We start from the raw sequence: 57,263 nt of genomic DNA, 5'->3' as shown, positions 1-57,263 counted from the left end.
GCATTAGAGAAAAGCCGTCCCGGAAGGGTACGGCTTTTCTGTTGCCTCAAATATGACCATGAAAGTAATCAACGTGTGAATGCTTTGACGCTTACGAACACTGCGTGAAATGTCCGGAACAACTCTTCCACCACCATATTTTTTAAACTTTCAGACAACTTTTACGTGCTCAATCTCTTCTATTATGAGATACTAATATGTATAAAAGGGGAACTTAGTCCTATTTCACACAAAGGGTGTGATTTGATGAGAGAACTGTTGATTTATATGGCATTATATCTGCTTCCTGCTGCGATGATGTTTTATATGGCAGTAGACGTTCTGATGAGAAATCACAGAAGGACTGAGCATTTATTGCTGAGCGCTTATATTGCATGTTACGGCATTCTTTTTACGACAGAATTCGTGCGCCAGCAGGTCGATGTTTCCTATAGCCCGATTTTAATTACGTATGTATTCGGAAATGCAGGATTACTGATTCTTTGTTTATCCATTCATTTTATTATTAAAATTACAGGTGTGAATAAAAAAATACCGTCTTTTCTCTATCCATGGATTTTCTACCTGCCCGCTATCCCCATTCCCCTGACACTGATTTTTCAAGTGAATTTTACAAATAGTACAGTATTTGAACGTGAAGACCTTTTTATTTATCCCGAATTCAATGCTGCTTATATTGGTACGATGGCGGGCGGACTGACGCTCTCATTCGTGATTATCTGGATGCTTCATCAGCTTGGAAAAAAAGCTGTGGCTCCTCAGCAAAAGAAGATTATCAGTTTACTCATTGTTGTGGCCATTCTTGTTCAGATCTGGAATTTTGTTTTTGGATTCTTTGAATTCAGAGGGATCATGCCGCCCTATCCTTACATTTACGGCGGGCTGATCTGGATAGGCGCACTCGCTTACGGCATGAGAAAGTTTGATTTTCTCGCTTCTTATCATAAACGGTTTTCAACGCTTCACGAGATTAATCCGTCACCGATTCTACTCATTGATCATAGCGGTATGATTGAAAGTGCCAATCCGGCAGCTTTATCATTTATTGGTGTTAAAAATCTGAAGGGGAAACAGTTTACTGATTATATTTCAGAAGACCGCAAAGATGGTGCGCTGGAAAGGTTTCAGTATATGTTTGACCGCGGGGAACGGATCAGTCAGTATGAATCGCGGATCACAACAGAAAACGGAGAGAAGAAATATATCCTGATTGATGGTGATTTTGTATTCGTTGAGCATAACCTTTATATTCTCTGCATTTTGAGGGATGTTCAAATGTATAAGGAAGCGGAGGAGACGATTCGTTTTCTTGCTTACCATGATGCGCTGACCAAGCTGCCGAACCGCAGGGCCTTTTATGAAGAAGCGACTTCCGTGTTAAAAGGCGCTCAGACGACTGCGCTGCTGATTCTTGATCTTGATGATTTTAAAGCAGTCAATGACACATTCGGACATCAGACGGGAGATGAATATCTGAAGCATGTTGGAGAATTACTGAAGGATGCCATCGGAGACAGTGGACTTGCTGCAAGGGTGGGCGGGGATGAATTTTTTGCCTATGTGCAGTGTGAAAGTGAGACTGAACTAAAAAAATTGGTTTCAAAACTCATGAGACAGTTTGAGAAAAATCCGTACTGGGCCCAAAATACGCCCCTTGAGATCAAATTCAGTCTTGGCATCAGCTGTTATCCGCACCATGGTACAAAGCTTGAAACCCTGATTCATAAAGCAGATCAGGCTATGTATAAGATTAAAAAGAACGGTAAAAATGATTTTTATATATGGAACAAAGAGCTCGAGACCTCAAACAGCTCACGTTAAAAGCCATTTCCTGGTGCAGAAATGGCTTTTTTTAGTTAAGCAAGATGCCTTCCACTTTTCTTTGTCCAGTTCCAGCAGGCAGGTCCTCGAGTCATAAGCCACAATGAGAAAATGGGGAAGGTCGCCCATTTCTCTCATTGCGTCTTATGCTTGTCGGACCTAAACGCCTGCTTACACTTTTCTATTTGTCCACTGTGGATAGATTTTGTCGGTTCTGGTCTGTTTTTGAAATGAGTTATTCGACCATTATAAACAGTTTATCCACAAAAGTTATACACATATCCACAATTAATATCCACATTTCGTATGAGATCATTTGTTCTCCACAATATATATGGCTGTTTCATCGCAGTATTCACACTTTGTGGACAACTCACTTGTGTTATCCACTGTCTTTAGATCAGGAAGTTTTTCAGTTTCGTCTACGATCACATCAAGACCTAATTCGACATGTTCTTTACAACATAGAATGCGCATATGAGTCACCACCTTTTTGATTGATTGTACCACGAATATATTTTACACAAAAAAATAGCAGGAGCGTGGAGGGCTCCTGCGAAAAAATAGGCTTAAGAAATAGAGTTTTGTATAGTTTGTGTGGACTTGAATCTATGTGAACTCCTTTTGGGAGGAGATTATTTTCGATTCAGAATTGAGGAGCCGTAAAGCTCCTCAATGTTTTATAGTTGAGAGTCATCTGTTAATGTCAATGTCAATTCAACCATTTCACCATTACGGTATACTTTCACCTGCATGTCATCGCCTACGCTCTTTTCAGTGTAAAGGTGCTGACGAAGTTCCATGCTGTTGTTAATTTTCTCACCGTCCATTTCGACGATTACGTCCATGTCTTCAAGACCTGCGTTTGCTGCTGCCGAATTTGGTACAACGCGTTCGACTACAACGCCTGTTGTCACTTCTTCAGGCAGTTTAAGCTGCTCTTTCTGATAGACAGCAGGTACATTTGCAAGATCAAAGAGTGTGATACCCATTGTCGGACGGTCTACTTCACCTGTTGTTTCAAGGTCTTCAATGATCGGCTGTGCCATATCGATTGGAATCGCAAGACCGATACCTTCTACTGAAGACTGTGCAATTTTCATCGAGTTAATTCCAACGAGCTGTCCTTCGATATTGACTAGCGCACCACCTGAGTTACCAGGGTTAATCGCTGCGTCTGTCTGAATGACCTCTGCCTGCCAGTCAACCTGTCCATCTTTGTTAATATCTACTGGAATTGTTCGTTCAACGCCTGATACAACACCAGTTGTAACAGAACCTGAGAACTGAAGGCCAAGCGGGTTACCGATTGCAATGACCGGCTCACCCGGCTTTAGTGCCTGTGAATCACCGAATTCAGCAACTGTCTCTACATTTTCACTGCTGATCTGAAGTACTGCAAGGTCTGTCCACTGGTCGCCGCCAAGGACCGCTGCTTCTTCTTTTGTACCATCAGCAAGTGTCACTTCAACCTGATCACTGCCTTCAATCACATGATTGTTCGTCACGATAAATGCACTGTCGCCCTCTTTTTTATAAATGACGCCAGAGCCTGTTCCAGCTTCCTGTGCTTCACTTTGCTGACCAAACATTGAACCGCCGGCCTGAAGATTTGTTACCCCAACAACGGCATCTCCTGCTTTTTCAACTGCCGCTGTAACATCAGAGGATACATCATATGACACTGCCTCAGTTTGTGCTGTTGATTCGCCGGCTGTATCTGAATTCGTGACCGTTGTACTGCCGTCGCGGTCAAACATTGGAAAAGCCAGTGCGACAATCAGCGCTCCTATAATGACGCCGACAAAGCTTGAAAAGAAGTAACCTGCTTTACTGCCGCCTTTTTTTGCAGGTCTTTCTGTATTTGTATGATCATCGTAATAACCCATTGATTTATCATCCTTTCGTTAACTTGTTCTTGCTATGATTCACAGTATAGGGAGCGAAGATGAAAATCAGATGAAAAAATGCTTAATGTTTAAAAAAAATTTTCATCAATGTGCTGAACTTCATTTTCAGCTTACGGTTAAAATTTTTCACTAAGGGGAAAAGACTAGTATTGACTGTACGATAGGAGGCTTTGAGATGAGAAGTGAAGAAGTGTATGAAAAATTGAAGCAATGGGTTGAAGATAACCGCTCACATACAATGCTTGGAGCGCCCGCTCAATACATACCGGCGCTTGCCAACCAGGACCGCGACCAGCTCGGCATCTGTATCATGGATATTGACGGAGATACGTATAAAGCCGGGGAAAGTGATGTAACATTCACGCTGCAGAGTATTTCCAAAATCATCAGTTTTGTGGCGCTATGTCATTTTAAAGGCCTGGATTTTGTACTTGATAAAGTGGATGTGGAACCAACTGGAGAATCATTTAACTCTATCATTCCATTTGAAATACACCGTCCCGGAAAACCGTTTAATCCGCTGATTAATGCCGGCGCGATTACGGTTGCGTCCATGCTGCCTGGAGATACAGTGTCAGAGAAATATGAGCGTTTTATACTGTTTGTAGAAGGAATGATCGGTCATTCGCTGGAGCTTGATCAGGAAGTATACGAATCAGAATGGAAAACCGCCCACCGGAACCGGGCACTTGCGTATTACCTGAAAGAATCCAACCTGCTTGATCTGGATGTAGAAGAAGCGCTCGACATTTATATCCGGCTTTGTGCGATCTGTATCAGTCTGGAAGATCTCGCTAAAATCGGACTCGTCATCGCCCATGACGGCTATGACCCGATAGAGGAACGCCAGATTTTCAGCCATGACGTAGCCCGTATCGCAAAAGTACTGATGGTCACATGCGGCATGTATAATTCTTCAGGAAAATTCGCTGCACATGTCGGAATCCCGGCGAAAAGCGGCGTGTCAGGCGGCATCCTGGCATCCGTCCCGCCAAAGTGGCACTCACCTGAAAAAGCATTCCGAAAAGGCTGCGGCATCGCCGTCTTCAGCCCAGCTATCGACGCCAACGGCAACAGCGCAGCAGGTACCATGCTGCTGAGACAGATTTCAGAGGAATGGGATTTTAGTATATTTTAAGAAGAAAATTGGAAGCAGGCGTTTAGGTCCGACAAGCATAAGACGCGGAACTAAACAGAAACTTAACTGCCAGCTGGGGCTGGCAGTTTTTTTACGGTTTTCTTATAGGTCAAATTACACAATGCATCGAAGTTTGCTCAAATAGTGACGAACCAGCCGGGTTTTGTGTTGAACATTCACACTCTTGTAGCGAACACCAGATGTTTTACGCCGAACATCATCCAACATCCCACGAACCGCAGCCATACAAAACAAAAAACCGCCCACAGGCGGTTTTTCACACTTACAAATCCTCCATCATATCAACCATCATATCCCGATCCATCGGTCCCATCAGCTTACGCTGGATAATTCCTTCTTCATCAATCAGATACGTGGTCGGAATGGTATATGCCTGAAACTCTTCTCCTAAAAGGCCTGTTTCATCAAGCAGAATCGGGAAAGTCAGTCCATAATCATCAGTAAAAGACTGAATTTTATCCATCCCGTTATCTTTACTTGTCAGGTTCACAGCAAGAATCTCAACGTTTTGCTCTTGTGCTTCATTTTCATAGTACTCCTGCATGTGTGGCATTTCAGCCATACATGGCGGACACCAGGTTGCCCAGAAGTTCAGAATGATTTTTTTGCCGTGATAGTCCTGCAGATTAACAGGTTCTCCATCAAGCGTTGTTGTTTCATAAGCGGGCAGCGGGTTTCCCTCTTTGACATCACCTGATGATTCCACAGGTGCTGCACTATCATTATCAGCAGGCTGAACTGCGTATTCCTGCTGAAGGGCTTCGAGCTCACGTCTTTCCTTTTGATCATTGATCACATTTATAATTAAGATTGCGACGAGTATACCTACTAATCCCAGGGCTAAAAACCTTTTCATCATCGGGAAGTCCTCCTTATTGTTAAGAGCCGGACTGCTGCACTGATCAGCCAGCTGTAGATGAGTCCTGTTGTGAGTAAGTCTCCATTCAGCGATACGGCGAGCCATTGAAGCGCGAGGATAACGAGTAATGTCAGCCATGGTGCTTCCTGTAAAAGACGGCTGCGTGCCGGCCAGATCAATATTAGTAAGACCAGAAACAGTACGGCCAGCATTGCGTCTGTAATTGAAGTTGCCGTCAGGATGAGCTTTGACGTTTCAGTGACAGTACATACAACGAGCCACGCCGGCAGCCAGTACTGAATAATCTCAGGCATTTTCCGGCTGTAGTAGATCATCTGCATCAAAACAGCTGTCACTGCAAGCAGCAGACCCATTTCGCCTCCATTGTAATACAGAATCGACATCGGTGCTTTTAAAATATAGTCAAAGTAAAAGAAAATACTTGAGAATTTCCATACGAGTACAAATGTATAAAACAGGTTCGATACCTTTGAAGCCAGCGCTTTGTCTGACTGATAGATACGGAACCAGGCAATTGCAAATGAGACTAGAAGCGCAATTTGTGTAGATGAAATAATGAGCGCGCGGATATTATACCATTCGATCAGATACCCCTCCCTCTATTTTCTCTTTCTATCAGTCTACTTGATTTATATGAAAAAAGAAGGGAATTTGCCCGATGTCACAAAGGTTTTGGAAATCCGGTATGGAGCGTGACCGATTAACATCTTGTCGTTCTGATGTAGGTATATTTACATTTTTCTATGAAACATCATGATATTTCTACGAACAAAGGCTGTTCTTCTCTGAACGGCCGCATGCATTCTTCGAACAAAACACTTTTTTCTCCGAACCAAGGTCTCTATTCCACGAACACTCCACACCCCAATCCCCAAAAAAAGCACCACCCTCAGGCAGTGCTACACAATTTTATACAGATCTGTCGGCGTTTTCGCATCTGTATCATACAGATCGAATGTCTCGCCAACTTTCAGCCCGCAGCCCTCAAGCGTCTGCGTGACGCTCATACGGGCCAGATCCTTCATATTGTTATCTTTTGATAAGTGAGATAGATAGATTCGCTTCGTGTTATCTGTCAGCACTTCGCTCATGGCAATCGCTGCGTCTTCATTGGAGACGTGGCCGACATCACTCAGGATACGGCGTTTAATGCTCCATGGATAGCGCCCCATACGCAGCATACCGACGTCATGATTGCTTTCGAATACGTAAGCATCAGCACCTTTAATGATGCCTTTCATGCGGTCGCTGACATACCCTGTGTCTGTCATCACGACAATCTTTTTACCGTTCTCGTGAAAGACATAGAACATTGGCTCTGCTGCGTCATGTGACACGCCAAATGATTCGATATCAAGCCCGCCGAATGACTGGACCGTTTCCATTGGAAAGACAAACTTCTGGTCCGTTTGGACATTTCCAATGAGGGGTTCCATCGCATGCCACGTTTTTTCATTTGCATACACTGGAAGATTGTAGCGGCGCGCCAGAATACCGAGTCCTTTGATATGGTCGCTGTGTTCATGTGTGACCAGAATGCCGCTCAAATCTTTCATTGAGCGGTCAATCTGGCTGAATAACCCTTCCATCTGCTTGCCGCTTAATCCGGCATCCACCAAAAAGGAATGGTGCTCGTTTTCTATAAAAATTGCATTTCCTGTACTGCCGCTTGCCAGCACACTCATATGCATCGTCATATTGCTTCACTCCGCAGTTTCGTCGTTTTCTTCAAGCTGATCAAAGTCCAGATCCACCTGTGACATATCGAAAATACTGCCATCTACAGCATTCATGTACAAATCATACTCGTCGCCGCTTTCATTTTCAATCGTCATTTTCCAGGTAGGTGTCAGCACCTGGGTTGTTGCCTGATCAGATTCTCCAGCTGTCACCTGGACAAATGGCGGGTAATATCCAAGTTCAAGGTCTACAGCTGTTGAGTTCGGCTGAATCAGGTTACGGTCATAAAAGGTTTCAAGGACTAACCTTGGTTCTCTGAGCTGCTGTTCTTCTGTAAATTCCTCTAAAGAAGTCAGATAGGTCTGCTCATAAGACACGGCTTCATTATCTTCATTCAGCTGAACGGCGATCTGGGCGTTCAGATTATAATAAAGCGTTAAATCTTCGTACGTCTGGAAATAGATCAGCTGATTGTCTTCCTCGTCATAATCCCAAAATGTATATTCCTCGCCGTAGAGCACGAAATCTTCTAACAGCTCGTTCAGTTCTTCCGGATCTTCGGGATCATCTATGGCTACCGGCTCAGCAAGAACTGAGTCAAGAATCTGCCCTTCACGGATGATCGCACTTTGTCCTTCCAGCTCCTGAACATCTGAATTCACAAAACGGTAGGATTCTGCATTCAGATAAGGACGGCTGTCTGCCACATCCGGAAGTTCTCCTAAGGTGACATTTTCATCTGCAAGTCTCTCCGTCGTTGAAAGATCACCGATTGTTTCAAGCTGGCTGTCTTCATACTTTTGAACAAACAGGATAAACAGGAAGATATCCAGGATCAGAAAGACAACGATAAAAATAGTTTTCGTTTTACTCCAATCCAACCGGATCCCCTCCTCCTATCACTGGTACTCTTGCCCAGCTGCCATTGTATTTATAGTACCAGACCGGATCAAACGTATACGTGTTATTGTTTGAATCCTTTGTCATATAGTAACCGATTCTCACATCTTCCAGATTCTCAGGCTCATAATCTTCTATTTTTTCAATTGCTTCGATTGCGTCATAGCCGGAGCCGAGCGGAACGGAATCATAATCTTCAGGCAGCGGAAACTGTTCTGTCAGAAGCGAGCGGGTATACCGGTGAATTCTTGTTTCTCCCCACTTCTGATAGATTTCGGCTGCACCTTTGTCATTGAATACAGGCATGCCTGCCACATGCATCCGAAACGTTACTTCCTGCTCCATTCCATCCAGGTCATATAAATGATAGTCATCAACCCAGCCCTCGTGCTCGTTGACAAACCTTCTGCTTTTCTGGAACAGCTCACCCGGACGGCCGACTGTCGACAGCTCTGCGGATGGGTTCACATAACTGAGTGTGTTATGATTTCTGTAAACCTCCATCAGGTTCGATTGATCAGTATACTGATCACGTGAGGCACCCAACTGGTTCATCGTCACAGCATCCGGATCCTGAAATAACGCTCTTCTGAACAAATTCACATCAAGGACGCTCATTTTGTATTGTAACTGCAGATATTCTCTCCGCTCTACAGGGAGATAGATTGTCCGGTCACCTGCTTCATGGGCAAAATACGGTGAATAAGTCGCTGCTGCATTTGACACAATGGCGTTATTTAATTCCTCGAGATGAGTGGCATCTACACGGGCCTCGTATACCACGCGATTATCGTAATTGACAAAATAAAGTGTAAACGGTGTATCATCTTCCCCTGATACATCAATGACGACGCGGTCAAATGTATCCTCAGGAAGTGTGCTGTTCTCAAACGTTACAATATCACGGTAAGCACCAAATGGTATCTCTGTCGGATACAGCACTTCGATCCGGTTCGGACCATGGACGATCTCCTTAAACTCCTCTTCATTAAACGAAGCGTTCTGCTGAACATTATAAATGTTCCACTCATCCATCTGCCCTGTCAGCACGGCAATATTATCCTCATCCGTCGTTCCACTGACAGCTACTTCCCCGTGCACAAGAAAGCGTGATGGCTGGATTAGCTCATCCGCACTGCGCTCACTGGCAATCGATACATTCTCAACAGTCGTTTCTGATTCGTCATAGGGGTCATCTGCCGGCTGATAAGACCACACATTCCAGGTCAACAGAAGACTTAACACAACAAGCAGTGACAGCAGAATCGACTTTAATAATTCCATTCTTTTCATGCCCACTCATCCTCACTTTCCGGGTCATAAGGGAGTGTGAAGAAAATCTTTGTACCTCTGTTTTCCACACTTGAAGCCCAGATTTGACCGCCGTGAGCAGTGATCATTTCCTTTGCGATGGCAAGTCCGAGACCTGTCCCGCCCAGCTGTCTTGTTCTGGCTTTGTCCACCCGGTAAAAACGTTCAAAAATATTTTTCAGGTTTTCACGCGGAATCCCAACACCCTGGTCTGACACGCTGACAACCATTTCTTTTTCGCGTTCCTTCAATTCCACCTTAAAGCCGATCTGGCCGCCTTCCGGTGAATACTTCAGCGCATTTGAAATAATATTATCAAGCACCTGTGTCATCTTATCCGTATCAATCTCTACATACACAGGTTCTTTTGGAAGCTTCACTTTAAATGAAACATCCTGCGAGCGGCCCATATCAAAACGGTCAATGATCCGCTGATAGAATGCAATAAAGTTCACCCATTCCTTATTCAGACGATAATCACGGCTATCCATCTTAGACAGCTGCAGTAAATCATTCACGAGGCGGATCATCCGCTCCGTTTCCGTCTGTGTAGTATGAAGGAACTGCGGTGCAATCTCCTGATCCTGCCACGCTCCTTCAGCCAGCGCTTCAAGGTAACTGCGCATCGTTGTCAGCGGCGTACGGAGTTCGTGGGATACATTCGCTACAAATTCGCGGCGCTCCGCATCAATTTTTTCCTGCTCAGTAATATCATGCAGCACAGCAATCAACCCGCTCACAAAGCCGGTTTCTTTCTGGATCGCTGAGAAATTGGCGCGCAGAATATAAGGCTTTGCCTGTGTACCGAAATTTAAAATTAATGAATCACTCTGGCTTGAAAGATCATCAAAAGAGTACTCATCTTCAATGCCCAGCAGTTCAGGCAGTGACATCGAGAGTACTGTTTCACGTGAAACATTCAGCATAGCAGCAGCAGGATCATTGATCAGAATGACGCGCCCTCTCCGGTCAGTCGCAATCACCCCGTCTGTCATATAGCTGAGTACACTTGAAAGTTTGCGTTTTTCAGCTTCAGTCGTAACCCGTGCTTCCTGAAGCCTTTTAGTCAAGTTATTAAATGTGATCGCGAGCTGACCGATCTCATCATGCCCGTACACTTTTACCTTCCTCGAGAAATTTCCTTTTGCCATATCCACTGCATGACTTCTCATATCAGCAATCGGCCTGGTGATGGTTTGAGCGAGCAGCACACCGAGAATAGCTGTAATGACGAGTGAAATCGCTGTCCCTCCGGCAAGAATGCCATTGATTTCATCCATCTGCGAGTACACATTTTCTATACGTGACTCTACGTGGATCGCCCCGATCACATCGCTTCCGCTGACAAGCGGCATCGCAAGCACCCACATCCGGTCGCCGCTTTCACGGTCCACATACGTTTCATTCAGGTTATCCGGAGGCGGCGCGCCTTCTATAAACATCCGCTGAAGCAGCTCATTATTCATCCGCTGGCCGACAACAGTCGCGTTGTTATCATCTGACGTACCAAGCACCCGGTTTCTTGCGTCGATAATCCGTACTTCCTCGATATCTTCAGAATTAAGTCCACCCAGTAATACTTGGATGGACTGTTGTAAGGAAGGTTCATCATCTGACCGCTCGCCTGAGAGATCAGTTTCGATTTCTCGTGTAATACTGTACTCAAGCGGACTCATACGGTCTTCAATCGACGATTTGAAGTTTTCGAGAAGCGTTTGTTCTAACTCGCGCACGAAATAAACGCCGATAATCTGCATCGCTAATGCAATTAAGAGTACGTATATCAGCACAAACTTTAAATGTATAGACTGAAAGAAATTAACCTTCCTCATTCAGTTCTACTCCTGATCCGGATTTCTCAGGTAATACCCGACGCCGCGGCGCGTCACAATCCATAATGGATGGCTCGGATTGTCTTCAATCTTCTCACGCAGACGACGAACCGTTACGTCAACCGTACGCACATCACCGTAGTAGTCATAGCCCCATACAGTCTGAAGCAGATGCTCACGCGTCATCACCTGTCCGATATGTTTTGATAAATAATGAAGCAGCTCAAATTCACGGTGTGTCAGTTCAATCGTGTCACCGCGTTTTGTTACCATGTAAGCGTCCGGATGAATCGTTAGAACACCTACTGTGATTTCATTCGTCAGGTTTTCTTCCTCAACCTGTCCTTTCAGTGCCTGGTGACGTCGCATATTCGCTTTTACACGTGCAACCAGTTCACGCGTACTGAACGGCTTTGTCACATAATCATCTGCGCCAAGCTCAAGTCCAAGCACCTTATCGATCTCAGAGTCCTTTGCTGTCAGCATAATGATCGGCATTTCATAGTTTTTCCGCACTTCACGGCATACTTCCATCCCGTCTCTGCCCGGAAGCATAATATCGAGAAGGATCAGGTCAGGCTTTACTTCTTCAACCTTTTCAAGCGCTTCATCACCATCATAAGCACAGTGAACCTCATAGCCTTCCTTTTTCAAATTAAACTGGAGTATATCTGCAATTGGCTTTTCATCATCAACAACTAATATTTTCTTATCCATATCATGATTCTCCTTTTAATTCGTCATCATAGAGCAATCGTATTTCTTATAGTAAATGTATCACGTTAACAGTGATAATTCACTCTTTACCCTATTTTAACAACTGATTTCCCGGGAAATAGTTTGCTCTTGTGTCATATCACTGCCCCTTTCCCGGAGGAGCACATATCATACCTCTTCTATTTTAATACACAAAACTGCTGCCAGTGTCCAGTTTTTCATTTAAAACCGTACCGGCAGCAGTATAGCTATCTAATAATTCACATAATCCATCGGGTTTTTCAGGTCACCATTTACATATACTTCAAAATGGAGATGAATCCCTGTTGAAAATCCTGTTGTTCCCATCAGACCGAGTGTTTCACCCTGACCAACAACCTGTCCGGGTTGAACATGGATCTCACTCAGATGAGCATAGATCGTGCGCATCCCATTATTATGGTCAACAACAACCTTATTTCCATAGTCACCCTCGAATCCAGCTGATACAACCACACCATTGTCGACATTACTGATTGTCAGACTGTCCGGGCTCGCGATATCAATTCCTTTATGATGATCGCCCCAGCGCGGTCCCTGATGGCTGGAGATATATCCTCCATCAGCAGGCCAGATCAGTGAACCCGTTCCCTTAGAAGGAATTTCCTTCGTCCCTTCTAAGACGATATGATTTTTCGCTTCTTTCGTGATTTCTTCATTTTCATTCGACTTGGCTGTCTGCTTTCCATTTACTTCCGTTGTAAACTGCGTATAGACTTTTTCGCCTTTTGCGCCTTCCTGCTCAGTACGTGTTTCCCCTTTCAGGATCTCATTGTCTTCTTTTACAACCTTTTCGAAGTCAATGTCTTCCTGAATACGTGATTCACGTGTTACCTGGACTTCAGCACCGGGAACTGTTTCTTCTACTTTTACAAATGCACCTTCAGACAGTACTTCTGCTTCCGGGTTTAATTCATCGAAAGTTTCTTCCGTCATTCCATACAGCTTCATGATGTCTTCTTTTGTTTCACCTTCTGCGATTTCATGATCAGAAGAGATGACAGTACCTGCTGAAAGCTTTTCTGCAGCTTCTTCAGGTGTTGAAATGGCTGCCGGTTCCACCTCAGTTTCAGCCTGGTCGCCTATTCCCTTTATGTCAATTGCAGTGATGCGGCTATCACCCGCTTCAAGCGCCTTCGAAAGATCTTCCTTTTCAAAACGCGCCAGTTCTTCTTCTGTAACGGCTGTCAGCTTCAGCTGTCTGATTGTTTCTTTTGCAGCGTCTTCATTTTCGACGTAAGCAACGACTTGATCACCGAGTGTTACTTCATAGGCATCTGTCACAAACTCAGCTGCTTTTTTTGCTTCACCCATCAGATTACGGTCTTCCGGCTGCGGATTAAATACCTGCTCGGGAATTAATGTCAGGTTATGAGTGACATCGCCTGAAGCTTCTTTTTCAAGCTCTTCTTCTTTTTTCTCAGCCCATGCAGTCAGGTCGTCAGGGTCGGTTACAACTCCGATATACGTATCACCGGCATACACGTGATGCACGACGGTTAATCCACGTGACTCAGCTGCTGCTTCACTGTCAAATCCCCATAGGGCTGATGACAGTATAATGCCTGCAGCAAATATTTTAAGGCTTTTGCCTGGTTGTCTATATGAATGGTTTATTTTCTGTTCGTTATTATTCATTGTGTTATCCTCCAGCAAGTAAGGTTGAATCAGCACACGTTAAAAATGCGCCATCCAAATGTACCATATGGAAGTAGTCATACAAGCCTTGTTTCCTAACTGTAAAAAACGACATCCTGCTATATTTCACCCATTTCTATCCAACTACCTGATCTGAAAGGGCAGAGAGAGGATCAAAGAGTGACAATTTTTTGACTGTAATACTTTTGTTATGAAATTGAGATGTTTAACAGAAGGGTAAAAGGGTTATATAAAATGTTTTGGGGAATTTGAGAGAATAAAAAAAATACGCCGCGATTGCAGCGTATCTTATGGCTTTGGACGGAATCGAACCGCCGACACATGGATTTTCAGTCCATTGCTCTACCAACTGAGCTACAAAGCCGTGAATGGCGGTCCCGACCGGGATCGAACCGGCGATCTCCTGCGTGACAGGCAGGCATGTTAACCGCTACACCACGGGACCAGATATTGTTACGATGGTATGTATAATGGTGACCCGTACGGGATTCGAACCCGTGTTACCGCCGTGAAAGGGCGGTGTCTTAACCACTTGACCAACGGGCCATCGTTTGTGCGCTGCCTTAGCAACGAATCTAACTATACCATAATCTTTTAAAACCTGACAATCTTTTTTTAAAAAGTTTTTCGGGTTTTTTTCATATTGATGATTTCACCTGATTAATGATATGCCCAGGCCTCAAAAAGCGGTAAAATCTAGATAATAGAAACTTCTGATGAAGCAGAACGTATTCATTAAAAAGGAGGGATATATTGTGCAGATATTTTTTAGGCTCTGGAAACAGCTTTCTGAGATGGATTTCCGTGTAATTTCAATTTTATCGGCTTTTATTATATTATTTGGTACTTTTTCAGTCCATCTGCTTGAGCCTGATACATTTCCAACACTGTTTGACAGCTTTTGGTGGACCATGACTACACTGACCACTGTAGGATATGGAGATTTCTTTCCAGTCTCTATTGCAGGCAGACTCGTCGGGATTTTCTTATTTATCTTCGGGATTGGTCTGATTGGGGTATTAATCGGAAAAATAGTAGAGGCGGCAAGTACATACCAGCGTTTAAAAAAGGAGGGGCGTCTAGTGTATAAAAAGAGTGGGCACTATGTGTATATTGGTTGGTCAAAAAAGACTGAGCAGGCAATCAAAGAAGTGCTGTATCATAATAATGGTGCTGAGATTGTTCTAGTGGAGGATATGCAGGAAACACCTTTTTCTGAGGATAAGGTACATTTTATCAGTGGAGATCCTACAGAAGAACGTATTTTACATAAAGCAAATATTACTGAAGCAAAAAGAGTAGCCATTTTTTCAGATCCTGATATAGAGGATACAGTGCTAAGAGACGGGAAAAGTCTTCTGATTGCCTCTGCTGTTGAAGCAATGTCTGTCACTCATGAGGTTGATATTCAGACGATTGTTGAAATTTGTGAAGAACGTCATATCTCGAAGTTCAACCATATTCGCGTTGATGACTTTATTTTATCCGATGATTCGGTATCACTGCTGATGGCGAAAGCAACGCTGCAGCCCGGTACGACCACTATTTTCAGGCAGCTTCTCAGCAAACGTTTCGGTAACAATATCTATGTGTTTAAAGCGAAAGACACATGGAAAACTTATCGTGATGCCTCACAAAAACTGCTGGATGATGGTGCCGTACTCATTGCAGTAAATGAAGATATGGATTTCAATGAAGCGATTAAAAAGCCGCTGAAAAAAGGCGATAATTTGTATATTATTTGCGATGAGAAAACGTATAAAAGATTAAATGTTTTATATGAAACAGTTGAGTAACCCGCATTTGCGGGTTTTTTCATGTATAATATATGCATCTATACCACCAGGAGGGATGCGTATTGCCCACAAAGCGGAAAAAGAATGAACTGCCTCCTGTTTTATCAAAGAAGAGGAGCCAGCATAAAAGACTGTCTTTAAAATCAGTCAGTAAAAGAGCTTTTTTCATCTGTCTTGGTGCCATTCTGATGGCAGTAGGGCTGGAGCTGTTCCTGGTACCGAATCAGGTTCTTGATGGCGGAATTGTCGGTATTTCAATTATTTTATCTTACTTAACTGAATGGAAGCTTGGACTTTTTATATTTGTATTAAATATTCCATTTTTCTTTATCGGCTATAAGCAGATTGGAAAAACTTTTGCATTTTCCACATTGCTTGGCATTTCTGTTTTGTCAATCTCCACGTATTTCCTTCACAGTGTACCGGGTTTTACAGATGATCTGCTGCTTGCGACTGTATTTGGCGGAATTGTACTCGGCGTTGGTGTGGGAATTGTCATTCGATATGGTGGTTCACTTGACGGCACAGAAATTCTTGCAATCCTGTTTAACAAAAACCTCCCTTTTTCCGTAGGGGAAATTATTATGTTTTTCAATTTGTTTATTTTTGGCGTCGCAGGTTTTGTGTTTGAGTGGGACCGCGCGATGTACTCATTAATTGCTTATTTTATTGCATTTAAAACGATTGATATAGTGATTCAGGGAATCGATGAATCAAAAGCAGCCTGGATTATCAGTGATGATTATATTGAAATTGGTGACGCGATTATTGACCGCCTTGGCCGCGGCGTCACTTACCTGAATGGACAGGGCGGTTTTACCCTGCATTCGAAAAAAGTCGTTTTTTGTGTGATCACAAGGCTTGAAGAGGCCAAACTTAAGGGTATAGTAGAAGATATAGATCCAAACGCCTTCCTCGCAGTCGGCAGCATCGCCGAAGTCCGCGGAGGAAGATTTAAAAAGAAAGCTATTCATTGAAAAGAAAAGCGGAGGGCGCTTGGTCAGCTCTGACAGGCATAAGCCACGCAGCGGAAAACGGGTGACCTTTCCCGTTTACCGATGCGTGGCTTATGTCCCGAGGAGCTAGCGCCTGAAGCTGGACAATGAGAAAAGCGTAGGCGGGCGTTTAGCTCCGACAAGCATAAGACGCACTGAGAGAAATGGGTGACCTTCCCGATTTTCTCAGTGTGGCTTATGACTCGAGGAGCTGCCTGCCGGAGCTGGACAAGAGAAAAGCGGAGCACGCTTGCACTTACAAACATAGAATTGAGGGATTGACATGGGTTCGATTCAGGATTTTGCTTCATACCTGAAAGATAATGGAGAAGAGCTTGGTGAAAAACTCCTAGTGTACAGCCTTGGAAAAGTAGATGTGGAGATTCCGCAATCCATGATTGAGGAATCACGAAAAAATAATGGACGATTTTTTAAATTCTTTTCCGACACGCTGATCGTGGAAGAAGATGAGTCTGTAGAAGAGAAGTTTTTAAAATGGAGCCGGGATAATATTGAAGAACAGGTTTCTATGATGGATAAGCTGTCTTCATTAATCCGTCCCTATCCTGATACAAGAATGTACTTCAGTGATTTGATCGGAACGATCTGTATGCAGAAAGAACTGTCTACAAAAGATACACTGTTTGTATTAAACCGCCTGAATTTCATTCTGGATATCAACATGCGGGAATCGATTCTTCTATTTGAAAAATATAAGAACCGGATCAATGCTGAGAGCAGAAAAGAGATTCTTGCGCTTTCGGCACCGATTGTTCCAATCCAGCCGGGCGTTGTGGTGCTGCCGCTTGTCGGCAAAATTGATTCAGCACGTGCAGAGCATCTGATGACTCAGACAATTCCTCAGATCAGCAACATGGACCTGGATTGTGTGATCATTGATTTTTCAGGCATTGTGACGATTGATAATGAAGTTGCAGGGCATGTATTTGATATTACCAATGTCCTGAAGCTGTTAGGTATTGATGTGAATGTAAGCGGCTTGCGTCCTGAGCTTGCTCAGCACATCGTGTTAAACGGTATTCAATTTGATGATATTCAAACTTTTTCAAATGTACAGCAGGCGATTAAAAACTGGGATGTAAAGATATTATAAGAAAAGGATATCCTGCCAAATTGGCGGATACCCTTTTCTTTGATCTCGTTTCAGACGCCGTGCTGTCGGAGCTGAACAAGGCGCTTACACTTTTCTTTGTCCAGCTCCAGCGCCTAGCCCCTCGAGTCATAAGTCACCCTGAGAAAATGGGAAAGGTCACCCATTTCTCTCAGTGCGTCTTATGCTTGTCGGGGCTGAACAAGGCGCTTACACTTTTCTTTGTCCAGTTCCAGGCGCTAGCTCCTCGGGTCATAAGCCACGCATCGGTAAACGGGAAAAGCGCCCGTTTTTCGCTCCGCGTCTTATGCCTGTCGGAGCTGAACAAGCGCCTTCCACTTTTCTTATTACTTCTCTACTCTCCACACGCTTTTCACAACATTTGTCTGTGTGCGGTCGGGTCCTACTGAGAAGATTGAGAGTGGAATGCCTGTCAGTTGTGAGACGCGCTCAAGGTAGTGACGTGCATTTTCAGGCAGCTCATCAAGTGAACGTACGCCTGTAATGTCTTCATCCCAGCCCGGAAGCTCTTCATAAATCGGCTCACATTTCGCAAGTGTGCGAAGGTTTGCCGGGTATTCTGTGATGATCTCGTTATCAAGACGGTAAGCTGTACAGATTTTCAGTGTCTTGATGCCTGTTAATACATCAATTGAGTTCAGTGAAAGATCTGTCAGTCCGCTTACACGGCGTGCATGGCGTACAACGACGCTGTCGAACCAGCCCACACGGCGTGGACGGCCTGTTGTTGTACCGTATTCACGGCCGACTTCACGGATATTATCGCCGATTTCATCATGAAGCTCAGTCGGGAACGGGCCGTCACCAACGCGCGTTGTATAAGCTTTAGATACACCTACAACGTGCCCGATTTTAGTCGGTCCAACACCTGAACCGATTGTCACTCCGCCTGCTACCGGGTTCGATGACGTAACGAACGGGTATGTACCCTGGTCGATATCAAGCATCACACCCTGCGCTCCTTCAAACAGCACACGGCGCGCTTCATCAAGTGCATCATTCAGCACAACAGATGTATCGCATACATATTTTGCGATCTGCTGGCCATATTCATAATACTCTTCAAAAATATCTTCTTTCGTAAAGCCTTCCACTTCATAGAAGCGCTCAAGCATACGATTTTTTTCAACTAAGTTATTTTCAAGCTTCTCTTCAAATGACTCTTTATCAAGAAGGTCAGCGATACGGATACCGGCACGCGCTGCTTTATCCATATAAGCAGGTCCGATTCCTTTTTTCGTTGTTCCGATCTTATTTTCACCTTTACGCTCTTCTTCCACTTCATCCAGTTTTAAATGGTATGGCAGAATGACATGGGCACGGTTACTGATACGGAGATTCTCTGTGCTGACACCGCGGTCATGAAGATATTTCAGCTCCTGTACAAGCGCTTTTGGATCTACAACCATTCCGTTTCCGATCACAGAGATTTTATCTTTATAAAAGATCCCTGATGGAATGAGATGCAGTTTATATGTTTCACCATCAAATTTAATTGTATGTCCTGCATTATTACCGCCCTGATAGCGTGCAATTACTTCTGCATGTTCTGAGAGAAAGTCAGTGATTTTACCCTTTCCTTCATCTCCCCATTGAGTTCCTACTACGACTACTGAAGACATGGAACGCACCTCCGTCAGGCTGTTACACCCTTTTTATCAAACAAGAACAGTTTACCAGTCATTGAGTAGTCAGTCAATAAAAAGACGAACATTATTAGTTAAATAGTTATTTATATTCGTTATTTTAGGGTGACGAAATGTGATCTTCTTCATATGAGTGCTGGCAGATATGTTTTCAGGGTGGACAGCCCGCTCACGCATCACAAAATTAAAAAAGCCCCCATAAAGGAGGCTTTACGCACCAGGCGGCATATTCGGATCATCCAGACGCCGCTCGAGGTTGACGAACTTATTATATTCTTTAATAAAGGCAAGAGACACGGTACCAACCGGGCCGTTACGCTGTTTGGCAATAATGATTTCAATCGTATTCTGATTTTCACTTTCTTTATCATAATAGTCATCACGATAAAGGAAGGCAACGATATCGGCATCCTGCTCAATACTTCCTGATTCACGTAAGTCAGACATCATCGGACGCTTGTCCTGACGCGATTCCACGCCACGTGAAAGCTGTGACAGTGCAATAACCGGCACTTCAAGTTCACGCGCCAGTCCTTTTAGTGAGCGGGAGATTTCAGATACTTCCTGCTGACGGTTCTCCCCAGGCTTTCCTGTTCCGTGAATCAGCTGCATGTAGTCAATCAAAATCATACCGAGACCATGTTCCTGCTTCAGACGGCGGCATTTTGCACGGATATCCTGTACGCGCACACCAGGTGTGTCATCAATATAGATACCGGCATTTGACAGGCTTCCCATCGCCATCGTCAGCTTGCGCCAGTCTTCATCTGTCAGGGCACCTGTACGCAGGTTCTGGGCATTGATGTTCCCTTCAGCACAGAGCATACGCATCACAAGCTGCTCTGCACCCATCTCCAGACTGAAGATCGCAACGTTCTCACCTGTTTTGGTTGCCACGTTTTGTGCAATATTCAGGGCAAAAGCGGTCTTACCAACTGACGGACGGGCAGCTACAATAATCAGATCATTACGCTGGAAGCCGGCTGTCATACGGTCCAGCTCGTTAAAGCCCGTTGCAATGCCGGTGATGTCACCCTGCGTGCTATTGAGCATTTCAATATTGTCATACGTGCGCACTAGCACATCTTTCATCGAATGGAAGGCACTCGTATTTTTACGGTTTGCGACTTCCATAATATTTCGTTCAGCTTCAGCTAAGAGGTTTTCGACTTCATCCTCACGCGCATAACCATCCTGTGCGATCGTGGTAGCAGTGCGGATCAGTCGTCTTAACAGCGCTTTTTCTTCTACAATATGGGCATAATATTCAAGGTTGGCTGCAGTCGGCACAAAGCCGGCAAGGTCCGTTAGATAAGAGATACCCCCAACATCTTCAAGCTCTTTCATGGCTGCAAGCTCTTCAGTGACTGTAACAAGGTCAATCGCTTTTCCTTTATCACTTAAGCTGATCATCACGTCAAAAATCCGCTGGTGGGCACTTCGGTAAAAATCTTCCGGCATGAGGACTTCCTGCGCAGATATCAGTGACTGGGGTTCTAAAAAGATGGCGCCAAGCACGGCCTGCTCAGCTTCTATATTTTGCGGCGGCATTCGGTCCGCATACTGTTCATTCACGTCGGATCCCTCCTGTGATGCTGTATAAAATGCCGGGACTGCGCTTCCATCAGGAAATTCGCACAGTCCCGGCATGTTTATTTGTTTCTATTTGGTCATAGTATATCATGGATGCGTTTGGTTTCAGAAGACCCTAATTTATTCCTCTGTTACGTGAACCTTTACAGTAGCGGTTACATCGTTATGAACTTTTACCGGTACATTTGTGTAGCCGAGTGAACGGATGGCATCGCTCAGTTCGATTTTACGCTTATCAACTTTAATGCCATGCGTTTTTTTCAGTTCTTCTGCAATCTGCTTCGATGTAACTGAGCCGAACAGGCGGCCGTCTTCTCCGGATTTCGCTGTCAGTTCAACTGTCAGTTCTTCGATTTTTGCTTTCAGCTGCTTTGCTTCTTCAAGCTCCTGCTGTGCTTCCTGCTCTTTCTTTTTCTTTTGGGCATTCAGCTGGCTGACGTTTCCTGCGTTCGCTTCAGCAGCCAGATTATTTTTCAGAAGGTAGTTGTGCGCATAACCATCTGCTACGTTTTTCACTTCGCCTTTTTTACCTTTACCTTTTACGTCTTGTAGGAAAATTACTTTCATGATTCTTCAGTTCCTCCTTCGATGTGTTCGTTAATTGCCTGCTTCAGCTGCTCTACAGCCTCATCAATGGTGAGACCTTTGAGCTGGGTTGCTGCATTCGTCAGGTGGCCTCCGCCATTCAATTTCTCCATGATCAGCTGTACATTGACAGTGCCGAGGGATCTCGCGCTGATACCGACCACACCTTCATCACGGAACGCGACAACAAATGACGCTGCGACATCTTCCATTTGCAGAAGTGTATCAGCTGCCTGGGCGATAATCACAGAATCATGTACCCTGTCATCGTCACCAAAAGCAATGGCCATCCCATGCTTATAAAATGTGACCGTTTCAACCAGGCGCGCCCGTTCGACGTAGGTTGTCACATCTTCTCTTAAGAACTGCTGAACAAGCACTGTATCCGCGCCAAGCGTTCTTAAATAGGAAGCCGCATCAAACGTCCGGGATCCTGTACGCATCGTGAAGCTTTTCGTATCCACTATTATACCAGCAAGCAGTGCGGTCGCTTCAAGCATTGTGATTTTCTCAGTTCTTGGCTGATAATCAAGTAATTCTGTGACCAGTTCAGCCGTTGAGGAAGCATAAGGCTCCATGTATACAAGAAGCGGATTTTCAATAAATTCCTCACCGCGTCTGTGGTGGTCAATGACGACGACTTTCTCCGCTTTATTCAAAAGCTTTTCTTCAATGACAAGACTCGGCTTGTGCGTATCCACAATGACGAGCAATGTATCATCTGTCACCATATCAAGCGCTTCTTCAGGCGTAATCATATGCGAGTATAGATCAGGCTTCGTTTTAATCTCATCAATCAAACGGTTGACCCCGCTGTCGATTTCTGTGAAATTAAGTGCGACAAAACCTTCCCGCTGATTCATCTGTGCAATCTTTCTGACACCGATCGCGGCACCGACTGCATCCATGTCAGGACGCTTATGTCCCATGACAATCACTTTATCACTGCTGACGATCAATTCACGCAGTGCGTGAGAGATCACGCGTGCACGTACACGCGTCCGTTTTTCCATCGGGTTCGTCTTGCCGCCGTAGAACTTCACTTTACCGTTCGCCTGATTAATCACAACCTGGTCGCCTCCGCGGCCAAGTGCCAGATCAAGGCTCGACTGTGCCTGACGTCCAAGTTCAGGAAGTGTTTCAGCACCTGAACCGACGCCAATACTAAGCGTCAGCGGCACGTTCTGTTTTGATGTCATATCACGGATCGAATCAAGAATCGTGAATTTTTCGTGTTCAAGTTCACGCAGAATGCGCTCGTTCATAACGGCGAGAAAACGGTCAGACGAGACTCTTTTAACATAGATATCGTGCTCTGTTGCCCACTGATTCAGTAAAGTGGTGACAGAGCTGTTGATGTTACTGCGGGCAGAGTCGTCCATTCCCTGCGTTAATTCATCATAGTTATCCAGGAAAATGACAGAAATCACTGTACGGTCCGCTGCATACTGCTCTTCGACTTCAGATTGCTCAGTCACGTCAAAGAAATACAGCAGTTTTTCATCCTGCTTGTGAATTATCCGGAAGATCCGTCCCTGCCACGAGACCGTTTCCTCAACGCTTCCTTCTTTCTTAATAACCGGCACCAATACATCAGCCACATCATATAAAGAACGGCCAATCATCGTGCCGTCTTCAATAAAAGCAGTCAGGTAAGGGTTCGCCCACTCTACATAAAAATCGTCATTATATAACAGAATACCAACCGGCATCTCCATCAGTGCTTCTTCGCCTACTCTTTTTACCCGGTAGGAGAGTGTGGATATATAGTCTTCTGTATCGTTGAAAAAGCGCTTTTCAAATACAAAAGCGTACCACAGGACCGGCACTGCCAGAATCAGCGTACCAACGGCAAACATCCAGTTGTATAAAAGCAATACTGCCGCAGTGATAAGAACAATCAGTGTAAGCCCCAGCAGCAGCCGGCGTAAAATCCGGTGTTGAAAATATGTTGGCATGCTTTCAGCTCCCAAAACGGTTTTCCCGTTTGCATGATATATGCTCTATTCTATCCGTTTTAAAGAAAAGTGTGATTTTACTTCTTCACACTGATCCGTTTCCGTAAATCAAAACCTAAGTCTATTATACCTAAAATTCTCGTTAATGGATTGATCAATACGCCTAAAATGGTCAAAATCACCAAAAGCCCTTTATTCCAGCCTTTCAAATGGCCGTAAAAATGAATAAAAGCAAGCCCTTGAAAAATCATTAACAGCTCAAATCCAAGCTGAAGGTTAACCAGCATGAAAGCAAATGTTGTCCCCTGCTCAGGCGTTGCAATCAGCGTAGTCACGAGAACAATCAGATAGTACCAGATCACATTTTTCGGCAATGACAAGTTGCGTAATGGCTCAAATGACGGGAGCTCGGTTTTTAACAGCCGTTTCGCGATTGGGAAGTTGACCAGGAAAACGAACCACATGAAGATGAATGTAGTCATGATAAACAGCGTTGGAAAGAGTAATTCGTACACCTGGAGACTCTGTCTGATCGATTCTCCAACTTCAGTTACATCACGGCCCATCCCGCTTACCATATCAAGAGACTGATTAAGAGATTCATTAATGATTATAAACAGTCCATCAATGAGATTGATGCCAAACAGTAAGATGGCCCCCAGATACAGTAAAAGCATATTTGCAAGAAAAGCAATTGTACCACCGGCAAGCGCAGCCAGTTTACTTTTACCCTGCTGGATCATCCAGCCGATCGTGACACCTGTTGTACCATAGGCAAATGCTGCAAAAATAGATAAAAACCCGCTGACAATGCCAGTAACCCCTATCGCAGCTGCAATGAGGATCAAGGAGTAGCGTAAGGGGTGTTTCATGCTGTATAGCATAAATGGCAGCATCATGACTAATGACACTGGAAAGACAAGCACTGGTATATAATTTGAGATCAGAAGCAGCAATGTAAAGATGACGATCATCATCGCGCCTTCTGTCAGCCTTAATGTATTTGAATTGTTCATTCGTGCACCTCTATCTTTTCTAATCAGGACATCATACTCATTTTATCTGTCTGGCAGGCCTTCATCAACCATCAGCCCATCAGCCGGACCAAATTGCAGGCCCTGCCGTTCACTGGATTGATGAATTTGAAAAAAGTCCCTGAATCACGAATGATCCAGGGACTTTCATATTAATCTTCCTGTTGTTCATCAAGCTGGAACCGGTTGACTGCCTGTTGCAGGTCATCGCTCAGCTCACTCAATCTTTCAGCTGATTCAGTTACGGTCTGAATCGCTCTTACCTGTTCATCCGTTGAAGCCGCCACCTGCTCACATGATGCAGCTGTTTCCTCTGCCATCGCAGCCATTTCCTGAATAACGCGCGAGACAGCTTCCTTGCTTGCAGAGACATCCTGAATTTCACGGTATACAGCTAAAATAGACGTTTCCATTGTACCCATGAAATCAGACATCTGATCAAAAATCTCATTTGTTTGCTCAACGACAACTGACTGATTGTCAAAGTTCTCTTTCGTGCGTCCCATTTCATTTACAGCACGCTTTGAACTGTCCTGAATATCAGCAATCGTCTGCTTCACCTCATCAGTCGCACGTACAGACTGCTCAGCAAGCTTTCTGACCTCGTCTGCAACAACTGCGAACCCTTTACCATGCTCACCTGCCCGCGCAGCTTCAATCGAAGCATTCAGCGCTAAAAGGTTCGTCTGTGAAGAAATTTCAGTAATGGTTGCCATGACTGATTCAATTGTCTGTACTTTATTTTCGAGGTCTCTAATCACAGTTTCCATTGACTGAATGAATTCAGTTGAGGACGTGTGATATTCTTTCAGCTGCTTCATCTGACTGATTCCGCTCGCATTCACACTGCCTGCTTCACTTGCGACTTCAGACATTTGCTTAGACTGCTCTGAGATCGCGTTGATCTTTTCACCAAGCGTCTGCGACTGACGGTTCGCTTCATCTGCCTCTTCAGCAGACTGCGTGGCACCATCAGCAATATCACTTACTGCACTCGCCACCTGTTCACTCGATGCATTCGTTTCTTCCGCCACAGCACTTAAGCCTTCAGCAGAGCCGCGCACTTCATTCACAGACAGCTTTACAGTCGTCAAAATACTATTCATGTTATCAACCATCTGATTAAACTGAGTTGCCAGTTCGCCAATCTCATCATCAGACTTTACATGCGCACGTGTGCTTAAGTCACCGCCTGCAACCTCTCGCACAGACTCTTTCAGGCTGACAATCGGCTTTGAGAATCTGCTTGCCACAATCGACATGATAACCGCTGCGACAATTAATGTGACGATCCCGATAATAAGCAGTAATGTCACAATCGACAGCGATTCTGCCATAATATCAGATTCATCGAAAGCAACACCGATTTTCCAGTTAGTATTACTTGCAGTAGAATAAACCATTAATTTATCTGATCCGTCATAGTTATAATCAATGCGGCCTGTTTCCTGATCTTGCGCAAACAGGTCCTGAATAAAATCAAGTTCCATCAGGTTTTCACTCTGAAGCGTCGGATGCACAATCGCAATCCCCTCACCTGAAAGAACAAACGGATATCCATTATAACCAATCTGTGTTTCACCAAGTTTTGTTGTTAAGTCACCCAGCTTCACATCAGTTCCGACGACTCCGATCAGTTCAGAGCCATCCTGAATCGCCTTTGCTGCAGTGACGACGTATTCTCCAGTTGCTTCATCAATATACGGCTCACTCCAGATGACCGTATCCGGCTCAGCAGCTGCCTGTTGATACCAGTCACGCGTTGTCGCGTCAAAGTCTGCCGGCAGATCAACATATGGAGAGATCAATAATGAGCCATTGTCAGCTGCCACGTAAATTGAAGAAGGATCTGAATAAATGGTCAGATACTCTTCCAGTAATTGTTCAAGCTCGTTCGTTGCTGCTGCATCACCATCTTCAAGCGCAGCTTCTGCGTATTGGATGGCTGTGGTCGTAGAGGCCACCTGTTCAATGCTGCGACCATATTGATCAAGGAACGTTTCTGTGGAGTTTTGCAGCTCACCAGCAATTCCTTCTGCCTGACTCAGCACATTTTCCTGTGTCCTGTCATGAAGCTGCCAGCCGGTTAAACTGAGCAGTACTGCAAATGCAGCAATAAGTACAATTGAAGTTGTTAAAATTAATTTTGTCTTAATAGATTTCAGTTTCACTCTGTTCACCCCGTAAACCAATTTTATGTCTAGACTGTGTCAGCCATATACATATAGATCGGTTAATATATTAAAAAGTGAAGAGATATAAAATAATTTATTTAGTTCGTATTACTTAATAAATGAATTTATATGGAATTTTTAGTAATATAAGAAGGTCTAAATAACTTATTTTTTCCATATAAAAAGCTGTTCCAGATTAACCGGAACAGCCTGTTTTTTAATTATTCGCCAGATACGAATGGAAGTAGTGCCATTGTACGTGCGCGCTTAACTGCAACTGTCAGTCTGCGCTGATACTTAGCGCTTGTTCCAGTTACACGACGTGGAAGAATTTTTCCACGCTCAGAGATAAACTTTCTTAGTAGATCAACGTCTTTATAGTCGATGTGTGTAATACCGTTTGAAGTAAAGTAACACACCTTCTTACGACGCTTACCGCCTCTGCGTCCTCCTGCCATGGGATTCCCCTCCTTCTTGTTTAAGATTTTATGGTTCTACACCTCTTAGAATGGCAGATCATCATCTGAAATGTCGATCGGCTGACCGTCATTTGAGAATGGGTCCTTGTCCACTCTTGTGTAGTTCTGATTGTTCTGGTTGCTTTGGTTTTCACGCGGTTGATTCTGACCGAAGTTGTTATTGTCCTGATACCCTTGATTGCTTCCGTAGCTTCCGCCGCCGGACTGGCCGCCTGAAGCATTCTTCGGCTCCAGGAATTGAACACTTTCTGCATTCACTTCAGTGACATACACGCGTTTGCCTTCCTGGTTCTCGTAGCTTCGTGTCTGAATCCGTCCGTCAACGCCTGCCAAGCTTCCTTTTTTAAGGAAGTTCGCTACGTTTTCTGCTGGACGTCTCCATACAACGCAGTTAATAAAATCCGCTTCACGGTCTCCCTGCTGGTTCGTGAAAGCACGATTAACAGCGAGTGTGAATGTTGCAACTGCTACACCGCTTGGCGTATAGCGCAAGTCCGGATCCTTCGTTAATCGACCGACTAATACGACCCGATTCATCATCAGAACCAACTCCTTTGTGTTTGCGCAGGCCGGCAGATGCCAGCCATTACATAAAGCTTATATTTAGAGATTAGTTTTCTTCTTCGCGAATCGTCATGTGGCGAACGATATCATCGCTGATTTTAGCCAGACGGTCGAATTCGTTGATAGCCTCAGAACCTGAGTTCAACTTAACGATCTGATAGAATCCTTCGCGAATCTCGTTAATTTCATAAGCGAAACGACGCTTACCCCACTCTTTTGACTCGATGATCTCCGCTCCGTTTGAAGTAAGGATTTCTTCAAAGCGTGTAGTGACAGCTTTTTTCTGCTCCTCATCAACATCTGGACGGACAATGTACATGATTTCGTACTTTCTCATCGGTTTTCACCTCCTTATGGTCTATGCGGCCTCCTGTTGTCAGGAGACAAGGAGTAATAAACAAATTATATTACTCACAAGGATATATTATAGCACAGTGCCATCTATAGGACAAGGGTGACAGTAAGATTTTGAGATTCTGTTCTCCCCCAAACAGAAACAGAACATTTGTTCTTATTTTATTGTAACGGATTGGGGACGGGATGTCCAGTTGGATGGCAGGGCGTTTTTTCGAAGGGGTGGCGGGTGGTTCGACGGAAAACAGTTGTTGTTCGGCTTTCAGTCGTCCCGGTTCAACGTCTGGTGGTTCATGTTCAACACACATACTGGCATGTTCGACATATAACCATCTATCTTCGCTCTTTAGTGCCATTTGACCTACCCCGGTGAGTGCAGCATTTCACTTCAAAACAAAACCCCCGGAATCTCTCCCGGGGGCAAACATTTTATACGTTAAAACGGAAGTGAATCACATCTCCGTCTTTCACAATATATTCTTTACCTTCAAGACGTACTTTTCCAGCTTCTTTTGCAGGAGCCATACCGCCTGAATTGATCAGGTCATCATACGAAACCGTTTCTGCGCGGATGAAGCCGCGTTCGAAATCTGTATGGATGACGCCGGCACACTGAGGTGCTTTCATACCGTGACGGAATGTCCATGCACGGACTTCCTGAACACCAGCTGTAAAGTAAGTTGCAAGACCAAGCAGGTCGTATGTTGCGCGGATCAGCTGATCAAGTCCTGACTCTTCAATGCCAAGCTCTGAAAGGAACATCGCTTTTTCATCTTCATCAAGCTCTGCAATTTCCTCTTCGATTTTCGCACAGACAACGATCACTTCTGCATTATCTTCTTTAGCGAATTCACGCACGCGCTGTACGTATTCGTTATCTGAAGGATCAGCAATTTCGTCTTCACCCACGTTTGCAGCGTAAAGCATCGGCTTGCTTGTCAGCAGGTGCATTCCTTTTGCAAGCTTCGCCTGTTCTTCATTTAATTCAACTGTTCTTGCTGCCTGGTTATTCTCAAGCGCTTCTTTAATTTTTTCAAGTACTGTCATTTCAATGACAGCATCTTTATCTTTCTGCTTCGCCATTTTCGCAACGCGGGCGATGCGCTTGTCTACAGCTTCAAGGTCAGCTAAGATCAGCTCAAGGTTGATGACTTCGATATCATCAATCGGATCCACTTTTCCTGAAACGTGTGTGATATTGTCATCTGCAAAGCAGCGGACAACCTGTACGATTGCATCTACTTCACGGATATGTGAAAGGAATTTGTTACCCAGTCCTTCACCTTTACTTGCACCTTTTACAATTCCTGCAATATCAGTGAATTCAAAAGCAGTCGGCACAGTTTTTTTCGGTTCAACAAGCTCTGTCAGCTTTGTTAGACGCGGGTCCGGTACTTCTACAATTCCGACGTTCGGATCGATTGTACAGAACGGATAGTTTGCAGATTCAGCACCTGCTTTTGTAATTGCATTAAATAAAGTAGACTTCCCAACGTTAGGTAAGCCCACAATTCCAGCTGTTAAAGCCATGTCGTTCACTCCTTGAATCTTCTATTGAAAACATATTCATGTGACGTGTCATATTCAAACCTCACACAATTATATAGAGTTCCCGTGTTAAATACAAGAGGACTGGCGCTGTCCGTCCCCACTCACACGCTCCCTCAAAAAAACCGTATGAAATCAAATAAGATTCCATACGGTCAGCTCGCTGTTTATTCTCCGTGCTTCTCAAGCACTTTCTTCATTTTACGTGAAAATTCCCGGCGCGGGATCATGACGCTGTGTGAACAGCCTTCACATTTTATCCGGATATCCATCCCCATACGGATGATTTTCCACCGGTTGACGCCGCAAGGGTGAGGTTTTTTCATTTCCACAACATCATTCAGTCCAAACTCTTTTTCTTCCATGACACACCCTCCTATTATTGATCTGCTTCCTCGATTTTCGGTGGCATTTTTCCAGTTTCTTCTCTTGAATACATCACCATACGCGGGAATGGAATTTCAATGCCGCGTGCATCCAGGTAATGTTTAATCTCGCGTTTTAATTCACGCCCGATATACCAGTGTTTCATCGGCTGTGTTTCTGCAATAACACGCATCACGACTTCAGAAGCACCAAGTGTCTGAACGCCGAGCAGTTCAGGTTTCATGACGATCTCCGGATATTTCCCTTCAAGGCCGTCACAGAATTCACGGATCGCCTGTTCAGCTGCTGAGACGTCTTCTTCATAGGCAATACTGATATCCACGACAGCTACACTGTTATGAATAGAAAAGTTTGTTACTTCAGTAATGTTTCCGTTTGGGAAAATGTGAAGCTCTCCAGTCCAGCTCTTTACTTTTGTTGTCCGGAGGCCGATCTCTTCCACATGACCTTCCGCCTGACCGATTCTCACATAATCGCCTACAGAGAACTGGTCTTCAAAAATAATAAAGAATCCGGTAATGACGTCCCGGACAAGGTTCTGTGCACCAAAGCCGATCGCAAGGCCCACAACCCCGGCTCCGGCAATCAGACCGCGCACATCAATTTCAAAAGCGGAAAGCACGGCAAGAATTGCTACGAAATACACAACGTAGGATACGACATTCTGCAGGAGTTTTAACAGTGTATTTTCACGTCTTGCGGATACCTGCACCGGTCCGCGCGCACGGACTTTGAATACATTTTCGATCAGTTTTTTGACGATCCGCACGACAATGCCCGCAACGACAATGATCAGAATGATTCTGAGCATGATAATACCCATTTCAATCCATCGCGCTTCGTCTGTTAAGTAAGCAACGATTGAATTCCAGGCTTCAGCCATGGCGCCGATATCAACAGCCTCTTCAATCGGTGTTTCTTCTGTATCAGGTGCTGCATATTTCAAAAGATCACTTCCTATTTTTCATTAGGCTACGTTAAGGTGGCTGTTGATTTCCGCTCCAGGGGAACGCTTTCCGCAGGGCGTGCGGTGAGCCTCCTCGTGCTTCTCCTGCTGGAGTCGCCCCCCTTCCGCTACAATCACCAGCTGTGCTAAAACAACACTGGACTTTAACAGAGCTATTCATTAAAAAATCACTTTCAACTAACCTTTATTTTATCAGCGTTCGATTTTTTCTCCAACTTATAAGAAGAAAAAACATTTTGTTCTTTAAAAAGAACAAAATGTATTATATAATGAATAAACAGAATAAAAAATAAAGAACAGCCTATACTGTAGAAGTGAGAGGAGCTGGCATAATGAACGAAGCGATCCCCCCAAGTCAATTTACACAGACAAGCTGCCGCAGTCATTTAGAGGACCATATGACACCACACAGACTGGCAAGAACACTTGCTTCAAAATATCCTGTTGATCGTCCGATTGTCTATGTATGTATAGGAACTGACCGCTCTACAGGGGATTCACTCGGTCCGCTGACAGGGTCACTTCTTGAAAAGAGAAAACTGCCATTTTTCGAGCTGCACGGAACCTTAAAGGATCCTGTCCATGCTCTTAACCTCGAAGAAACTGCTGAAAAGATCAGTGCAGACTATCAGGATGCATTTGTTGTAGCCATTGATGCATGCCTCGGCCAGTACCGCAACATCGGCTATATCGAAGTCGGGGAAGGACCGATTTTCCCGGGGGCAGGCGTTCAGAAGCAGCTGCCGCCGATCGGTGATATGCATATTACCGGTATCGTCAACGCCGGTGGATTCATGGAGCATGCGATGCTTCAGAATACGAGGCTGTATCTCGTGAATGAGATGGCTTCACGCATTACAGATGCCATTCACTATTCCAACATTCTTTTTAGAAAGAAATTAGCTGCAGTCCATACGATTCATATAAATGAACAATTGTCACAATGAGACCGACAACCAATATCCCGGGCAGCAGGTTGGCTACACGGATCTTTGTAATCCCAACGAGGTTCAATCCGATTGCAAAGATCATAATGCCGCCTGCTGACGTCATTTCGGCAATAAACTGATCCATCAAAACATCGGGTACGAAACGGTCAATCTGCGTAGCAAAAAGCGCAATCCCTCCCTGATAAAGAACGACAGGGACTGCGGAAAACAATACGCCGATTCCAAGTGTTGATGTTAAGATAATCGATACAAAACCATCAATAATGGATTTCGTAAAAAGCACCTGATGATCACCTCGAAGACCTGAATCAAGCGCGCCGATCACACCCATTGCACCGATCACAAAGATCAGCGTAGCTGTGACAAAACCTTGTGAAATACTTGTCTCGCCGTTTGTCCCAACCTTTCTCTCAATCCATCTGCCCATCGCATTTAGCTTATCATCAAGCGCCATCCATTCACCGATGACTGCACCAAGCACGAGACTGATGATGACAATGAGATAATTATTACTTGAAAGCCCCATCTGCAGGCCAAGTACAATCACCGCAAGACCGATCGCTGACATGACAGTCGCTTTCATTTTCTCCGGTATTCTATGCAGCAGCTTTCCAATCAGCGTGCCCACAATAATCAACAGTCCATTCACAAGCGTCCCCAGCAATACCAAGCCAAACTCCCTCATTTCTGCATGTGTTACAGATTACTCTTCGTGATCCCCAAGTAACGATAAGATCCGTTCGAGGTCCTCTTCAGACATAAATTCAATTTCGATTTTACCTTTATTTTTGTTTTTCTTAATGGCAACACTCGTACCAAACCGCTCTCTCAACACTGTTTCCTGATGTTTTAAATGAGGATCAGCCTGTTTTTTCGGCTTGTCTTTGCGCGCAGGGCTCATATCCTGAATCAGTTTCTCCAGCTGCCGGACATTGAGGCCTTCACTTACTGTTTTTTCTGCCAGCTGATTGGCTGTTTCAGCATTTTTCACACCTGCAAGCGCACGGCCGTGACCCATCGTCAGTTTCTTTGATGACAGCTTTTCCAAAATCCCTTCAGGTAAATGAAGCAGACGCAGATGATTGGCGATATGCGGTCTGCTTTTACCGACTTTTTCTGCAAGTTCTTCCTGTGAAATCTGGAGTTTATCAAGCAGCGTCTGATACGCATTGGCTTCTTCAACCGGTGTGAGATCTTCACGCTGAAGGTTCTCAAGCACAGAGAGCTCCATCATCTGACGCTCAGTCAGATCGCGGACAACTGCCGGCACATGTGCAAGCCCAGCTGCCTGAGCCGCTCTGAATCTGCGCTCTCCCGCTACAATTTCAAAGCCCTTCAGACTTTTACGTACAATGACCGGCTGGAGAATCCCGTGTTCTTTTATGGATTGAGTGAGCTCTTCAAGCGGTGTTTCTTCAAAGATTTTTCTCGGCTGATAAGGGTTCGGCCTGATATCTTTTACAGACAGATGCTGAACATGCTCATCTTCAATTGGTGACATATCTTTAAAAATATGATTAACACCCTTACCTAATCCTTTAGCCATTTCTAATCACTTCCTTCGCTAATTCAAGATAGACTTCAGCACCCTTTGACTTCGGATCATATAAAATAACCGGCAGTCCGTGACTCGGCGCTTCGCTTAACCTTACATTTCTTGGAATGATCGTGTGGTACACTTTGTCCTGAAAATATTTCTTCACTTCAGCGATGACCTGAATGCCAAGATTCGTTCTCGCATCAAGCATCGTCAGCAGCACCCCATCAATAAGTAAATGATGGTTCAGGTGCTTCTGTACAAGCCTTACTGTACTGAGCAGCTGGCTCAAGCCCTCGAGCGCATAATACTCGCACTGTACCGGAATGATACAGGCATCGGACGCAGTCAGTGCATTAATCGTCAGCATCCCGAGTGAAGGCGGACAGTCAATGATGATGAAATCAAACTTTGACTGGACTTCTTCCAGTGCTTTTTTTAACCTTATTTCCCGGGAAACCATCGAAACAATCTCTATTTCCGCTCCTGCAAGAGAGATTGTTGCAGGTATGGCATACAGATTTTCAACTGATGTCCCTCTAATCACATCTTTCGCCGGTACGTCTTCAATGAGCACATCATAGATGCTTTCATCCACGTCCCCTTTATTAATGCCAACGCCGCTCGTTGCATTACCCTGCGGATCCATATCAACCAGCAGCACTTTCTTTCCCAAATAAGCAAGACACGCACTGACATTAACAGACGTCGTTGTTTTACCCACGCCGCCTTTTTGATTCGCAATCGCAATCATTCTCCCCATTCGTGTCACCCGTCCCCTTTTTGTGAATGCTTCGGTCTATGAAAATATTATGTTTATTTTAACAGAGATTTGTTGAAATAGTAGAGCCGGTGTTTAGGAAGCTGATGGGATGGGGCAATCAGATCTGCGGATACGACCATCAATTCTACTGTCACAACCATGGCGGACGCTGATACGACCACAAGCCTCCATCCAAAAATAAAAACCCGCCAAAATCAGCGGGTTTTCTCTCAATCTATTTTTTCTTTTTAGGCAACTTAATCGTAATCTGATAGTAATCATCATACTCTTCTTCCTTTGAATCAAGCTTCATCCCGGAATCAGAGATCATATTCAGTGACTGACGGATTGTGTTAACGGCAATCCGCATGTCTTTATTGAATGCTTTTCGTTTCGGCTTCGGTTTTGTCTCAGTTAACTCAAGCATCTTTTGCACGCGCTGCTCGGTTTGTTTGACGTTCAGCTGCAGTTCGATGATGTCTGCTGCGAGTTTGTTTTGCAGCTCAGCATTTTTAAGCGGAATCAGTGCACGTGCATGGCGTTCAGTGATCTGTTTTGAAATAATGCTTTCCTGCACAAATTCAGGCAGCTTTAAAAGACGCAGCTTGTTTGCGACTGTCGACTGACCTTTTCCAAGGCGCTGAGCCAGGGCTTCCTGTGTCAATTCATGAAGATCCAGGAGCTTTTGGTAAGCCATTGCTTCTTCCACGGGAGAAAGTTCTTCACGCTGAAGGTTTTCAATTAAAGCAACAGATGCTGTTTCAGTATCACTCATATTCTTCACGATAGCGGGAGCAGTTTTCCATTCAAGTGACTTCATCGCGCGCCATCTGCGTTCACCGGCAATGATCTCATAGAAACCGTCTCCGCTTTCGCGTACCACGATTGGCTGAATAATGCCGTGTGTATGAATGGTTCTTGCCAGCTCATCTATTTTTTCATCATCAAAAATCGTTCTCGGCTGAAAACGGTTCGGTTTGATCTGATGAATATCAATTTGTTTAACTTCTTCTTGGTTTACTTCTTTTTCTTCCGTGGTTTCAGGCGAAACAGGCTCGTCCTTATCACCAAGGCCAAAGATCCGTGAAAACGGAGTCTTCATCAAGACACACCACCCTTTGTGAAAAACTAAACGCCATTATGAAAGCGGAGATTTGTTCGGTGTTCCCGGCTTTCTTGGATACTTCTTAGGTGTAGATTTTGTTTTTTCCACTACAATAACCGATCGTTCGCTTTCTTCTTCAGGAAGCGTAAAAGCATGTTCGGCTGACTTTTTGCCTCCGAGAAGCTTCAGTGCTTTTTCACCCTGCTCAAGTTCATCAGCAGCGCCTGCACCCTTCATCGCTACAAAGTGTCCGCCGGTTTTAACAAGCGGCAGACAAAGCTCTGACAGCACAGAAAGTCTGGCAACAGCTCGGGCAGTCACCAGGTCATACTGTTCACGGTGTGCAGCGTTTTGGCCGAAAGTCTCAGCGCGGTCATGATAAAAGTGTACATCAGTCAGCTTCAGCTCATCTGCTAAATGATGTAAAAACGTAATCCGTTTATTTAATGAATCCACAATTGAGACTTTCAAGTGCGGGAAGCAGATTTTAATCGGAATACTCGGAAAACCTGCTCCCGCTCCCACATCACATATACTGAGCGGCTTTGTAAAATCAACATAAAAAGCAGCTGTGATCGAGTCATAAAAATGCTTTAAATATACTTCTTCACGGTCAGTGATCGCAGTCAGGTTCATTTTTTCATTCCATTCAACGAGAATTTCATGATACTGCCTGAACTGCTGAAGCTGTTCTTCACTTAACGTAATACCATTTGCTTTTAGCTGTTCAAAAAACTGCTGTTCTGTCATGTTGGTCTCCTTTAGCTCATTCAACCGGATACTTTTGCAATTTTACCCTGCTCAATATAGACAAGCAGAATTGAAATGTCTGCCGGATTTACTCCGGAAATTCGTGATGCCTGGGCAATAGACAGCGGCTGAACCTCGCGCAGCTTCTGTCTTGCTTCCGAAGCAAGCCCGGTAATCGCATCATAATCAATGCCTTCTGGAATTTTTTTATTCTCCATCTTTTTCAGCTTATCAACCTGCTGAAGAGATTTTTCGATATAACCTTCATATTTCACCTGAATCTCGACCTGCTCCTCTACGTCCCCCGGGAGTTCAGTCTCTGCAGGTATGAGTGCTTTAATATGATTGTACGTGATTTCCGGTCTTCTTAAAAGGTCTGTTCCGCGAATTCCGTCTTTTAAAGCAGAGCTTCCTGCTTCTTCAAGCAGTGACTGCGTTGCTTCATTCGGCTTAATTATAACTTCTTTCAACCTGTTAATTTCCGCATCAATCATATCCTTTTTAGCATTAAAACGGCTGTAGCGCTCGTCTGAAATCAACCCGATTTCATGACCCACATCTGTTAATCTCAGATCTGCATTATCGTGACGCAGAAGCAGACGATATTCAGCACGTGACGTCAGCAGACGGTACGGTTCATTCGTCCCTTTTGTCACAAGGTCATCAATCAGTACCCCGATATACGCATCAGAACGGCTTAAAATCACTTCTTCTTTATTAAAGGCACGGCGCGCAGCATTAATACCGGCCATCAGACCCTGTCCAGCTGCTTCCTCGTAGCCTGACGTACCGTTGATCTGACCTGCAGTGTAAAGATTGCGGATCTTTTTCGTTTCAAGCGTCGGCCACAGCTGAGTCGGCACCATTGCATCGTATTCGATTGCATAGCCTGAACGCATCATCTGTGCATTTTCAAGACCTGGAATCGTTGAAAGGATCTGCTGCTGAACATCTTCAGGCAGACTTGTTGATAGACCCTGCACGTAGACTTCCTTTGTATTACGGCCTTCAGGCTCAAGGAAAATCTGGTGACGCGGCTTATCGTTAAAGCGGACCACTTTATCCTCGATTGATGGACAGTAGCGCGGACCTGTTCCTTTAATCATACCTGAATACATCGCTGAACGGTGCAGGTTGTCATCAATAATCTGGTGTGTCTCAGCATTTGTATACGTCAGCCAGCATGGCAGCTGGTCTGTGATAAATTCTGTAGTTTCATAACTGAAGGCACGCGGCGTTTCATCGCCCGGCTGAATTTCAGTTTTCGTGTAATCAATCGTCGAACTGTTCACACGTGGCGGCGTACCTGTTTTAAAACGGACGACATCAAAGCCAAGGTCTCTCATATGATCTGCGAGACCAATAGATGGCTGCTGGTTATTCGGACCGCTTGAATATTTCAGGTCTCCGATGATCACTTCACCGCGCAGGAATGTTCCTGCTGTGATAATTGTCGTTTTCGCGCGGAATGTTGCGCCAGTATTGGTAATAACGCCGTGGCATTCGCCTTCTTCAATGATCAGTTCCTCAACCATACCCTGAAGCAGCGTCATATTCGGTTCATTTTCAATTGTTTCTTTCATCATTTGCTGATAAAGCACTTTGTCAGCCTGGGCACGCAATGCACGCACAGCAGGCCCTTTTCCTGTATTCAGCATCCTCATCTGAATATGCGTCTGATCAATTGTACGTCCCATCTGACCGCCAAGCGCGTCAATTTCGCGTACAACAATTCCTTTTGCCGGACCGCCGACAGAAGGGTTACATGGCATAAATGCCACCATATCAAGATTAATAGTCAGCATGAGTGTTTTCGCACCCATTCGTGCTGAAGCAAGTCCTGCTTCCACACCCGCATGACCGGCACCAATGACGATTACATCATAATTTCCTGCCTCAAATTTTTTCACCATAGTGATGAATGTCCTCCTTTAAATGTTGAGTCACTGTTACATTGTGTAGTTGATCTGCGTTACAGGCGGACGCTTTCCGGACGGAGGACCGTTTTGTGGTCCTATCTTTACCGCTCAGGCTTCGCCTTGCGGGGTCTCAGCTTCCCACTTATCGTCCCGGTGTCGCCGCCTTCCACTCCGATCAATGCTCTGGTAAATAAATTACTTTTATAACAGAGACTCATACTGCATAATTTCCAAGGAACAAGGTTCAATTTATCAATGAACTGATGGCCACTCAGACCGTCAGTATCTATTATTATTTTCCAAGACAGAACTGCGAGAATAGCTGGTCGATCAGGCTTTCCTGAACGGTATCACCGATCATCTCACCAAGGATCTCCCACGTACGGCGCAGGTCAATCTGCACCATATCAACCGGCATCCCCATTTCAGCACCCTGAATGGCTTCTTCAATTGCCTGTAATGCCTGATGCAGCAGGGCAATGTGACGGCTGTTTGATACATATGTGCCATCGCCAAGATCAACAGAACCGTCAAAGAATAATGAAGCAATCGCTTCTTCAAGCTCATCTACACCCTGCTCTTTTAAAAGCGAAGTCGTGACAAGCTTATGATCACCTGAAAGCTGTTTTACTTCTTCGAGATCAATTTCCTGAGCGAGGTCCGTTTTATTCACGATTACGATCACATCCATACCTGTGACTGCTTCAAACAGCCTGCGATCCTCATCAGAAAGCTCTTCGCCGTGATTTAATACAAGTAAAATCAGATCCGCTTCCTTTAATACCTGGCGTGAACGTTCAACGCCGATCCGCTCTACAATATCTTCTGTTTCACGGATTCCTGCTGTATCAACAAGTTTGAGCGGGACACCTCTGACGTTTACATACTCTTCGATCACGTCACGCGTCGTACCCGGAATATCCGTTACGATGGCTTTATTCTCCTGGACGAGACTATTTAATAAGGAAGATTTTCCGACATTCGGTCTGCCGATAATCACGGTTGAGAGGCCTTCACGCAGAATTTTTCCCTGTTCCGATGTTTTCAGCAGCTTCTCCACTTCATCGCGTACATACTGTGATTTTTCCATCATCATAGTCAATGTCATTTCCTCGACATCATCATATTCAGGATAATCAATATTCACTTCCACCTGCGCTAAAATCTCCAGGATCTCCTGACGCAGCGACTGCACAAGACGTGACAGTCTTCCCTGCATCTGATTCATCGCGACGTTCATCGCCCGATCTGTCTTTGCACGGATCAGATCCATCACTGCTTCCGCCTGAGACAGGTCAATCCGTCCATTTAAAAATGCACGTTTTGTGAATTCACCAGGCTCAGCAAGTCTCGCCCCTTCACGCAGCAGCAGTTGAAGCACACGGTTTACACTGACTACACCGCCGTGACAATTAATTTCAACTACATCTTCACGCGTAAAGGTTTTAGGTCCCTTCATGACTGATACCATGACTTCTTCAATGGTCTCATCCGTTTTCGGGTCCACAATATGACCGTAGTGAATGGTGTGGGATGGGACAGACTGCAGCTGCTTCCCGCCACTTCTATATACTCGGTCAGCAATCGTGAAAGCTTCATCACCGCTCAACCGGACAATTGCGATCGCACCTTCACCCATTGGCGTTGATATTGCTGCAATCGTGTCAAACTCCATAACATGTCACCCCGTTTTTCTTTCTCTATACATTAAGAAGGGCCTTCCGCACAGAAGGCCTCGGTTATATACTCTCTAAATCATTAGAATACCATACTTTTGCATTGAAAAAAAGAAAATCAGTTGGCATTATCCACAATGTATGGTATTTAGAATGGATATTCACATGTGGATAACGTAATTTATTTAAGTACTTTGTGTAAGTTGGCTGATGTTTTTTTCTCCAAGTTGAATCTTTCCGTGACCAGGCGCTGAGCCATCCAACTATGAAGACAGGGTAATAACGCAATTTATTTAACATTAAAATTTTTATATTATTTTTAAATATTTTCCATAATATTAATTTATTAAAATGAATAATTAAATTTTAGCTGCTAATTATAATCATTTATTTTTAAAAGATGAATCGTAAAACATGCTTTATGACTGCATTCTCAGTGTAGCTGAGCGTAAGGCGGTGACTCCGGGACGAATAGAGGGAAGCTGAGACCCCGCAACCGAAGGTGAGGAGGGCTTATGGAGCCACAAAACGGCTCATCCAGGAAAGCGTCCGCCTGAAGCGCAGCGAAACGATGAAAATGAAAAAATCAGCTGCCATGTGACAGCTGATTTTAATTAATATTTAGCAGTGATCACCAGATAGCGGTGAGGATCGCGGCCTTCTGAATGAGTTTCAATATCACGTCTTGACGACAGCGTACTGTGGATGATTTTCCGTTCAAAAGATGGCATCGGCTCGAGCTTTACAGGACGGCCTGTACGGACGGCCTGTTCTGCTTTACGTTCAGCAAGCTGGCTGAGCGTGATGCGTCTTCTTTCACGGTAATTTTCTGCATCTAACACGATTGTAACAAATTGATCTGTGTAGCCGTTTGCAATCAGCTGGGCAAGCGTTTGAAGCGCGTTAAGCGTCTGTCCGCGTTTGCCGATCAGCAGTGCAACTTTTTCACTTTCAAGCAATATTGTAACGGTTTTTCCTTCCCGCTGAACAGATGTTGTCAGTTCAACATCCATTTGGCGGGCAATATCCTTTAAATAGCGATCCACTTCTTCAATTGCATCTCTTTTTCGGATCACCTGAACTTTTGCAGGTCGTGATCCGAGCCCGAGAAAACCTTTTTTTCCTTCATCGAGCACTGAAATATCAGCGCGCTCTCTGGAAATACCCAGCTTTACAAGCGCTTCAGAAACAGCGTCTTCCACCGTTGCACCAGTCAGCGTGATTTCCTCCTTCACATACAGCCCCTCCTATCAAGTTGAGCTTTCCACTTCATCTTTTTTCTTGAATGTACCATTAATGAGTAATGTCTGCACAATCATAAAGATGTTACCGACTACCCAGTAAAGTGAAAGGGCAGTTGGGAAGATGAAAGCAAATACTGCGATCATAACAGGCATCAGATACAACATAATCTGCATCTGCGGGTTCATACCTGCAGGGTTTCCGGCCATCATAATTTTTTGCTGAAGGAATGTCGTTAAACCAGTGACAATCGGCAAAATAAAGAATGGATCCGTCTCACCAAGGTCGAACCATAAGAAATTGTGATTGGCGATCTCTGTCGTTCTTACAATCGCATGATAGAACGCAATCAGAATCGGCATTTGAATGACTAACGGGAAACAGCCGGCAAGCGGGTTTACTCCGTGTTTTTGGAACATCGCCATTGTTTCCTGCTGAAGTTTTTGCTGTGTTTGAGCATCCTTTGAAGAATACTGTTCACGTAACTTCATCATTTCAGGCTGAATTTCCTGCATACGCTTTGTATTTTTTGTCTGCTTGATCATCAGTGGCAGCAGTACAAAACGAATTAAAAGTGTAACGACAACAATTCCGAGACCATAGTTTTCATTAAAAAATTCAGCTACCTGTGTAATCAGCCAAGATAGTGGATACACAAAATAGCTATTCCAAATCCCTTCACTGTCTGGTGTGATCGGCTGATCGATTTCCGTACAACCTGCAAGGAAAACAGCTACGACCGCAAACATCATAAAGGGAAAGAGCTTCTTCTTCACGAATATGTTCCTCCCTGTCTATCTTTTCATTCTTATAAATCTCATAACCACCCGTTATTGTAACACGTTTAGTCAAATAGAGGCGCTATTTCTTAGAATTTTCACTTTTAAGGACACGTGCTTTTTTCATCACATGTGTCAGGCTTTTTTTCGTTTCATGGAAATTCAAATCAGCTGCCGGCTTTCTTGCAATCACAACATAATCACAAGAAGGGTCCAGCTCATTTGACAGTTCCAGAAAAACCTGTCTGATATATCGTTTTACCTGGACACGCGTGACTGCATTGCCAACTTTTTTGCTGACAGACAGGCCAAGCCTGAACATGGTTTGATCCTGCTTTTTCAGGCGATAGAGCACGAATTGACGGTTGGCCATTGATGTTCCTTTTTTAAATACCGCCTGAAATTCAGGATTTTTTTTGATTCTCTGCTCTTTTCTCATTACGCCACCCACAATTTTCGATATTTTTCCGGTATTTAAGAGAAAAAAGACCACTGAGTGGAATCAGTGGTCTTAAGCAGACAATACTTTACGTCCACGTTGACGGCGACGAGCAAGAACTTTGCGTCCGTTCTTCGTGCTCATGCGTGCGCGGAATCCGTGTACTTTACTTCTTTTACGAGTATTTGGTTGGAATGTACGTTTCATAGTAAGACACCTCCTAAAAAGATCATGATATCTATGATCAGAACTCTAAACATTTTAAGTCATTATAGCGACGATAAGTCGTTATTGTCAATGTCTGATTCGTGCAACCACTATATCATAACACCCCATGCGTCCCCATTCAATAGAAAAATGAAAAAATGATCAATTTCTGTAAGGGGAATGATGTTTCTACTATAGAAGGGGGATGAATATGACCTTTGTGCAGAGGTTAGTGAGCTGAATACCAGAGGTGGTGACCCGAATTAAGCTGATCATGATCCTAAACCAGCATATGCATCATTCTGATCCAAAACAATGCCCTCTTCATTAACTTCACTTCAATATAGAAGATAAAATTACAGACAAAATCTTATGGCTTTCAAAAATATTTTTAATTAACTACCGTACTTTAATTTCCTCTTCCATTTCTGAATAGCATCTCTACAAGATTCAAATTCTCTCAATCTGTTAATAACTCTGCACAGCGATTTGTCCGCGAAAAAAATTATCCACAACGCTTATCGACACCTTTTTCACATGTTCATCCCTTGTGGATAGTTGGAATCCACGTGTTGAAGGGGATGTGGATAAATATGATCAAGCATTGCACTGATTGGTTTTATTTGATATCATAATTGTGTTTTCACTCTGAATAACTTTTTAACAGATTTATATTATCCACAAATGTGGATAGCCTGTGGATAAACATTTTCACATGCATGTAAAAAGTTGTCCACAGCTGCTGAATATTGTCGATACATCACGAATTCGGCTTTTTTCGTTATTCATGATGATGTATATATATGAATTTTTCATTTTGAGAATGTTTTTCTCGAAAAATAATCGTAAAAGGAGGGGGCATTTAGTTGGAAAATATCACGGATTTGTGGAACCGCGCACTCGAAGATATGGAGAAAAAAATCAGTAAGCCAAGTTTTGAAACCTGGCTGAAGTCAACTAAGGCATTTACGCTGCAGCGCGATGTTTTGACAGTTACCGCACCCAATGAGTTTGCGCGCGACTGGCTTGAAGGAAACTACACCCAGCTGATTGGCGGTGTACTGAAAGAAGTCACCGGTGAAGAGCTGAAGGTTAAATTCATTATTCCTCAAAACCAGGATGAAGATGATTTTGATCTGGCGTCACCACCAAAAAGGCCGGTTGTTGACGATGACCAGCAGGAGTGGTCAAAAAGCATGCTGAATCCGAAGTACACGTTCGACACATTTGTCATCGGATCCGGTAACCGCTTTGCCCACGCTGCATCACTTGCTGTTGCCGAAGCACCTGCCAAAGCTTATAATCCGCTTTTTATCTACGGAGGCGTAGGTCTTGGGAAGACGCACTTAATGCATGCGATCGGGCATTATGTACTTGAACATAATCCGAATGCAAAGGTTGTCTATCTGTCTTCAGAGAAATTTACAAATGAGTTTATTAATTCAATCCGTGACAATAAAGCGGTGGATTTTCGCAATAAATATCGCAATGTAGATGTTCTCTTAATAGATGATATTCAGTTTTTGGCCGGTAAAGAACAGACGCAAGAGGAATTCTTTCATACTTTTAATACACTTCATGAGGAGAGCAAACAGATTGTCATCTCCAGTGACCGGCCACCAAAAGAAATTCCGACACTTGAAGACAGGCTGCGTTCGCGCTTTGAATGGGGCCTGATTACAGATATTACACCACCGGATCTCGAAACAAGAATTGCGATTTTACGTAAAAAAGCGAAAGCTGAAGGACTTGATATCCCGAATGAAGCGATGCTTTATATTGCCAATCAGATCGATTCCAATATCCGTGAGCTTGAAGGTGCGCTGATCCGCGTTGTTGCGTACTCTTCTTTAGTGAGCAAAGATATCAATGCCGACCTGACAGCTGAAGCACTGAAAGATATCATGCCAAGCTCGAAGCCGAAAGTAATTACAATTATGGATATCCAGAAAACAGTCGGTGAGCATTTCAGCGTAAAGCTTGAAGACTTTAAAGCGAAGAAAAGAACGAAGACAGTCGCTTTCCCGCGTCAGATTGCCATGTATCTTTCAAGAGAGCTGACTGATTTTTCTTTACCGAAGATCGGGGAAGAATTTGGCGGACGTGATCATACAACTGTTATTCATGCGCATGAAAAAATCTCCAGATTACTTGTTGAAGATGATTCTCTGAAGCATGAGATTAAAGAAATCAAATCTGCACTACAGAAATAATCTGTTGATAAGTGTGGATAGCCGTTGCAGGTCTGAACACATTTTATTCACATGTGGAAAACTTGCATAGCAATTCATTAACAGGCTTATCCACATATCCACAGCACCTACTAGTACTATTACTATTTATTTAAAAAATAATTATTATATAACTCGCAGCAGTATGCGAAGAGTTGGAGGCTATCTCACATGAAATTTCAGATACAGCGCGATAAGCTGGTTGATGGCGTAAATGATGTTATTAAAGCAGTGTCATCAAGAACAGCGATTCCGATTTTAAGCGGTATTAAAATTACTGCACACGATGAAGGGATTACACTGACAGGCAGTGACTCGGATATCTCAATTGAATCTTTTATCCCGAAAGAAGAAGACGGAAAAGAAATCGTTAACGTTGAACAGACTGGGGGAATCGTACTCCAGGCAAAGTTTTTTGAAAGCATCGTTAAGAAACTGCCACTTGATACTGTAGAAATTGAAGTACATTCTCATCTTCAGACTGTGATCCGCTCAGGTAAATCTGAGTTTAATCTGAATGGTCAGGACGTCAATGAATACCCGCGTCTTCCTGAAATTGAAGAAGACAGCGTATTAAAAATTCCTACTAACCTTTTAAAAACAATGATTAGACAGACTGTTTTCGCAGTGTCCGCCTCAGAAACACGCCCTATCTTGACAGGTGTAAACTGGACGGTGGAAGATGGCATGCTGAACTGTGTTGCAACAGACAGCCACCGCCTGGCGATGCGTAAGGCACCGATCAACGGCGGGAATGGGGAACCTTATAAAGCAGTGATCCCTGGTAAAAGCTTAAATGAGCTGAACAAGATTCTTGATGATACAGCAGATGAAACGGAAATTGTCATGACTGAAAACCAGGTGCTTTTCCGTGCGAAGCATGTATTATTCTTCTCACGTCTGCTTGAAGGAAATTATCCTGACACGTCACGTCTTGTCCCATCTGAAAGTAAAACGGAAATGACAATCGGCGGGAAAGACTTCCTTCAGGCGATTGACCGTGCATCGCTTTTAGCGAGAGAAGAAAGAAACAATGTCGTTAAGCTTCACATCAGTGAACAGGGCGGCGTACAGATTTCTTCCAACACACCTGAGATTGGTAAAGTTGTAGAGGAAGTGCAAAGTGACGCAACAACTGGTGAAGAACTGACGATCTCATTCAGCGCGAAATACATGATGGATGCACTGAAAGTTCTTGAAGGCGCTGAGACGAATATCCAGTTCACAGGAGCGATGAGACCATTTGTCCTCCGCCCAACCGGTGACGACTCCATCCTGCAGCTGATCACACCTGTGAGAACGTACTAAAAGAAAAGATTTCAGGTTAAAATAAATTTTTATACCATCAGAGGTGAACGTAGCGTAAGGGGAAGACTCCAGCATGAAAGCACGAGGAGGCTCAGCGCACGCCGCGCTCCCCCTGAAGCGTAGTGAACCGATTACAGAGGCTGAGACATATTTGTCACAGCCTCTTTCGTACTTTCAGAACACCGATGTTTCCTTTGTTTTCAGGACTCATTTGGGGTAAAATAAAAGGATAAGTGAATGCAGAAAGAAGTGATGAAAATGACTGAACAAATTACGATTCAGACTGAATATATTACGCTTGGACAATTTCTGAAATTAGCGAATGTGATCCAGAGCGGCGGCATGGCAAAATGGTTCCTTGGTGAGCACGATGTTTTTATTAATGATGAACAGGATCAGCGCAGAGGACGCAAGCTGCGCGACGGGGATACAGTATTCATCCCGGAAGTAGGCACGTACAAAGTAAAATCGGAAGGGTAACAGCGAATGCACATTGAGCAGCTTGAGCTTACTCACTATCGAAATTATGACAAGCTGACATTAACGTTTGATAACAATGTCAACGTCATACTCGGAGAAAACGCACAGGGCAAGACAAACGTGATGGAGTCCATTTATGTCCTGGCGATGGCAAAATCGCACAGAACGTCAAATGATAAAGATTTGATACAATGGCATGAAGAGTATGCTAAAATAGAAGGTAGAGTGATGAAGCAGCACGGCGCGCTTCCTCTGGAACTTGTGATATCAAAAAAGGGGAAGAAAGCGAAAGTCAATCACCTTGAACAATCAAAACTCAGCCGCTATGTCGGCCATATGAATGTAGTCATGTTTGCGCCCGAAGATCTCCACCTTGTAAAGGGGAGCCCTCAAGTAAGGCGTCGTTTTATTGATATGGAGATTGGCCAGGTTTCTGCTGTGTATTTACATGACAGCAGCCTTTACCAGAAGATTCTGCTTCAGCGCAATCACTATCTGAAACAGCTGCAGGCAAGAAAGCAGACAGATCAGACAATGCTTGAGGTATTGACTGACCAGTTTGTTGAGATGGCTGCTAAAATTGTCGTGCGCCGTTTTCAATATTTGAAGCTTTTGCAGGAATGGGCTGAGCCGATTCACAAAGGGATTTCACGGGGACTCGAAACGCTTGAGGTTGTGTACAAGCCATCTGTCCAGGTAACAGCAGGTGCCAGTCAGCAGGAAGTCGAAGAAGTCTTCCGGGAAAAGCTGGCTTCTGTCCGTCAGCGTGAAATTGAGCGCGGCGTGACCCTCGCAGGACCCCACCGTGATGACCTGCAGTTTTTAGTGAACGGTCATGATGTCCAGACATTCGGCTCACAGGGTCAGCAGCGTACAACAGCGCTGTCGATCAAGTTAGCTGAGATTGAATTGATCCACGCAGAGATTGGTGAATACCCAATTTTACTTCTGGATGATGTGCTGTCGGAGCTGGATGATTTCCGCCAGTCCCATTTACTGAATACAATCCAGGGTAAGGTCCAGACATTTGTTACCACCACCAGCGTGGAAGGGATTGATCATCAGACACTGAATGAAGCGACAACCTTTATTGTCGAGGACGGTGTGATGAAAAAAACTGGAGGGAGCTGACCCGGGCATGTATGTGCATATTGGGGAGGACGCAATGGTTAGAATGAATGATATCGTGGCGATTATGGATATGCAGGCAGCTGAGGACTCGCTCATTATGGAGCAGTTCATGAAAGACAACGATAACGGCATCGTTGATCTCTGTCAGTCAGCCTGTAAGTCAATTGTCATCACTGATTTCAAGGTTTATTTATCACCATTGTCATCAGCTACCCTTAAAAAAAGAGCGGAAAAAATGAGCAGGCCCTTTGGCCGCAAGCAATAGAAAGTGCAGGTGAGATCGCGTGGCAACTGAAGATACAAATATCCAAGCCTATGATGAGAATCAGATACAGGTGCTTGAAGGTCTTGAAGCAGTAAGAAAGCGTCCGGGGATGTATATCGGATCGACTGCCGCAAGAGGACTCCACCACCTGGTGTGGGAAATCGTTGATAACAGTATTGATGAGGCACTGGCAGGCCACTGTGACAAAATTTCAATCAGAATTACAGAAGATAACTGGATCGAAGTAGAAGATAACGGACGCGGCATTCCAGTCGGTAACCACGAGAAGATGGGTCGTCCGGCTGTTGAAGTTATCATGACAGTCCTGCATGCCGGCGGTAAATTCGGCGGCGGCGGATATAAAGTGTCAGGCGGTCTTCACGGTGTAGGGGCTTCAGTCGTGAATGCTTTATCTGAAGAACTGCAGGTGTATGTGCACCGTGATGGGAAGATCTACAACCAGGTATACAGACAGGGTGTTCCTCAGTTTGACCTGAAAGTGATCGGCGAGACAGATCACACAGGAACGATTACACGCTTTAAAGCGGATCCTGAAATTTTCACTGAAACGACTGAATATGATTTTGATACGCTTGCAAACCGTGTAAGAGAGCTTGCTTTCTTAAACCGCGGACTTGCACTTGAAATAGAAGATCAGCGTGAACAGGACGAAGAAGGCAATAATATCGTAAAGCACTTTCACTATGAAGGCGGGATTAAGTCATATGTAGAGCACTTAAACCGTTCAAAAGAAGTGATTCATCCGGAGCCTGTATTTATTGAAGGGGAAAAAGACGGTATTTCAATCGAAATCTCCATGCAGTATAACCAGGGCTTTGCGAGCAATATTTATTCTTTTGCCAATAACATCAACACATACGAAGGCGGAACGCATGAATCAGGCTTCAGAACAGCCCTTACACGTGTGATTAATAACTATGCCACACGTAATAACCTGCTGAAGGATGCTGATGGCAACCTCTCGGGTGAAGACGTGCGTGAAGGTCTGACAGCCATTGTTTCTATCAAACACCCTGATCCTCAGTTTGAAGGTCAGACGAAAACAAAGCTTGGTAACTCAGAGGCAAGAACGATTACAGACCAATTGTTCTCAGAACACTTTACAAAGTTCATGATGGAAAACCCCCAGGTTGCCCGTCAGATCGTTGATAAAGGGTCAATGGCAGCACGTGCCCGCCTGGCTGCGAAAAAAGCACGTGAGCTGACGCGCAGAAAGAGTGCGCTTGAAGTATCAAGTCTGCCTGGTAAGCTTGCTGACTGTTCTTCAAGAGATCCTCATATCAGTGAAATCTACGTAGTTGAGGGTGACTCTGCCGGCGGTTCAGCCAAGCAGGGACGTGACCGTCATTTCCAGGCCATCCTGCCGCTGCGCGGGAAGATCATCAACGTTGAAAAAGCGCGTCTGGATAAAATTTTATCGAATAATGAAATCCGTGCCATCATTACGGCACTTGGAACAGGAATCGGTGAGGACTTTGATATTTCCAAAGCCCGTTATCATAAAGTTGTTATCATGACAGATGCCGATGTCGATGGTGCGCACATCCGTACGCTCCTGCTGACATTCCTATACCGCTATATGCGTCCGATTATTGAGGCAGGCTATATTTATATTGCCCAGCCGCCACTTTACAAAATCACGCAGGGTAAAACAATCCGTTATGCCTACACTGATCGTGAAATGAATCGCATTCTCTCAGAAATGCCGGCTGCGCCAAAGCCTGGCTTACAGCGTTATAAGGGTCTTGGAGAGATGAACCCTACTCAACTGTGGGAAACAACGATGGACCCTGAATCACGTACAATGCTTCAGGTCAGTCTTGAAGATGCGATTGAAGCAGACGAAACTTTTGAAATTCTGATGGGTGACAAGGTGGAACCGCGCAGAATGTTCATCGAAGAAAATGCTGCTTACGTAAAAAATCTGGACGTATAACTTTTATAAATGCGGAGGGATAGGCTGTCCTATCCCTTCTTCCATTTCGTTTTGTAAAGATAAAAAGTGAGATTTCACAGCTGATGATTGAAGAGCAGGGCGGTGACTCCTGCGGAAAAACGATCGTGAAAGACCCCGGAAGGCAGTGGTTTTCTGCCTGACCTGAGCGTTCGTCCGCAGAAAGCATCCGCCCGCAACGAAAATCAGAAGCCAACTTTACAGAGCCGATCTTTAGAACAGAGTAATTGCTGGAATAGGAGGTTTTTCTGTTATGGCTGAAACGCCGAGTTCGAATGTTCATGAAATCAACATAAGTCAGGAAATGCGTACCTCATTTATGGATTACGCAATGAGCGTTATCGTATCACGTGCCCTTCCTGATGTAAGAGACGGCTTAAAACCGGTTCACCGTCGTATCCTGTATGCGATGAATGACCTTGGAATGACGTCTGATAAAGCATATAAAAAATCTGCCCGTATCGTCGGTGAAGTAATCGGTAAGTATCACCCGCACGGTGACTCTGCTGTATACGACACAATGGTACGTATGGCGCAGGATTTCAGTTATCGCTACATGCTCGTTGACGGCCACGGGAACTTCGGTTCAGTGGATGGAGACGCAGCAGCAGCGATGCGTTATACAGAAGCAAGAATGTCGAAGATTTCTATGGAAATTCTTCGTGATATTAATAAAGATACAATTGATTACCGTGATAACTATGATGGATCTGAGCGCGAGCCGATCGTTTTACCATCGCGTTTCCCGAACCTGCTTGTCAACGGTTCAAGCGGTATCGCAGTCGGAATGGCGACAAACATTCCACCGCATCAGCTTGGAGAAGTCATCGATGGCCTGCTTGCATTCAGTGAGCATCCTGAAATCACAATTGCCGAGCTGATGGAATATATCCCGGGGCCTGATTTTCCGACTGGCGCACTGATTTTAGGTCGAAGCGGTATCCGCCGTGCGTATGAAACAGGACGCGGTTCAGTGGTCCAGCGTGCGAAAGTTGAAATTGAACAGAAAGCCAATGGACGTGAAACAATTCTTGTTCATGAGCTGCCTTATCAGGTCAACAAAGCGAAGCTGATTGAAAAAATCGCTGAGCTCGTACGTGATAAAAAAATTGATGGGATTACAGATCTTCGTGATGAGTCTGACCGTAACGGGATGCGTGTTGTTATTGAAGTGCGCCGTGATGCAAATGCAAACGTGCTACTAAATAACCTTTATAAGCAGACAGCGCTTCAGACAAGCTTTGGTATTAACATGCTGGCGCTTGTTGACGGTCATCCGAAGGTATTGAACCTGAAGGAAGCCCTTCATCATTACCTGGAGCATCAGAAGGTTGTCATTCGCCGCAGAACTGAATTTGAACTGCGTAAAGCCGAAGCACGTGCGCATATTTTAGAAGGTCTGCGTATCGCACTTGATCATATTGATGAAATCATTGCACTGATCCGTGGATCTGAAACGACTGATATTGCCCGTGAAGGACTGATGACTCAGTTCAGTCTGTCTGATAAGCAGGCACAGGCAATTCTTGATATGCGTCTTCAGCGTCTGACAGGACTTGAGCGCGACAAAATTGAGGAAGAATATCAGGGACTTGTTTCATTAATTAAAGACCTGAAAGAAATTCTTGCCAATGAATCACGTGTGCTTGAAATCATCCGTGAAGAGCTGCTTGAATTAAAAGAGCGCTTTAATGATAAGCGCCGCACTGAAATTACAGTCGGCGGAGCGGAAATGATCGAGGATGAAGACCTGATTCCACAGGAGAACCTGATTGTAACCCTTACACATAACGGCTACATTAAGCGTCTTCCTGCTTCGACGTACCGTTCACAAAAGCGTGGAGGAAGAGGAATTCAGGGGATGGGTACGAATGATGATGATTTCGTCGAGCACCTGCTCACAACTTCAACCCATGACACCATTCTGTTCTTTACGAATAAAGGAAAAGTGTACCGTACGAAAGGGTACGAAATTCCCGAATATAGCCGTACAGCAAAAGGTTTGCCACTTGTGAACCTGCTTGAAGTGGATAAAGATGAAGTCGTGAACGCGATGATCCGTGTGGAAGAGTTTGATGAGAATTCATACTTCTTCTTTACGACAAAGCGAGGTGTATCTAAACGTACACCGGCAACTGACTTTGCCAATATCCGTAATAATGGACTGATTGCCATTAACCTGCGTGAGGATGATGAACTGATCTCTGTGAAATATACAGATGGTGAACGTGAAATCATTATCGGAACGAAAAATGGACTGATGATCCGTTTCCCTGAATCGGATGTCCGTTCAATGGGACGTACAGCAGGAGGCGTGCGCGGAATCAGGCTGAATGATGATGATATCGTCGTCGGCATGGAAATACTCGGTGAAGGAAACGACATACTTGTCGTGACTGAAAAAGGGTATGGCAAGCGCACACCGGAAGAAGAGTACCGTGTTCAGTCAAGAGGCGGTAAAGGAATTAAAACGTGTAACATTACTGAGAAAAACGGCCGTCTTGTTGCAGTGAAAGCTGTAACCGGGGAAGAAGATATCATGCTGATTACAGCTCATGGCGTACTGATCAGAATGGATGTATCCGGTATTTCACAGACAGGGCGAAGCACACAGGGTGTGAAGCTGATCCGTCTTGGCGATGAAGAACACGTAGCAACAGTAACGCGTATTGAAAAAGAAGATGAAATTGATGAAGCAGTCGATGAGATGGAAGAGCAGCATGAGTCTGCACCGGCTGAGACAGAAGAATAAATTTTCAAAAGAAAGCAGGAAAAAAACTCCTGCTTTCTTTTTTTTATGTGATAAAATGATAAAAAAGAACTAGATGTCTGGAGGTGCAGATGATGAAAGTAAATATAGATGAGGTCACAGAAGGATGCAGAATTGCAGAAGATATTATGGGCCTGACGACTCACCCGATTGTTAAAAAAGGAACTGAGCTCGAAGCGATTCATATAGAAGCGCTTAAAGCTTTTCATATTCAATACGTAGAGATTTTCTCAACGCTTTCTGACGGCAGCAGTGTAGAAGCTGAGCCTGTGCGGGAAGAAGAGGTGGAAGTAAAAAGAGAACCTGAATCGACGCCATTTAAAAAGCAGTATATGGATTTAATTACTTACTATAATGGTGTTTTCAATAGCTGGCAATCTGGCGGTAAAATTGATATCGTCGCATTGAAAAGCAGACTGATGCCGCTTTTAAGACAAATTGCAAAAGATAAGAGTATCATCTATCAGCTTCACAGATGGTCAGAAGCAAAACATTATATTGCCCATCACTCAGTTTCAACTGCACTGATCAGCTATCTGCTTGCTGACAAAGCAGGGTATGATCAGGGGAGCTGCACTCAGCTTGCTGTAGCCGGTATGTTAACTGATACAGGAATGGCTAAAATGCCGATGTCTATTCTGAAAAAATCCGGTGCCCTTACGCAGGATGAGGCAAGGGAGATCCGTAAGCATCCTCTATACAGCTACCAGTATGTGATGGACAGCCCGCTGCTCAGAAATGAAATGAAAGCGGCGATTCTGCAGCACCATGAGCGTCTTGATGGCAGCGGCTATCCTAAAGGAAGCAGAGGAAATGAAGTGTCCCGTACTTCCCAGGTACTTGCCTTAGCTGATGTATTTCATGCGATGACATCAGAGCGGCTATATCGTGCGAAAAAGTCTCCATTTAGAGCTCTTGAAGTCATCTGGGGAGATGAAATGGGTAAATTTGATATTGCCCTGTTAAGAGCGCTGCAGGAGATCGTAGGCGGTCTTGCAACAGGCACACCTGTGATATTATCAGATGGCCGCACTGCTGAAGTCATCTTTACGCAGCCTCAGCATTTACTGAGACCCGTAGTAAAATCAGGCGAAGACATGGTTGATCTGACTATAGAAAGAAAGCTATACATCGAACAGGTTATTTCTTAATTGAAATAGCCTTTTTATTTTGAAGGCTATCTTATAGACCAATGTTGTTTTAGCACAGCTGGTGATTGCAGCGGAAAGCGTTCCTCCTGGAGCGTAAATCACCAGCCGCCTTTAACAGAGATTTATTTTTAAAAAAATTTATTTTCAATTGAACAAATCGAACAGTTTAAACGTATAAGCTTCAGATAAAGAAAAAGGAGGGACGGTATGAACAGAGATGACGAACAGCTCAGTCACTGGCTGCATGACAATTATTCGTTTTTATACGCCTATCTGATCAAGCTGACGCTGCATCCTGCAGAAGCTGAAGATCTCGCACAGGACACAGTTGTCCGTTGTATTGAACGCTTCTCACAGTACCGTCCGGAGAAGGCTTCTTTTTCAACATGGATGATTCAGATTGCGACGAACCTCTGGCTGGATAAAAAACGCAGGAAAAAGCGTGAGCAGCAATATCTGAACAGACAGCAGCTTGAGTGGCACCTTGGTGAAGGAATCGGACTTGAAGTGGCTGAGGCATTAGGCAGGCTTGGCGATCATCACAGGGTGCCTGTCGTCCTGAAATATTATTATGGATACTCTTATGAAGAAATTGCAGCAATCTGCCGCGTCTCAACAGGCACAGTAAAATCAAGACTGCACCACGCCATGGCAAATTTAAGAAAGGAGCTGGGAGAAGATGAAGGACAAAACGGAAGAAAAACTGATCAGAGGTCTGGAAGAGTTTGACCGGCTTGATCGCACACCTCCGCCCCATGAATCTTTTACGCTGATGATACACGAAATCAGACAACGTCAAAGGAAAGAATTGATTTTATTTTTCATTGCAGCCCTTTTTATTGTCACACTTACAGTCATGGTACTGATCAACGAACCGATTTTGTATGTCGCAGGCCAGCTTCTGTTTTTAATTGTTGCCGGAGTGGTCCTCGCAATCCGAAAAAACCGGGTGAAACAGCATGAATGAAATCAATCCGCTGCTTTTTATCCTCATCGTTGTCATATTAATTGCTCAAAGTACATTTTTATTTACTGATGCAAGAAAGAGAGGACACGCAAAATGGTTTTGGGGACTTTGGGGGATGATCCAGACACCAATGCCACTGCTGTTTTATCTCTTATGGTCACGAGTATTGAAAAACTACCTGCAAAAAAGGAGAGAAGACAAATGGATGAAATAAATTTTGCGATTGTAGCGCCGCTTGCTTTAATCAATATTATTATTGCGGTTATTGCCCTGATTGACCTGGCTAAAAGACCATCTGTAAACGGGCCGAAATGGGTGTGGGTGCTCGTCATTATCATCATTAATCTGATTGGTCCGATCCTGTACTTTGTTTTCGGCAGAAGGGACACATAAATGATCACAGTAAACAATCTGACAAAAACATTCGGTTCATTTACTGCAGTGGATCAGCTGTCTTTTAATCTGAAAGCCGGTCGTACAACCGCACTCGTCGGCCCAAACGGTGCGGGAAAAACAACCGCGCTTCATATGATCAGCGGTCTGTCCAAGCCGACATCAGGGAGTATCACATTTGAAGAATCTACAGCTGACCCGAGACAGCACATTGGTTTCCTGCCTCAGTACCCTTCATTTTACAACTGGATGACCGCTAAAGAATATCTCGTATTTTCAGGCAGACTCGGTAAAAAGTCAAAAAGTGATTCACAGAAAAAAACTGTTGAGCTGCTGGAGAGAGTGGGTCTTGCTGAGCATGCCAATAAAAAAATAGGGGGATTTTCAGGAGGAATGAAGCAGCGCCTCGGTATTGCCCAGGCGCTGATCCACAGTCCGAAGCTTCTCTTGCTGGATGAGCCTGTCTCAGCGCTTGATCCGACCGGAAGAAAAGAAGTGATGACACTGTTGAATGAATTGAAGAGTGAAATGACCATCCTCTACTCCACCCATGTATTACATGATGCGCAGGTGCTGTGTGATGACGTGCTGATGATGAATCAGGGAAGAAAGGTACTGTTTGATTCAATCGATCAGGTGTACCGGCAATTTGAGCGGCCGGAGATGGTGATCCGTGTTGATGAAGCAATTACTCACTGGGTGCAGTCTTTAAAAGAGCGTTACCCTGATCTGACAATAGAAGAAACTGAAACAACCGCACGGATAAAAGGCAGGGAAATCAAAGAACTAAGAACACTCCTGCTTAAGGAAGCGCTCGATTATCGTCTGCCTCTCAGGTCTCTTGAAGTCGGCACAGCTTCTTTGGAAGATGTGTTCCATGAGGTGATGAAAAAATGAGTGTACTATTTAAAAAAGAAATGCTTGAAATGGCAAGAAGTTATAAGTGGGTCTGGATGCCGCTTGTATTCATCGCGCTTGGCATTATGCAGCCACTGACAAGTTATTATTTGCGGGATATTCTTGAGGAATTTGGCGGACTGCCTGAAGGTGCAGTTTTTGAGATCCCATTGCCTGGTGCTGATCAGGTTTTTGCTGAAACGCTCGGGCAGTTTTCCCAGATCGGTGTCTTTGTGGTTGTCCTTGCACTGATGGGCGCACTGGCCGGAGAGCGTTCGAGCGGTACAGCCGTGATGGTGCTTGCGAAGCCAGTCTCACATGCTGGTTATTTTTTAGCTAAATGGATAGCGGGTATCCTGCTTGTGTTTGTTTCTTACGCGGCAGGAGCTGCTGCAGCGTTGTATTATATCTTTTTATTATTTGATCCAATTAACTTTCAGCAGATTTTACTTTCATCATTCTTTTATTTCATGTGGCTTTTATTCACTGTAACGCTGGTGCTTTTTTTAAGCACATTCTTGAAGAAGAGTGCCGCAGCAGCTGGAGCCTCCCTCGTTATACTAATTATTCTTGCACTCGCTTCTTCTATCTTTAAAGAGCCGATGATGTGGACGCCGGGGTATCTGCTTGAGCTTTCAAGTCTTGCCATTCAGGAAGAAACACTTGATGGTTTATGGAAATCACTGATCAGTACAATCATATTGTGTACGCTGTTGATCGTTGGATCAATCGGATATTTGAAGCGGAGAGAATGGGTTCAGGGATAAGCATTTGCGTCTGACAGCTGGTAAAGCTGTCAGGCATTTTTTTATGATTTTGAGTGACACTGAAATTGTGGTAAATAATCTAAATTAATAGTCTTTTTCAAAAGTCTTGCGTTAATGCAAAGTTCCATGATATATTATTCCTCGTTGCTTCAAAAGCGCAGCACACAATCAAAACACACAACAAAAAACAGCGAAAAACTTTTTTAAAAAAGTGATTGACTTAAAATGCTGAAAGATGTTATGATAGATTGGTCGCTTGAGAGAGCAACACCGACTTCCTTCCATATAAAGAAGTGAGCGGTAAGAAAGAATTGAACCTTGAAAACTAAACAACCAAACGTCAACGTTTAAGATTTTAAGTCTTTTTCGAACAAAAAAGACAATGAGCTTTTCAAACACTTTACGGAGAGTTTGATCCTGGCTCAGGACGAACGCTGGCGG

54 protein-coding genes and 3 tRNA genes are annotated in these 57,263 nt (G+C 44.3%); 20 read left to right on the top strand and 37 right to left on the bottom strand.

From position 1 onward, the window contains the following. The first annotated feature begins 246 nt into the window (after positions 1-246). Complete coding sequence (locus JOD21_RS16225) at positions 247-1,821, top strand: sensor domain-containing diguanylate cyclase (protein ID WP_204730619.1); 1,575 nt, start codon at positions 247-249, stop codon at positions 1,819-1,821. 312 nt (positions 1,822-2,133) lie between these two features. Here JOD21_RS16225 and JOD21_RS16220 read toward each other — a convergent pair whose 3' ends face one another. Both JOD21_RS16220 and JOD21_RS16215 read right to left on the bottom strand, forming a co-directional pair. Beyond that, positions 2,134-2,298, bottom strand: coding sequence for a CxxH/CxxC protein (locus JOD21_RS16220; protein WP_204730618.1), 165 nt, complete (start codon positions 2,296-2,298; stop codon positions 2,134-2,136). A gap of 203 nt (positions 2,299-2,501) precedes the next feature. Next, on the bottom strand, positions 2,502-3,710 hold the full coding sequence (locus JOD21_RS16215) for a S1C family serine protease (RefSeq protein WP_204730617.1): 1,209 nt from the start codon (positions 3,708-3,710) through the stop codon (positions 2,502-2,504). A 196-nt stretch (positions 3,711-3,906) separates the two neighbouring features. Here JOD21_RS16215 and JOD21_RS16210 point away from each other — a divergent pair, with 196 nt between their 5' ends. Next, positions 3,907-4,869 (top strand): glutaminase, encoded by a 963-nt coding sequence (locus JOD21_RS16210; protein ID WP_204730616.1) that lies wholly within the window; start codon positions 3,907-3,909, stop codon positions 4,867-4,869. A 283-nt stretch (positions 4,870-5,152) separates the two neighbouring features. Here the strand turns inward: JOD21_RS16210 and JOD21_RS16205 are convergent, their stop codons facing one another. The 11 genes from JOD21_RS16205 to JOD21_RS16155 all read right to left on the bottom strand — a co-directional run bounded on the left by JOD21_RS16205 (position 5,153) and on the right by JOD21_RS16155 (position 14,454). Then, positions 5,153-5,749: a TlpA disulfide reductase family protein gene (locus JOD21_RS16205; RefSeq protein WP_204730615.1), complete on the bottom strand. Its 597-nt coding sequence runs from the start codon at positions 5,747-5,749 to the stop codon at positions 5,153-5,155. Next, positions 5,746-6,123 carry a hypothetical protein gene (locus JOD21_RS16200; RefSeq protein WP_204730614.1) on the bottom strand — a complete coding sequence of 126 codons (378 nt, stop codon included), beginning with the start codon at positions 6,121-6,123 and terminating at the stop codon, positions 5,746-5,748. Before JOD21_RS16200 ends, JOD21_RS16205 begins: the two co-directional genes overlap by 4 nt. 546 nt (positions 6,124-6,669) lie before the next feature. Continuing rightward, on the bottom strand, positions 6,670-7,467 hold the full coding sequence (locus JOD21_RS16195; protein ID WP_204730613.1) for an MBL fold metallo-hydrolase: 798 nt from the start codon (positions 7,465-7,467) through the stop codon (positions 6,670-6,672). 6 nt (positions 7,468-7,473) lie between these two features. Next, positions 7,474-8,331, bottom strand: coding sequence for a two-component system regulatory protein YycI (locus JOD21_RS16190; protein ID WP_204730612.1), 858 nt, complete (start codon positions 8,329-8,331; stop codon positions 7,474-7,476). Beyond that, positions 8,318-9,643, bottom strand: a complete 1,326-nt coding sequence (locus tag JOD21_RS16185; protein WP_204730611.1) for a YycH family regulatory protein — start codon at positions 9,641-9,643, stop codon at positions 8,318-8,320. Before JOD21_RS16185 ends, JOD21_RS16190 begins: the two co-directional genes overlap by 14 nt. Continuing rightward, positions 9,640-11,493, bottom strand: coding sequence for a cell wall metabolism sensor histidine kinase WalK (walK, locus tag JOD21_RS16180; protein WP_204730610.1), 1,854 nt, complete (start codon positions 11,491-11,493; stop codon positions 9,640-9,642). Before walK ends, JOD21_RS16185 begins: the two co-directional genes overlap by 4 nt. A 6-nt stretch (positions 11,494-11,499) precedes the next feature. Next, positions 11,500-12,210 carry a response regulator YycF gene (gene yycF, locus JOD21_RS16175; protein WP_041123974.1) on the bottom strand — a complete coding sequence of 237 codons (711 nt, stop codon included), beginning with the start codon at positions 12,208-12,210 and terminating at the stop codon, positions 11,500-11,502. Positions 12,211-12,462: 252 nt separating this feature from the next. Continuing rightward, positions 12,463-13,887, bottom strand: a complete 1,425-nt coding sequence (locus tag JOD21_RS16170) for a M23 family metallopeptidase (protein ID WP_204730609.1) — start codon at positions 13,885-13,887, stop codon at positions 12,463-12,465. Between the two features lie 312 nt (positions 13,888-14,199). Next, positions 14,200-14,272, bottom strand: a tRNA-Phe gene (locus tag JOD21_RS16165). A 5-nt stretch (positions 14,273-14,277) separates the two neighbouring features. Further along, positions 14,278-14,353, bottom strand: a tRNA-Asp gene (locus tag JOD21_RS16160). A gap of 26 nt (positions 14,354-14,379) precedes the next feature. Next, positions 14,380-14,454: transfer RNA gene (locus JOD21_RS16155), tRNA-Glu, on the bottom strand. A gap of 209 nt (positions 14,455-14,663) precedes the next feature. On the opposite strand from JOD21_RS16155, the gene JOD21_RS16150 reads away from it, so the two are divergent. The 3 genes from JOD21_RS16150 to JOD21_RS16140 all read left to right on the top strand — a co-directional run bounded on the left by JOD21_RS16150 (position 14,664) and on the right by JOD21_RS16140 (position 17,813). Next, a complete protein-coding gene (locus JOD21_RS16150) occupies positions 14,664-15,704 on the top strand; it encodes a potassium channel family protein (protein ID WP_338032916.1) in 1,041 nt (346 codons plus the stop codon). Between the two features lie 131 nt (positions 15,705-15,835). Beyond that, positions 15,836-16,681, top strand: coding sequence for a YitT family protein (locus JOD21_RS16145; RefSeq protein WP_380269207.1), 846 nt, complete (start codon positions 15,836-15,838; stop codon positions 16,679-16,681). Between the two features lie 301 nt (positions 16,682-16,982). Further along, positions 16,983-17,813 carry an STAS domain-containing protein gene (locus JOD21_RS16140; RefSeq protein ID WP_204730606.1) on the top strand — a complete coding sequence of 277 codons (831 nt, stop codon included), beginning with the start codon at positions 16,983-16,985 and terminating at the stop codon, positions 17,811-17,813. A 344-nt stretch (positions 17,814-18,157) separates the two neighbouring features. On the opposite strand, the gene JOD21_RS16135 is transcribed toward JOD21_RS16140, so the two are convergent. The 12 genes from JOD21_RS16135 to JOD21_RS16080 all read right to left on the bottom strand — a co-directional run bounded on the left by JOD21_RS16135 (position 18,158) and on the right by JOD21_RS16080 (position 31,036). Next, the gene (locus tag JOD21_RS16135) at positions 18,158-19,453 is read right to left on the bottom strand and encodes an adenylosuccinate synthase (protein ID WP_204730605.1); all 1,296 of its coding nucleotides are present in this window, start codon (positions 19,451-19,453) and stop codon (positions 18,158-18,160) included. A gap of 234 nt (positions 19,454-19,687) precedes the next feature. After that, positions 19,688-21,052, bottom strand: coding sequence for a replicative DNA helicase (gene dnaB, locus JOD21_RS16130; protein ID WP_041123978.1), 1,365 nt, complete (start codon positions 21,050-21,052; stop codon positions 19,688-19,690). Positions 21,053-21,190: 138 nt separating this feature from the next. Next, positions 21,191-21,637: a 50S ribosomal protein L9 gene (gene rplI, locus JOD21_RS16125; RefSeq protein WP_041123979.1), complete on the bottom strand. Its 447-nt coding sequence runs from the start codon at positions 21,635-21,637 to the stop codon at positions 21,191-21,193. Continuing rightward, positions 21,634-23,613 carry a DHH family phosphoesterase gene (locus JOD21_RS16120; RefSeq protein WP_204730604.1) on the bottom strand — a complete coding sequence of 660 codons (1,980 nt, stop codon included), beginning with the start codon at positions 23,611-23,613 and terminating at the stop codon, positions 21,634-21,636. Before JOD21_RS16120 ends, rplI begins: the two co-directional genes overlap by 4 nt. Before the next feature lie 77 nt (positions 23,614-23,690). Beyond that, positions 23,691-24,629, bottom strand: coding sequence for a YybS family protein (locus tag JOD21_RS16115; RefSeq protein ID WP_204730603.1), 939 nt, complete (start codon positions 24,627-24,629; stop codon positions 23,691-23,693). Positions 24,630-24,799: 170 nt separating this feature from the next. Then, positions 24,800-26,818: a methyl-accepting chemotaxis protein gene (locus JOD21_RS16110; RefSeq protein ID WP_204730602.1), complete on the bottom strand. Its 2,019-nt coding sequence runs from the start codon at positions 26,816-26,818 to the stop codon at positions 24,800-24,802. Positions 26,819-27,042: 224 nt separating this feature from the next. Continuing rightward, positions 27,043-27,279 (bottom strand): 30S ribosomal protein S18, encoded by a 237-nt coding sequence (rpsR, locus tag JOD21_RS16105; RefSeq protein ID WP_134381170.1) that lies wholly within the window; start codon positions 27,277-27,279, stop codon positions 27,043-27,045. A gap of 45 nt (positions 27,280-27,324) precedes the next feature. Then, the gene (gene ssb, locus JOD21_RS16100) at positions 27,325-27,840 is read right to left on the bottom strand and encodes a single-stranded DNA-binding protein (RefSeq protein ID WP_204730601.1); all 516 of its coding nucleotides are present in this window, start codon (positions 27,838-27,840) and stop codon (positions 27,325-27,327) included. A gap of 70 nt (positions 27,841-27,910) precedes the next feature. Next, a complete protein-coding gene (gene rpsF, locus JOD21_RS16095; RefSeq protein ID WP_204730600.1) occupies positions 27,911-28,201 on the bottom strand; it encodes a 30S ribosomal protein S6 in 291 nt (96 codons plus the stop codon). 446 nt (positions 28,202-28,647) lie between these two features. Beyond that, positions 28,648-29,748 (bottom strand): redox-regulated ATPase YchF, encoded by a 1,101-nt coding sequence (gene ychF, locus JOD21_RS16090; RefSeq protein WP_204730599.1) that lies wholly within the window; start codon positions 29,746-29,748, stop codon positions 28,648-28,650. A 185-nt stretch (positions 29,749-29,933) separates the two neighbouring features. Next, positions 29,934-30,131 (bottom strand): DUF951 domain-containing protein, encoded by a 198-nt coding sequence (locus JOD21_RS16085; protein ID WP_204730598.1) that lies wholly within the window; start codon positions 30,129-30,131, stop codon positions 29,934-29,936. Between the two features lie 14 nt (positions 30,132-30,145). Then, positions 30,146-31,036: a mechanosensitive ion channel family protein gene (locus JOD21_RS16080; protein ID WP_204730621.1), complete on the bottom strand. Its 891-nt coding sequence runs from the start codon at positions 31,034-31,036 to the stop codon at positions 30,146-30,148. A gap of 416 nt (positions 31,037-31,452) precedes the next feature. On the opposite strand from JOD21_RS16080, the gene yyaC reads away from it, so the two are divergent. Continuing rightward, the gene (gene yyaC / locus JOD21_RS16075; RefSeq protein ID WP_204730597.1) at positions 31,453-32,067 is read left to right on the top strand and encodes a spore protease YyaC; all 615 of its coding nucleotides are present in this window, start codon (positions 31,453-31,455) and stop codon (positions 32,065-32,067) included. On the opposite strand, the gene JOD21_RS16070 is transcribed toward yyaC, so the two are convergent. From JOD21_RS16070 to rpmH, 12 genes are all read right to left on the bottom strand, one after another. After that, the gene (locus JOD21_RS16070; protein WP_204730596.1) at positions 32,009-32,740 is read right to left on the bottom strand and encodes a DUF554 domain-containing protein; all 732 of its coding nucleotides are present in this window, start codon (positions 32,738-32,740) and stop codon (positions 32,009-32,011) included. The genes yyaC and JOD21_RS16070 overlap by 59 nt on opposite strands. Positions 32,741-32,773: 33 nt before the next feature. Continuing rightward, positions 32,774-33,616, bottom strand: a complete 843-nt coding sequence (locus JOD21_RS16065; protein WP_204730595.1) for a ParB/RepB/Spo0J family partition protein — start codon at positions 33,614-33,616, stop codon at positions 32,774-32,776. Further along, positions 33,609-34,370 (bottom strand): ParA family protein, encoded by a 762-nt coding sequence (locus tag JOD21_RS16060; protein ID WP_204730594.1) that lies wholly within the window; start codon positions 34,368-34,370, stop codon positions 33,609-33,611. Before JOD21_RS16060 ends, JOD21_RS16065 begins: the two co-directional genes overlap by 8 nt. Before the next feature lie 53 nt (positions 34,371-34,423). Beyond that, on the bottom strand, positions 34,424-34,552 hold the full coding sequence (locus JOD21_RS19520) for a hypothetical protein (RefSeq protein WP_275579607.1): 129 nt from the start codon (positions 34,550-34,552) through the stop codon (positions 34,424-34,426). A 53-nt stretch (positions 34,553-34,605) separates the two neighbouring features. After that, positions 34,606-35,472, bottom strand: coding sequence for a nucleoid occlusion protein (gene noc / locus JOD21_RS16055; protein WP_204730593.1), 867 nt, complete (start codon positions 35,470-35,472; stop codon positions 34,606-34,608). Between the two features lie 36 nt (positions 35,473-35,508). Beyond that, positions 35,509-36,225 carry a 16S rRNA (guanine(527)-N(7))-methyltransferase RsmG gene (gene rsmG / locus JOD21_RS16050; protein WP_204730592.1) on the bottom strand — a complete coding sequence of 239 codons (717 nt, stop codon included), beginning with the start codon at positions 36,223-36,225 and terminating at the stop codon, positions 35,509-35,511. 20 nt (positions 36,226-36,245) lie between these two features. Further along, complete coding sequence (gene mnmG, locus JOD21_RS16045; protein ID WP_204730591.1) at positions 36,246-38,138, bottom strand: tRNA uridine-5-carboxymethylaminomethyl(34) synthesis enzyme MnmG; 1,893 nt, start codon at positions 38,136-38,138, stop codon at positions 36,246-36,248. Between the two features lie 298 nt (positions 38,139-38,436). Next, positions 38,437-39,819 carry a tRNA uridine-5-carboxymethylaminomethyl(34) synthesis GTPase MnmE gene (gene mnmE, locus JOD21_RS16040; RefSeq protein ID WP_204730590.1) on the bottom strand — a complete coding sequence of 461 codons (1,383 nt, stop codon included), beginning with the start codon at positions 39,817-39,819 and terminating at the stop codon, positions 38,437-38,439. 615 nt (positions 39,820-40,434) lie between these two features. Further along, a complete protein-coding gene (gene jag / locus JOD21_RS16035) occupies positions 40,435-41,055 on the bottom strand; it encodes an RNA-binding cell elongation regulator Jag/EloR (RefSeq protein WP_204730589.1) in 621 nt (206 codons plus the stop codon). Positions 41,056-41,070: 15 nt separating this feature from the next. After that, positions 41,071-41,838 carry a YidC family membrane integrase SpoIIIJ gene (gene spoIIIJ / locus JOD21_RS16030; RefSeq protein ID WP_204730588.1) on the bottom strand — a complete coding sequence of 256 codons (768 nt, stop codon included), beginning with the start codon at positions 41,836-41,838 and terminating at the stop codon, positions 41,071-41,073. A gap of 85 nt (positions 41,839-41,923) precedes the next feature. Continuing rightward, the gene (gene rnpA / locus JOD21_RS16025; RefSeq protein ID WP_204730587.1) at positions 41,924-42,280 is read right to left on the bottom strand and encodes a ribonuclease P protein component; all 357 of its coding nucleotides are present in this window, start codon (positions 42,278-42,280) and stop codon (positions 41,924-41,926) included. A 72-nt stretch (positions 42,281-42,352) separates the two neighbouring features. Beyond that, positions 42,353-42,487 carry a 50S ribosomal protein L34 gene (gene rpmH / locus JOD21_RS16020; protein WP_082029149.1) on the bottom strand — a complete coding sequence of 45 codons (135 nt, stop codon included), beginning with the start codon at positions 42,485-42,487 and terminating at the stop codon, positions 42,353-42,355. 866 nt (positions 42,488-43,353) lie between these two features. Between rpmH and dnaA the strand changes: the two genes are divergently transcribed. The 14 genes from dnaA to JOD21_RS15950 all read left to right on the top strand — a co-directional run bounded on the left by dnaA (position 43,354) and on the right by JOD21_RS15950 (position 56,822). Continuing rightward, on the top strand, positions 43,354-44,700 hold the full coding sequence (dnaA, locus tag JOD21_RS16015) for a chromosomal replication initiator protein DnaA (protein WP_204730586.1): 1,347 nt from the start codon (positions 43,354-43,356) through the stop codon (positions 44,698-44,700). Positions 44,701-44,889: 189 nt separating this feature from the next. Continuing rightward, positions 44,890-46,026 carry a DNA polymerase III subunit beta gene (dnaN, locus tag JOD21_RS16010; RefSeq protein WP_041123997.1) on the top strand — a complete coding sequence of 379 codons (1,137 nt, stop codon included), beginning with the start codon at positions 44,890-44,892 and terminating at the stop codon, positions 46,024-46,026. A 258-nt stretch (positions 46,027-46,284) separates the two neighbouring features. Next, positions 46,285-46,506, top strand: a complete 222-nt coding sequence (yaaA, locus tag JOD21_RS16005; RefSeq protein ID WP_041124034.1) for a S4 domain-containing protein YaaA — start codon at positions 46,285-46,287, stop codon at positions 46,504-46,506. A 6-nt stretch (positions 46,507-46,512) separates the two neighbouring features. Further along, the gene (gene recF, locus JOD21_RS16000) at positions 46,513-47,637 is read left to right on the top strand and encodes a DNA replication/repair protein RecF (protein WP_204730585.1); all 1,125 of its coding nucleotides are present in this window, start codon (positions 46,513-46,515) and stop codon (positions 47,635-47,637) included. A gap of 7 nt (positions 47,638-47,644) precedes the next feature. After that, complete coding sequence (gene remB, locus JOD21_RS15995) at positions 47,645-47,902, top strand: extracellular matrix regulator RemB (RefSeq protein ID WP_041123999.1); 258 nt, start codon at positions 47,645-47,647, stop codon at positions 47,900-47,902. 19 nt (positions 47,903-47,921) lie between these two features. After that, positions 47,922-49,859, top strand: coding sequence for a DNA topoisomerase (ATP-hydrolyzing) subunit B (gene gyrB / locus JOD21_RS15990; protein WP_338032915.1), 1,938 nt, complete (start codon positions 47,922-47,924; stop codon positions 49,857-49,859). Between the two features lie 271 nt (positions 49,860-50,130). Beyond that, positions 50,131-52,629, top strand: coding sequence for a DNA gyrase subunit A (gene gyrA, locus JOD21_RS15985; protein WP_204730584.1), 2,499 nt, complete (start codon positions 50,131-50,133; stop codon positions 52,627-52,629). A 92-nt stretch (positions 52,630-52,721) separates the two neighbouring features. Next, positions 52,722-53,798 (top strand): HD-GYP domain-containing protein, encoded by a 1,077-nt coding sequence (locus tag JOD21_RS15980; protein ID WP_204730583.1) that lies wholly within the window; start codon positions 52,722-52,724, stop codon positions 53,796-53,798. A gap of 207 nt (positions 53,799-54,005) precedes the next feature. Beyond that, positions 54,006-54,527: a sigma-70 family RNA polymerase sigma factor gene (locus JOD21_RS15975; RefSeq protein ID WP_204730582.1), complete on the top strand. Its 522-nt coding sequence runs from the start codon at positions 54,006-54,008 to the stop codon at positions 54,525-54,527. Further along, a complete protein-coding gene (locus JOD21_RS15970) occupies positions 54,478-54,765 on the top strand; it encodes a DUF5345 family protein (protein WP_204730581.1) in 288 nt (95 codons plus the stop codon). The genes JOD21_RS15975 and JOD21_RS15970 overlap by 50 nt, the downstream gene beginning before the upstream one ends. Beyond that, positions 54,758-54,979, top strand: coding sequence for a sigmaY antisigma factor component (locus JOD21_RS15965; RefSeq protein ID WP_204730580.1), 222 nt, complete (start codon positions 54,758-54,760; stop codon positions 54,977-54,979). Before JOD21_RS15970 ends, JOD21_RS15965 begins: the two co-directional genes overlap by 8 nt. Next, positions 54,967-55,158 carry a PLDc N-terminal domain-containing protein gene (locus JOD21_RS15960; protein WP_204730579.1) on the top strand — a complete coding sequence of 64 codons (192 nt, stop codon included), beginning with the start codon at positions 54,967-54,969 and terminating at the stop codon, positions 55,156-55,158. Before JOD21_RS15965 ends, JOD21_RS15960 begins: the two co-directional genes overlap by 13 nt. After that, complete coding sequence (locus JOD21_RS15955) at positions 55,159-56,055, top strand: ABC transporter ATP-binding protein (protein WP_204730578.1); 897 nt, start codon at positions 55,159-55,161, stop codon at positions 56,053-56,055. It begins immediately after the preceding gene. After that, positions 56,052-56,822: an ABC transporter permease subunit gene (locus JOD21_RS15950; protein WP_204730577.1), complete on the top strand. Its 771-nt coding sequence runs from the start codon at positions 56,052-56,054 to the stop codon at positions 56,820-56,822. Before JOD21_RS15955 ends, JOD21_RS15950 begins: the two co-directional genes overlap by 4 nt. The last annotated feature ends 441 nt before the right edge of the window (positions 56,823-57,263 follow it).

Origin of the sequence: Jeotgalibacillus terrae (assembly GCF_016908195.1) — a bacterium.
In the GTDB taxonomy this organism is placed as follows: Bacteria; Bacillota; Bacilli; order Bacillales; family Jeotgalibacillaceae; genus Jeotgalibacillus; species Jeotgalibacillus terrae.
This window is presented reverse-complemented; position numbering and strand designations above follow the sequence as displayed.

Excerpts from the sequence above, each read along its gene's own strand:
- JOD21_RS16225 (WP_204730619.1), top strand. The coding sequence starts at position 247 with ATGAGAGAACTGTTGATTTATATGGCATTATATCTGCTTCCTGCTGCG.
- JOD21_RS16220 (WP_204730618.1), bottom strand. The coding sequence starts at position 2,298 with ATGCGCATTCTATGTTGTAAAGAACATGTCGAATTAGGTCTTGATGTG.
- JOD21_RS16215 (WP_204730617.1), bottom strand. The coding sequence starts at position 3,710 with ATGGGTTATTACGATGATCATACAAATACAGAAAGACCTGCAAAAAAA.
- JOD21_RS16210 (WP_204730616.1), top strand. The coding sequence starts at position 3,907 with ATGAGAAGTGAAGAAGTGTATGAAAAATTGAAGCAATGGGTTGAAGAT.
- JOD21_RS16205 (WP_204730615.1), bottom strand. The coding sequence starts at position 5,749 with ATGATGAAAAGGTTTTTAGCCCTGGGATTAGTAGGTATACTCGTCGCA.
- JOD21_RS16200 (WP_204730614.1), bottom strand. The coding sequence starts at position 6,123 with ATGGGTCTGCTGCTTGCAGTGACAGCTGTTTTGATGCAGATGATCTAC.
- JOD21_RS16195 (WP_204730613.1), bottom strand. The coding sequence starts at position 7,467 with ATGACGATGCATATGAGTGTGCTGGCAAGCGGCAGTACAGGAAATGCA.
- JOD21_RS16185 (WP_204730611.1), bottom strand. The coding sequence starts at position 9,643 with ATGAAAAGAATGGAATTATTAAAGTCGATTCTGCTGTCACTGCTTGTT.
- walK (WP_204730610.1), bottom strand. The coding sequence starts at position 11,493 with ATGAGGAAGGTTAATTTCTTTCAGTCTATACATTTAAAGTTTGTGCTG.
- yycF (WP_041123974.1), bottom strand. The coding sequence starts at position 12,210 with ATGGATAAGAAAATATTAGTTGTTGATGATGAAAAGCCAATTGCAGAT.
- JOD21_RS16170 (WP_204730609.1), bottom strand. The coding sequence starts at position 13,887 with ATGAATAATAACGAACAGAAAATAAACCATTCATATAGACAACCAGGC.
- JOD21_RS16140 (WP_204730606.1), top strand. The coding sequence starts at position 16,983 with ATGGGTTCGATTCAGGATTTTGCTTCATACCTGAAAGATAATGGAGAA.
- JOD21_RS16135 (WP_204730605.1), bottom strand. The coding sequence starts at position 19,453 with ATGTCTTCAGTAGTCGTAGTAGGAACTCAATGGGGAGATGAAGGAAAG.
- rplI (WP_041123979.1), bottom strand. The coding sequence starts at position 21,637 with ATGAAAGTAATTTTCCTACAAGACGTAAAAGGTAAAGGTAAAAAAGGC.
- JOD21_RS16120 (WP_204730604.1), bottom strand. The coding sequence starts at position 23,613 with ATGCCAACATATTTTCAACACCGGATTTTACGCCGGCTGCTGCTGGGG.
- JOD21_RS16115 (WP_204730603.1), bottom strand. The coding sequence starts at position 24,629 with ATGAACAATTCAAATACATTAAGGCTGACAGAAGGCGCGATGATGATC.
- rpsR (WP_134381170.1), bottom strand. The coding sequence starts at position 27,279 with ATGGCAGGAGGACGCAGAGGCGGTAAGCGTCGTAAGAAGGTGTGTTAC.
- ssb (WP_204730601.1), bottom strand. The coding sequence starts at position 27,840 with ATGATGAATCGGGTCGTATTAGTCGGTCGATTAACGAAGGATCCGGAC.
- rpsF (WP_204730600.1), bottom strand. The coding sequence starts at position 28,201 with ATGAGAAAGTACGAAATCATGTACATTGTCCGTCCAGATGTTGATGAG.
- ychF (WP_204730599.1), bottom strand. The coding sequence starts at position 29,748 with ATGGCTTTAACAGCTGGAATTGTGGGCTTACCTAACGTTGGGAAGTCT.
- JOD21_RS16085 (WP_204730598.1), bottom strand. The coding sequence starts at position 30,131 with ATGGAAGAAAAAGAGTTTGGACTGAATGATGTTGTGGAAATGAAAAAA.
- JOD21_RS16080 (WP_204730621.1), bottom strand. The coding sequence starts at position 31,036 with ATGGCTGAAGCCTGGAATTCAATCGTTGCTTACTTAACAGACGAAGCG.
- yyaC (WP_204730597.1), top strand. The coding sequence starts at position 31,453 with ATGAACGAAGCGATCCCCCCAAGTCAATTTACACAGACAAGCTGCCGC.
- JOD21_RS16065 (WP_204730595.1), bottom strand. The coding sequence starts at position 33,616 with ATGGCTAAAGGATTAGGTAAGGGTGTTAATCATATTTTTAAAGATATG.
- JOD21_RS16060 (WP_204730594.1), bottom strand. The coding sequence starts at position 34,370 with ATGGGGAGAATGATTGCGATTGCGAATCAAAAAGGCGGCGTGGGTAAA.
- noc (WP_204730593.1), bottom strand. The coding sequence starts at position 35,472 with ATGAAGACTCCGTTTTCACGGATCTTTGGCCTTGGTGATAAGGACGAG.
- rsmG (WP_204730592.1), bottom strand. The coding sequence starts at position 36,225 with ATGACAGAACAGCAGTTTTTTGAACAGCTAAAAGCAAATGGTATTACG.
- mnmG (WP_204730591.1), bottom strand. The coding sequence starts at position 38,138 with ATGGTGAAAAAATTTGAGGCAGGAAATTATGATGTAATCGTCATTGGT.
- mnmE (WP_204730590.1), bottom strand. The coding sequence starts at position 39,819 with ATGGAGTTTGACACGATTGCAGCAATATCAACGCCAATGGGTGAAGGT.
- rnpA (WP_204730587.1), bottom strand. The coding sequence starts at position 42,280 with ATGAGAAAAGAGCAGAGAATCAAAAAAAATCCTGAATTTCAGGCGGTA.
- rpmH (WP_082029149.1), bottom strand. The coding sequence starts at position 42,487 with ATGAAACGTACATTCCAACCAAATACTCGTAAAAGAAGTAAAGTACAC.
- dnaN (WP_041123997.1), top strand. The coding sequence starts at position 44,890 with ATGAAATTTCAGATACAGCGCGATAAGCTGGTTGATGGCGTAAATGAT.
- yaaA (WP_041124034.1), top strand. The coding sequence starts at position 46,285 with ATGACTGAACAAATTACGATTCAGACTGAATATATTACGCTTGGACAA.
- recF (WP_204730585.1), top strand. The coding sequence starts at position 46,513 with ATGCACATTGAGCAGCTTGAGCTTACTCACTATCGAAATTATGACAAG.
- remB (WP_041123999.1), top strand. The coding sequence starts at position 47,645 with ATGTATGTGCATATTGGGGAGGACGCAATGGTTAGAATGAATGATATC.
- gyrA (WP_204730584.1), top strand. The coding sequence starts at position 50,131 with ATGGCTGAAACGCCGAGTTCGAATGTTCATGAAATCAACATAAGTCAG.
- JOD21_RS15980 (WP_204730583.1), top strand. The coding sequence starts at position 52,722 with ATGAAAGTAAATATAGATGAGGTCACAGAAGGATGCAGAATTGCAGAA.
- JOD21_RS15975 (WP_204730582.1), top strand. The coding sequence starts at position 54,006 with ATGAACAGAGATGACGAACAGCTCAGTCACTGGCTGCATGACAATTAT.
- JOD21_RS15970 (WP_204730581.1), top strand. The coding sequence starts at position 54,478 with ATGAAGGACAAAACGGAAGAAAAACTGATCAGAGGTCTGGAAGAGTTT.
- JOD21_RS15965 (WP_204730580.1), top strand. The coding sequence starts at position 54,758 with ATGAATGAAATCAATCCGCTGCTTTTTATCCTCATCGTTGTCATATTA.
- JOD21_RS15960 (WP_204730579.1), top strand. The coding sequence starts at position 54,967 with ATGGATGAAATAAATTTTGCGATTGTAGCGCCGCTTGCTTTAATCAAT.
- JOD21_RS15955 (WP_204730578.1), top strand. The coding sequence starts at position 55,159 with ATGATCACAGTAAACAATCTGACAAAAACATTCGGTTCATTTACTGCA.
- JOD21_RS15950 (WP_204730577.1), top strand. The coding sequence starts at position 56,052 with ATGAGTGTACTATTTAAAAAAGAAATGCTTGAAATGGCAAGAAGTTAT.